Consider the following 53251-nt stretch of genomic DNA (forward strand, 5'->3'; position numbering starts at 1 on the left):
TAGATAAATATGAGGTATGAGAGTAATAAATGACAGTTCAATGCGAAAAGCACCTAGCATATAAGTAGGTGCTTTTCGTGATACAGAAAATGATACAGTTCGAGTAAAATTATATGTTTACCATAAAATTACCAAGTAACGATAAACGTTGATTTATCAACGAATTTAGCTACTAATAGCCAAATTTAAAATGCTATTAGGCGTTTCCCACCGTCTCCACCATACATAACAAAATGGTGGTACTTTTTATCAATAGAATGAATGTAGATGCAAGCCATATTCCATTGGGAGTATGGTTTTTTAATGATTTGAGTCAAACAGAAGAAATGGCAGTAGCTGTTTGAATGGAAAATGAAGATATGCTTCAAATAGAAAACGAACTAACATCTGTTTGCATCGTAAATGATTATATCCTGCAAATAGAAGATTTGGGTTCAATTGTTTGCATCATAAAATGACTCCATTGAATGGTTCTGTTTGACACAAAACCATATAATGAGATAATTAGAAATAATAACTAAAAATATGACAAAAATCGGATTTTATACTACGGTATTAGATTGAAAGCGTTTTATGATAGGAGTGGGCTATTGTGACAAATGAAGAATCAATAAAATATACCTATGTTGGTTTATTCGCTTTCCTATTATTATTTATACTTTCTACAGGAACGATCATTTATATGGTTCTATTCTCACGAGATGCAGTATTGGTCTATGTATCCATGAGTTTAATAGTTCTTAATTCAAGTATAAGAATCATCTACAGCATTCGAAAAATTCAAAAAAACAGAAATAAAAAATAATTAGAACGAGATATGTATCACTATTAGATAAGCGCTATATATTTGACGTTAGTAGTACCCATCATTTATTATACCTATATGGGTAATAAATCCCTCTCTTTTTTTGCTTTCCTAAATACCCGTATGGGTAGTTGTGTGTATATTCTGTATATACTGGATAACCTAAATCATGAGGTGGTGCGACGAATTGAAACACAACGTGAAATATGGAGTCAAAGAGAATTTATTACAATTCTCTTTATTAGTGGTCATTAATTTATTTGTTGGATCCATGGTAGGGCTTGAGAGAACTATTCTTCCCATTATTGGTGAAGAGCAATTCGGTCTAAAATCTATGAGTGCGGCACTTTCTTTCATTGTTAGCTTCGGTTTTTCCAAAGCTTGCATAAATTTTATTGCTGGACATTTAGCTGATCGAATCGGACGAAAACAAGTGCTTATCGTTGGCTGGATGATTGGTCTATTTGTGCCATTGATCGTCATTTTTGCTGGATCATGGTGGCAAATCGTTTTAGCTAATATTTTATTAGGTGTGAATCAAGGGCTGACTTGGTCAATGACCGTTAATATGAAAGTGGATCTGGCCAAATCAACGCAAAGAGGATTAGCGGTTGGATGTAACGAATTTGCTGGGTATATAGGTGTAGCGTTGCTGGCGATTCTTTCAGGTTATGTCGCATCGACGTATTCACTGCGACCAGAACCATTTTTAATCGGGATTGTCATTGTAGTAATTGGCATGATTTTATCGTTTTTTGTTAAAGATACAAGTGATTATATCCAAAAACAATCGCAAACAGAAAATGAATCATTGGATACCAAAACCGTCTTTCATGTAACGACATGGAAGGATCACAATTTATCGAGCATAAGTTTTGCAGGTCTTACGACAAACGTAAAAGATGGGATGGCATGGGGACTCTTTCCTTTATTTTTCGCTGCTCAAGGTTTATCTGTGGGACAAATTGGAGTGATTACAGCAGTGTATCCAGCAGCTTGGGGCATTTTTCAGTTAGTCACTGGAACAATAAGCGATCAAGTGGGACGAAAATGGTTGATTGCAACGGGGATGATGTTACAAGCATTATCTCTATGGGGGATTTTATTCGTTCACCATTATTCGCTATGGATAGTCGGAGCGATTTTATTAGGCATTGGAACTGCGATGGTTTATCCAACACTGATTGCATCGATTAGTGACGTTGCACAACCAGAATGGCGAGCTTCTTCGATGGGCGTTTATCGATTTTGGCGCGACAGTGGGTATGCCTTTGGAGCATTATTAGCAGGAATCATAGCTGACATGCTTCAGGTCGGCTGGGCAATTGGTTTGGTAGCCTTCCTCCCCCTAATAGCAGGGTTACTCGCTATCTTTCGTATGAATGAAACATTACAACGATAAGAATACGAATTTCGTTATATACAAATGAGGTGATATTGATGGGACAAGTGGATACAATGTTTCATTATACTGTTGAAACGACAAAATCAATTGAAGAGGCAATGAACTCACTTGAAGAACGTTTGATGGAAGAGGAGTTTGGCGTTTTATGGAAATTTGATATCAAAGATACATTACAACAAAAAGGTTTTACATTTGAGCAACCTTATCATGTATTAGAAGTATGTAATCCGAAAGAAGCTCAGCGTGTTTTATCACAAAATCAAATGGTCGGTTATTTTTTACCTTGTAAAATGGTTGTTTATCAAGATAATCAAAAAACAAAAATGGGTATGCCTCGACCGACAGCATTAATCGATATGGTTAATGATGCAACTGTGAAAGAACTGGCAGAAGACATTGAAAAACGTCTGATAACATGTATGGATAAAAGTATTTCTTAAGTGGAAACGAAAAATTGTGACTAAAAAAATGAGATCGAGTATTCATATATTGTGTGAATTGGGAAAAGATATGAGGTGAAACGGTCGAAAGGAGGCTCTTGAATGGGCGTATTATCTACTTCACCTAGTCATATGGATACTTGTATTACATCCTGTGTACAATGTCAAAGAGCATGTGAGGAATGTTTTACTGCTTGTTTGCAAGAACCTGATGTACAAGCAAGGGTGACATGCATTCAAACGTTAAATGATTGTTCAGAGATTTGTGGTCAAGCGGTGCAATATATGTCACGAAACAGTGCGTTTGCTGTGCAGTTATGTGGCCTATGTGCTCAGGTATGTGAACAATGTGCAACTGAGTGTGAGAATATGCAAGATGACCACTGTAAAGAGTGCGCTGCAATTTGTCGCCAATGTGCACAGAACTGTCGGAATATGGCCGGTTAGTAAAAGAGGTTTGGGTGTTAATAGCCTGAACCTCTTTTAACGCGTGTAAGTAAGTTGGTTAGAGTACTTTCATGTCATTTGCCGTGAGTCAAACATTTGACCATTTAGGGAATTCATTTTTACAATAAATAGTAGAAAACATATGAAGGAGGAATGCATGATGTCAAAAAACGTATTAATGGTCGTGACCAATCATACGACGATTACCGATGATCATAAGACAGGACTATGGCTAGAGGAATTTGCTGTTCCGTATATAGTGTTTAAAGATCAAGGATATCATATAAAAGTAACTAGTATTGAGGGGGGAGAAGTTGCTTTAGACCCGAACAGTATTGAAGATAAAGCGGAATGGAAAGAAGCTGAACAGGAATTAAAAGATACAGAAAAATTATCGAAACAAGATGCGAATGGTTTTGATGCCATTTTCCTTCCTGGTGGACATGGAACGATGTTTGATTTTCCTGATAATGATACGCTACAATATGTTCTTCAACAGTTTGCCGAAGAAAATAAAGTCATTGGTTCAGTCTGTCACGGTCCAGCAGGTATTGTGAATGTAACTTATGAAGATGGGACACCGCTTGTTAAGGACAAGAAAGTAACAGCATTTACCGATTCTGAAGAAAAAGAAATGCAATTGGACTTGCATATGCCGTTCTTATTAGAATCTAAAATTCGTGAAAAGGGAGCAGACTTTCAAACAGATGAAAACTGGTCCGATCACTCTGTTCGAGATGGCAACTTAGTGACAGGACAAAACCCGCAATCCAGTCAAAGTACAGCGAAAAAAGTCGTCGAAGCATTAGAAGCATAATGTAATAAACAGTTGACTGCCTATAATGAGAGAAGGCAGTCAACTGTTTTTATTCATCGTCTATTTTTGATAAAACCCCTTCTAAGTCTATAATGGCACGATATAGTGTTGTTTTTTCCTCGTCGTTTAGTTTTCCTAATTGTTGCTTGACACATTTTTGTAAATACGCTTTTTTTTCTGCCAAGAATGTTTCCCCTTCATCTGATAACTGAATATAAGTGACACGACGATCTTCTTCAGATTTTTTACGCACAATGAAATTTCTTTCTGTTAGCTTATGAATCAATGGTGTCACATTTGATTTCTTTATTGATAGCTTTTGGGCAATTTCATTCATCCGTAAAGATCCGTTGTTTTCAATTAGATGCAAAATATGAAAGTGAGTAGGGTGCAATTCCTCATCTTTGATTTCAGGTGGTCTCCCAATCAGTTTTTTGGGTAGTAGTGGCATAATAAATAACAACTTGGCGACCAATTCATTTATATCTTGTTCAGAATGATTCATGTTCTAACCTCCATTAAAAGTTGACATTCGGTGCGTAAACCATGATAATAGTTATTATAACATAACTAATCGGATTTGTGGGGGAATGGAGATGGAGTCCATCATATCTGTTAGAAAACTAACGAAAAGTTATAAAAATGTCAAAGCCGTCAAAGCGATCGATTTTGAAGTGGAAAAGGGAGAGATATTCGGTTTTTTAGGTCCGAATGGCGCAGGAAAAAGCACAACGATTAATATGATTTGTACGATGTTAAAGCCAACTTCTGGTGATATTGTTATTAACGGATATGATGCAACTGAGGAAAAGGACGCGGTACGTGCGAGTATAGGAATTATTTTTCAAGAAAATACATTAGATGAGAAGCTAACAGCCAACGAAAATTTGTTACTTCATTGCCGTTTTTATCATGTACCGAAAGAGCAAAGAGAAAAGCGAATTCATGAAGTATTAGAAATTGTTGACTTAGTTGATGAAAGATACCGGCGTGTTGAAACATTTTCTGGTGGCATGAAGCGTCGATTAGAAATTGCTCGTGGATTGTTGCATTATCCGAAAGTATTATTTTTAGATGAGCCGACGGTTGGGCTAGATCCACAGACGAGGGCACACCTCTGGGAATATATTTTAAAATTAAAAGAAAAAGAAGGAATTACGATGTTTCTGACCACTCATTATTTAGATGAGGCAGAAATTAGCGACCGAGTGGCAATTATGGATCAAGGTGAAATCATTGCCATTGATTCACCGACAGCGTTAAAAGATCAGCTCGGTGGTGATATGATTGAATTGAAGACGGAAGATAATGAACAAACTCTAAAAGAAATCGAAGAAAAAATAGAAGAAGCAGAAGTAACTGTTGATGGAGATACGATTCACTTAAAGGTAGCAAGTAGTGATGCGTTTATTTCAACATTTATGCAAAACTTTACAATACCGATTACAACGTTAAACATTCGCAAACCTTCATTAAATGATGTGTTCTTAGCGTTTACTGGACGAAAAATTGCTGAGGCAGCGAAAGAATAGGGGGGAGTAAGATGGAAGGTATTTTCGCCATTTGGCAGCGAGATTTGTTAAAGTTTTTCCGTGATCGCGCACGGTTGTTTGGTTCTTTTACGATGCCGATTCTATTTTTGCTCATTTTTGGTGGTGGCATGAGCGGATCGATGGAAACGATGATGGCTAGCAATATGCCTGAGGGTGGTGAAGGCTTCAATTATGTTGAATTCGTGTTTCCGGGCATTGTTTCAATGACGTTATTGATGACATCTATTTTCTCAGCCATGTCGGTTATTGAAGATAAAGATTTTGGCTATATGAAAGAAATTCTTGTTTCTCCTATTTCTCGGGTACATATTGCTGTTGGGAAGATGTTCGGTGCAGCTACTGTTGCTACCATTCAAGGGATGATCTTATTTTTGTTAATTCCTTTATTAGGATTATCCTACCAACTGACTGCTTTGATTCAAGTGATTCCATTTATGTTTTTACTTGCTTGTGCGTTGTCGGCATTAGGTTTATTATTTGCAAGTTTTATACGGTCAACACAAGGTTTTCAGTTAACCGTACAAATTCTTGTGATGCCAATGATCTTTTTGTCGGGCGCTTTATTTCCTGTGAATAATATGCCAACATGGATGGATATTATCGTAAAAATCAACCCAGTCACATATGGAGTTGATGTGATGAAAAAAATCATGATTGATATTGAAAATGCGCAAGCTGCAGTGTTGGATGCGATGGGGTTGAATATTACTGTATGGGGAAGAGAAGTAACGATTGTTGAAGAGATCCTTTTCATCGCCGGTTTTGCTACTATATTAGTCTTATTTGCTACACTTAGCTTTAAACGAGCAAATGCATAAGAGCTTTCATGGTATTACACAAAAAGTATTAACATAAAATTGGGGAAATCGTAATGGGAATTAATGATATCATTGTTTTTATCGTCATAGGCTTCTTTTGTCTAGGAGCACTTGATAAATGTATAGGGAATAAATGGGGATTAGGAAAGCATTTTGATGATGGATTTATGACAATGGGATCTATTACGCTTGCAATAGTTGGAATTATTTCTTTAGCACCAGTACTTGCTTCTATACTTACACCACTTATTTCACCTATTTACGGACTAGTAGGAGCAGACCCTGCATCTTTTGCCAATACAATATTAGCTCTCGATACAGGAGGATATGCATTAGCGACAGAAATGTCTCAAAATGCGGATGCTGAGTTGTTTGCATGGGTATTTTTAGGAACGATGATGGGCCCGACCATCGTCCTCACGATTCCTGTAGGAGTAGGTATGATTGACAAGAAGGATCACCCTTTTTTTGCTAAGGGGATTTTATTAGGTATTATTACTGTGCCTATTGGTTCTTTGATTGGTGGAATTATTGCAAATATACCTCTATTGGTGATTATTAAAAATCTTATTCCGCCGATTGTATTGTCTATAGTGATCTCTGTAGGGTTATGGAAATATACAAATAAAATGATTTTGGGATTTTCGGTCTTCGCAAAAGGAATAAACATTATGGCGACGATTGGTTTAACAGCTATATCTATTGAAACATTTACAGGTGTTACAGTTATTCCTAACATGACACCGTTAATGGAAGGAATGGAAGTTGTTACAATGATTGCTGTTTTTCTAGCAGGGGCTTTTCCATTCGTTGCATTTATATCATTTGTGTGTAAGAAACCCTTGAAGACATTCGGTCGTTTATTAGGGATAAATGAAAGATCTACAGCAGGATTAATGGCATCTTTAGCACATAACATACCTATGTTCTCTATTTTTAAGGAGATGGATGATAGAGGAAAAGTCATTAATGTAGCATTCGCTGTGAGTGGTGCTTTTGTTTTTGGTGCGCATCTGGGATTTGTTGCAGGTGTGAATAAAGATGTTGTTTTTGCTATGATCATAGGAAAACTATTTGGAGGAATAAGTGCTATTTTATTAGCTATAATGACAACACGCCAAAAAAGCAAGGTAAATGAAAGTGACATCGATCCGCATGAACAGTCATCTATGCATGGTAAGGAAAGTGCGGCTAGTCACTGATCAGCTATAGATGTAATGAATGATTTACTTAATTGTCTTCCATAAACTTTTCCTTTAAAACAACGGCTCGTTCCAGACGATTTAATGATTTGCAATACTGTTTTTGAATATTGTTTTTAATCTTTTTCTTATAAGGCTTGAGATAGTGGATGATGTTGGTATCTGTAAACCAATCTCCTTGTTCAGCTGGTTTTGCTTTGACTTTATCCCATGCCTTAGAAAGCGTTGGACTATATAATCGCGGTGCTTGTTGAATAATTTTTCCTCTTTTTAATTTTCGTTGAAACGATTGATTTTGATTCACTTCAACGGTAGTGGAAAATAGTTCGGGCCAAAAATCATGACGTGATCCGGTATGCGGGTGAGCAAATGCCCAATCATGGATGAAACGGGAATAATTTTGAGAAAACAGTAGTGCCAACAAACGTTTTCCTAAAAGAATACGTTGATGTAATGAAGCGAAGTGATGCACGTTTTGACCTACCATACTAATCGATTGGCATTTGTGTAACGGAAAAATCATTTGGTTTAAATGGAGTAAGTCTTGTAATCGGAAATCGAGTGTCTCTAGTAAAGATTGTTGATAATTTCGGTGTTGAATCACTCGCTTCTCTATATAGCATTGTTCATTAATAATCAAGCCTGTGGTTATGAAAGGTTCAATCTTCTCTAAGTAAAAATGATTCCATAGCACTTCCATAAATAACGACACACCGAAGTAAGGCAAAAGATAAAAAAAGTTAGATCGTCGTTTGATACTTTCTTCGTATAGTAGTAACTGCGGATAAGCATCTTGAAAAATCAACCAATTCCCTCTCTCTAAAAATTGAAAATAGGATGCTTGTTCATTTTGTGACAAAAGGCGAGAATGTAAGCTTCCTTTCAAATCCGTCATATTCCAACCAGTATTTCTAGATACCATATGTGCAAGAAAAGCCCATCGAATGTCAGGATGTTTTCGATAAAATTTGAGATAAGCATTTGTTCGTGTGATATTTGTTTGATTATGTTTTCTCGTTAAATGGTGGATTCGCTGGACTAATTCCTGCTCATCAGTTGATAGTCTTTCTGTTTTGACAGGTGTTCTCCGATAATGTTGCAAGTCATATGTCAATTCCTTTACGTATACATAAAATTTGTTCGAATTCATGGATGTTCCACCTTCTTTCATACTTTCATGATTTGATGCTATTTACCCGTTGAAAATGGTGTTTTGATTATTATGACTAATTTTTGGGTAAGCTATAAGTGAAATCTAGAGACGGGGTGATTCGACGTGTTTGAAAAACGGACAGGGAATATTTTGGTAGACCAGTTGGTGGAAGCCGGTGTTGATCATATTTATGGTATGCCTGGAAATTCGATTAATCAATTTATTGAAGATTTACGTCGTAAGGAAGATGAAATGGATTTTATTCAAGTGAGACATGAGGAGATCGGCGCACTCGCAGCATCCTCATATGCCAAGTTAACGGGGAAACTAGGTGTGTGCTTATCCATTGCTGGACCTGGAGCAACACACTTAATTAACGGCTTATATGATGCCAAGAAAGATTTTGCCCCCGTGTTGGCTATCGTTGGACAAGTACCGAGTACAGAAGTTGGTACTGATTCGCATCAAGAAATTAATTTGGAGCGTATGTTTGACGGAGTTGCCGTGTTCAATAAGCGAGCAGAATCAGCCGAACAATTGCCCGATATGTTACATATGGCGATTCGAGAGGCGTATATCTATAAAGGGGTATCCGTGTTAATCGTTCCAGACGATTTATTTACTGTTAAGCAAGATAGAGAAGTGATGACCACTAGTAAAACAATTGCTGAGCCAGTGATTACGCCAAATCAAGAAACCATTGATCAAGCCGCACAATTACTCAATCAGGCAGAGAAACCAGTCATTCTCGCTGGTAAAGGGGCACGCCATGCAAGAACAGAATTAATTGAATTCGCTGAAAAACTCCAAGCCCCTGTTGTCTTAAGTTTGTTAGGTAAGGGAACCATTCCTGATTATCATGAGTTAAATTTAGGCCAACATGGACAAATTGGTACAAAGCCTGCTTTTGAGGCTGTGATGGAAACGGATCTTCTGATTATCATTGGGACGACGTTTCCATATCGAGATTATTTACCTGATCACGTCCATGCGATTCAAATCGAAATAAAGCAAGATCATCTCGGCAAATTTTATCCGATAACTGCAGGTTTATGCGGTGATTCAAAGGAGGTCCTTCCGATATTAACCAAAGCCGTGAAATCCGGTCGATCGGACGCATTTCTCAATCAATATAAAGAAAAAATGAAGCAATGGCATATTCACGCGCAAGAAATCAAACAAGATGATTCGGACCCGATTCATGGTCCACAAATTATGTATGCGTTAGAAAAATGCGTTGAAAAGGATGCGATTATATCGTGTGACGTTGGGAATGTCACGGTGTGGACATCTCGCTTTTTCCCTTTCACCAATCAACATTTTATTATTTCTGGCGGTTTGGCATCGATGGGCTCAGGCTTACCAGGTGCGATCGCTGCTCAGAAAGCATATCCCGATAGGCAAGTGGTCGGAATATGTGGAGATGGTGGTTTCACGATGGTGATGCAAGATTTTATCACAGCGGTTAAATATCAGATGCCTGTCAAAATGGTTGTGTTAAATAACAGTATGATAGGCATGATCAAGTATGAACAGCAAACGAAAGGAAACTTAAATTATGAAACCGAATTAGAAGGCATTGATTTTGCAGAATTTGCACGAGCTTGTGGTGGTGAAGGATTTCGCATTGAAAAATATAGTGAAATGGAAGATAAAATGAAGCAAGCTTTCTTATCAGATCAACCAGCAGTGATCGATGTAGTTATGGAAGATATGGCGCCACTTCCTGGCAAGATTACTTATGACCAAGCCGTTAAATATGGAGAATATTTGATTAAAGAATTTTTCTCAAACGGCAATATTGAATTTCCTGATGTCGGGAAAACAATGAAACGACTGTTTTAAACAATAGTAGGATATAAAATGAAAGAAATCTGCAAATTTATAGTCCTTATCGAATGTAAGGGTGTATGTTAGAGAAAAATAGAGCATTTGGACAAACATAAGAAATGTTTGCGTTTTCCTGTCGTTTTGAAAGATGTTTCATATATGGTATGATTCGTTTTGTCTAAATCGGTGATGAATAAGACAAACAAACGAAAGGAAAAGAGGTGCTCTATTGAACGTAGGACAATATTTACAACAGCAGTGGTTCGGTAATTTACGTGGCGATGTGCTTTCTGGCATCGTAGTCGCATTAGCATTGATTCCGGAAGCCATCGCTTTTTCCATCATTGCAGGTGTCGATCCAATGGTAGGATTGTACGCTTCTTTCTGCATTGCAGTTGTGATTGCTTTTATAGGCGGAAGACCTGGAATGATATCTGGTGCAACTGGTGCCATGGCGTTATTAATGGTTACTTTAGTTGCTGATCATGGATTGGAGTATTTATTTGCTGCAACGATTTTAACAGGCATCATACAAATTTTATTTGGTGTTTTTAAATTAGCGCGAGTGATGAAATTCGTACCACGTTCGGTGATGGTCGGTTTCGTCAACGCGTTAGCGATACTCATTTTCACGTCGCAATTGCAACACTTTGAAGGACAAGGTTGGTTAATGTATGGTTTAGTTGCATTAACATTAGCGATTATTTATTTGTTACCACGTGTAACGAATGCTGTCCCATCGACGTTAGTAGCAATTATCGTAGTGACGGCCGTAGTTATTTTTGCTGATATCGGTACGCGAACGGTTGGCGACTTAGGCAGTATTACACAACAATTACCAGTCTTTTTGATTCCATCCATCCCATTTAATTTGGAAACATTAATGATTATTTTTCCATATTCATTAGCACTAGCTATTGTTGGTTTATTGGAATCACTTTTGACTGCTAATATCGTTGATGATATGACAGATACGGAAAGTGATAAAAATCGTGAAAGTCGTGGACAAGGAATAGCTAATATTGTGACCGGGTTTTTCGGTGGAATGGCTGGTTGTGCATGATTGGCCAATCTGTGATAAATGTGAAGTCAGGTGGAAGTGGCCGATTATCTTCACTTGTCGCCGGGGTATTTCTCATGTTTTTAATTATTGCACTTGGCGATCTGGTGGTACAAATCCCAATGGCAGCCCTTGTCGGGGTTATGATTATGGTGTCAATCGGGACTTTTGACTGGTCATCGGTAAGAAATCTTCACCGGATTCCGAAAACAGATGCAGCAGTCATGTTAATAACTGTGGCTACCGTTGTCGTTACGCATGATTTATCTAAAGGTGTACTTGCTGGTGTGCTGTTAAGTGCGATTTTCTTTGCAGCTAAGATTTCAAAAGTGAAAGTGCATCAAATCGTAGCCGTAGAAGGAACGAAGAAGGTATATAAAATTCACGGGCAAATATTTTTTGCTTCTGTGAATGATTTATTGGATCAAATCAACTTTGATGATTCCGTCAAGGAAGTGGAATTAGACTTGTCGAATGCTCATTTATGGGATGATTCTGCGATTGGTGCTTTAGACAAAATCGAGATGAAGTTTGAACAAAATGATATTCATGTGATGTATACTGGTTTAAATCAAGAAAGTAATGAATTAAAAGAACAAATTGGTGGTCTATCGAAGGCCAGTGGACATTAAACATTAGCCAATTACTGGCTAATGTTTTTTCTTTTCACAATGGGTTATTTGTGATACCTTTATTAAACAAAACAATTCTATTCTTGAAGGTGGCTATAACATGTATCAAAAAATATTACTCGCAACGGATGGGTCGGAACATTCTCAACGTGCTGCTGAAAACGCTGTCCATATAACGAAAACAAATGAAGACGCCGAACTAGAAATTGTGTATGTGATCGATGCCAAAAAAGCGAAAACGGATGTATTAAATCATTGGAATTCTTCTGATGTCAATGATATTCGAAAGCAACAGATGAAAATTGCACGTAAGTTAGCAGAAGAAGCGAATGTTACTTATCATGTGAACATTTTACATGGGGAACCTGGACCTACGATCGTTGATTATGCCAATCAACATGACTTTGATATGGTCATTATCGGTAGTAGAGGGTTAAATAGTTTACAAGAGTTTGTACTTGGAAGTGTCAGCCATAAAGTAGCCAAGCGAGTGGATTGCCCAGTTTTGATCGTAAAATAAGAGAAGATTCGTTTCGTTCAATAGAAAATAACGTTCTATTTTAACGATTACTCGGAAATATTTTTATAGAAACGAGCGATTTCCCAGTAATCCACGAATTACTGGGAAATCTGTCATTGATCAAGAAGGGATTTCCGGGTAAAACGCAAATTACTGGGAAATCGATATATGATTTTTGCTAGATTTCCTTGTAAATTGAAAATTACCGGGAAATCAGCAGGACGCATGGCATCGTTTTCCCGGTAAAACTTGAATTACAAGGAAAACAATACGTGATCGGAATGTGATTTCCCAGTAAAATATATACAACATTTTATTTCATTGAAGCATATTCTGTTGAAACACACGCTATATAACAAGCCATTACGATTCCATACAAAAACCGAGCGTAAATGACGCTCGGTTTTCTTTTACTCTTCAATAAATTGTGTGTCAATCAAGTCAGAGAAGTCAGGTTCTTCTTTAAGGAATTCCAAGTCATAAGAACTGTCTCCAAATGCTTGGATGGTCTCTGCATCCACTTTATAAGTGAAGCCAATATTATCCCATGCTAAATCCATAACTTCTTTACTTAATTCTTGTCCCGTTACTTCTGCAATCTCATTAATCGCGAGTGTTTTGGCTTCTTCTGGATTTTCATTGATATAAGTTGTTGCTTGTTTATGAGCATCCACGATACTTTGGACTAATTCAGGGTTTTCTTCAATTAAATCTCCTGAAGTAGCCAGTACAGAAGCAGGCAATGTTGTACCAAAGGATACTTCTGTCTCATCAATGATTGGTTCTGCATCTGCTTCTAATTGAAGGACAGATGCCCAAGGTTCTGGTGCTACAGCTACATCAACCTTTCCTGATTCAAACATAGATTCATAGGTAGCCGGTTTACCAGTTGTATGAACCATTTCACCACCGATACGTTCAGAAGTAATGCCATTTTCTTTCATATACGTTTCAAACTGTACGTCATGGGTGCATCCAACACGTGGTGTAATAAACGTTTTTCCTTTGATATCTTCTAGATTTTCGATGTTACTGCCGTTTCGTGCCATAATAACCGTACCACCAGTAGAACCAGCTCCAATAATTTTTACGTCAGTACCATTGGAATAATGATTCATAGCTGGTCCTGGTCCAACAAGTCCAGCTTCAATTTCTCCAGTTTTAAGAGCATTCATGAACGCTCCACCATCAGCGAACGTTTGATATTTAATTGTAATGTCATCACCTAGTTGTTCCTGATAAAATCCTTCTGCTTTTGCTACCATTGCTGGCACGTGATTAATGTTTGGAAAATAGCCAATTCGAACGGTTTGACCCGTCTCAGCTGAAGAAGAATTGTTTCCGCAAGCGGTCAATAATCCCAAAGTTAATGATAATACAAATAATATAATTGCTTTTTTCATCTTTATCCCTCCAAATTTATAATTCTAATCCCCAACGTTTAGCAACTGATTTCTCGATTCGTTGGAAAATAACTTGATCAACAATCAAACCAATAACACCAATTATAATCATCACACCGATGACTAATTCCATTTCTCCAAAGTCAGAAGCATAGCTCAATGTGTATCCGAGTCCAGGTCCCGTACTTAGTAATTCCCCAGCGATTAACGCACGCCAAGCAAATGCCCAAGCCAGTCGACTTCCAGTAACAAAATAAGGGATGGAAGCAGGGAAGATGACCCGAATAAATAAATCAAATCCTTTTGCTCCCATCGTTCGGGCAGCCCGAATAAAATCAGGTGATACGTTTTTGATTCCAGAGCGTACATTCATTGCCATTACAAATGTACCACCTAAGACAACAACAAAAATCACTGCCTTGTCATTGAGACCAAACCACATCATGGCTAGTGGTAACCAAACAATACTCGGTACGCTTTGAAAGGCAAGTAACATTGAACCTATGGTGTCATCAGCTGTTTTAGATTTAGCGATGAGCAAACCTATGCTTGTGCCAATGAATAAGGCGATCGCCAAACCGATGATTAAACGACGGAAACTTGCGACAAAGTCATAGACTAATGTCATGTTGGCAAAACCTTCGTATAAAGCAACTCCTACACTAGAAGGCGCCGGTAGTATTAATTCCGACCAAATCTGTAACTGTGAGCCTAATTCCCAAAGACCTAGTACAACAACGATAAAGATGATACGTTTAATGAGTGGATTCATTGTTGAGTTCCTCCTGAACAACTTTATCAATCTCTGATTTCAAATATTGCATAATTTCATCTTCAATTCGTAACATTTGTTCTTTATAGTTGGTACGTGGTCTTGGTAAATCAACTTTTATATCGGTTAATATCCTTCCTGGTTGTGTGCCCATTACCAATATTCGGTCCGATAGTTTAATAGATTCATTAATACTATGAGTGACAAATAGGACGGTTTTCTTTGTATCAATCCAAATCTGTTCCAACTGATCATGTAATAACGTGCGAGTTTGTTCATCCAATGCACCAAATGGTTCATCCATCAATAAAATCTCTGGATTCATTGCAAGTGCTCTGGCAATCGCGACTCGTTGTTGCATACCACCAGATAATTCATGTGTATAATGATCGAGATAAGAACTGAGTTGAACTTTTTGTATATACTTTTTCGCTTGATCCGACGCTTTTTGTTTTGACATTTCCTTTTTTAACGGAAATTTGACATTTTCTAAAACATTTAACCATGGAAACAATGATGCTTGTTGAAAGACCATTCCTCGATCTTTTCCGGGACCGTTAACGATATAGTCATTATCAATTACAATTTCTCCATCTGTAGCTTGCGTTAATCCAGCAACCATCGAAAGTAGCGTAGATTTTCCGCATCCAGAGGGTCCCAAAATGGAAACAAATTCTCCTTTTTCAATAGAGACATTTATATTATCAAGTACCGTATGTGGTTGATTATTTTTATCAAAAAATTGCTTTTGTATGGAATCAAGCGTTATAAAAGTCATTTTTATTATTCAACCTACCCTCTAAATCATAGTTGTTTAATCGGAATTAAATATAAGATATCGAATTATTCTTCATCTGTCAAGCACTATTAGCGATTTTATTGCCTAAATTAATTTTCACATGATGAATAGCATTTCTGTTTATCTAATAAAATTATAGGAATAGGTATGTACGGAGGTGATCTGCGCTGGTAACGAAAATTCGTTCCTTGTTTTTAAATATCCGATTAAAGTATAAAATGGTGATTTTGACCTCCCTAGTTCTGCTTGCCTTTAGTATTGGTGGTTTATCTGCCTTATACTATGCTTACCAATTGTACAATCAAGAAATCTACAGACAATCTGCCCAGTCGATTCAAGTATCCTCCAATTCCATTGATGCAGAATTGAAGAAAATGGAAAGTTTATCTTATCAAGTAGCGACAGATGCTTACGTTCAATCCTATTTAAAACAACTGCAACACATCAACAATGGGTATAAACAATATATCACCGGTATGGAATTACGCAATCGTTTATTGCAAATTGGCGCTTTGAATAAATATGTCTCATCGATTCACGTTTATGATGGGAACATGCGAGAATATGCGAGTGGCAATCATACAATTAATCTACTGCCTAGTCGTCTAGAGACGATTCAAACAATGACGAATGAACAAGGTGGTGGCATTAGTTGGGTGCCTCCTTCTAACGAAGACACATCACTCATTGCCGCAAGAGAGGTGCGAGATTACTTAGATTTTTCCTTAGAGAAGTTAGGCTTTATCGTTATTCGTATTCATATTGATGACATCATCCACGATCTAACCCACAATCTAGCGAAAGAAGACACGACATTCATGATTTATAATAATCAACAAAAACAAATGTTTATCAATGATCCACAAAAAAATCGCATAATTGGAACAGATTTACACATGAATGAAAAAGGCTATCAAATGATAAAAAACGCTGGAGAACGATATTTTGTCACATATTCTGAAGCTTCTTTCCTTGAATGGACTTATATGATTGTCACACCGTACAGCAATCTTTTTACAGTGATTACACAGGCACGAACGGCCGTTGTAGTGACGTATTTCGGACTTTTTTTATTCATGATTTATCTCGGATCGAAATTCACAGGAACGATTGTAGATCCGATCGAAAGTTTGAACCGAAAAATGCAAAACGTCCAAATTGGAGATATGGATAATTACAATAAAGGTGTGAATGAAAAATATCCTACTGATGAAGCGGGCGAAATGCATAGAAATTTTAATAAAATGATGCAACATATCAACGATTTAATTGATGAAAATTATAAAAAACAATTAATAATGAAAGAATCGGAATTTCAAACGTTGCAGGCACAAGTAAATCCGCACTTTCTTTACAATACGTTAGAGTCGATGAACTGGTCAGCTAAAATCGCAGGGCAACAAAGAATCTCGCAAATGGCAGAATCTCTTGGCTATGTGTTACGAGCTTCAATTAATATGAAAGAAACATATATATCACTAAAAGAAGAAGTGGCCATTGTCGATCATTATATTAATATTCAGCGGTATCGTTTTGAAGAGCGGCTTCAATTTCAAAAACTAATCCCTTCACACTTGTTAGTAAGCACAGTCCCGAAATTTATCATTCAACCGATCATTGAAAATGCGATACGTTATGGACTACAAGAAATGATAGAACCTTGTATGATCTGTTTACAGGTAAAAGAAACCCAAGAGCGAATTCAAATCATGGTTTCCGATAATGGTCCTGGGATTGATCCTAACATCCGTTCCCAATTGGCTACAGGAACATTTCGGTCAAAAGGAACTGGTATTGGTTTACGCAACATTCATGAACGACTCAACATGCTTTATGGCCCTCCGTTCGGTATAGATATCGTTAATGGAAAACATCGCGGAGTCACTGTAACGATTACTTTACCTATAGAAAGGAGAGACGAAGGTGTACAAAGCGCTGTTAGTAGATGATGAACGAATGATTTTAGATGGAATAGCAGCGATTGTCGATTGGGATAAACATGGTATTACGTTGATTGGCAAAGCAATGAACGGGATCGAAGCCTGTTCGATGATTGAATCGAATCCACCCGATATCGTCATTACTGATATAACAATGCCAGGAATGGATGGCATTTCGTTAGTGAGAAAATGTAACGCCGTATATCCATTTCTGAAGTGGATCGTACTATCAGGATATAATGAATTTGAATATGCTCAACAAGCGATGCGCTACGGTGTCCGTCATTACTTGTTGAAGCCGTGCAATGAAGAACAAATATCGGAAGCTTTAATAGAAGTAATTGATGACAGAAAAAAAGAGGGATGGGACGAAATGTCTAAAATGCGTGCCTCTTTACCTGAAGTTTCCTCCATTGTAAGAGATATATTGATATTGATTGATAAACATATGGCGAATCCAGACTTATCATTACAATGGATTGCTAGTCATTGGTTGTATATGAATCCCGATTATCTAGGCAAGTTATTTAAAAAAGAAATGGGTCAACGGTTTTCTACTTATGTTATGGAAGTAAGGACACAGCGAGCGATTGAAATGATCAAAACGCAAGACGATATCCGTGTATTTGAATTGGCTGAAAACTTAGGTTTTGGCAATAACCCGCAATATTTTAGCCAAATATTTAAACGAATTCATGGCATCACACCATCTGAAATGATCAAGAATGATCTCTAGTTTTTGAACATTTATCACTGTTTTTTCTATCATGGTCAATCACCAACGTTTGCTATACTAATGATTGTAATCGCTTCCATTAACTTAAAAAGGAGGAAAAGGTATGAGAAAAGGATGGATTATATTACTGGGAATTGTGTTTGTATTTTGGTTGAGTGCCTGTGGAAATGATGAACCATCTGATCAATCTGATGATAGCGATGATTCAAGTGAAACGAATCAAGAAGCTACTGATGAAAATGATGAGGCGAGTAGTGATACAACGCTTCGGATTGCGTGGTGGGGGTCACAACCACGACATGACTATACACTTGAAGTGATTGACATGTATGAGGAACAGTCAGGGATCACCATCGAGCCCGAATACGCTAGCTGGGAAGATTATTGGCAGAAACTCGCTCCTCAAGCAGCGGCCAATGAGTTACCCGATATTATCGCAATGGATTTATCTTATTTATCTCAATACGCAGAAAATAATCAATTAGCCGATTTAACACCTTATCTGGAAAATCAAATTGATGTATCCAAGATTTCAGAGGATATCATCAGTGGTGGTGAAGTCGGGGATGGTTTATACGGATTTAACTTAGGTGTAAACGCAGTCGGTTTTCATTATAATCCTGAGATGTTAACTGAAATCGGGATTGATGCTGAACAATTACAAGATTGGACATGGGAAGATTATCAAGAAATTTCCCAACAAGCAGTTGACGCTGGATACTATTTTGATAATGGACTGCAAGCGGATGTGTTTTTTAATTACTATCTACGCACACAAGGGAAGCGACTATATGCTGAAGACGGGAATGGATTAGGATATGAAGATGATCAACTATTTGTCGATTTCTTTACAATCGTGAAAGAACAAGTTGAAACGGAAGCGACACCAACTCCAGACTTTATGGCGCAATTAGCTGGCCCAGAAGACGATCCAGTGGTAAAAGGGGAAGGAGTTGGCATCTTCCAATGGTCCAACCAATTCGTTGGTCTTGAAGATATTTCAGGCTTGGAATTTGATATGGCTCCGATGCCAGGACCAAATGTAGCAGATGGTCTGTTTTTAAAACCAAGTATGTTCTTTTCAATCTCTGAAAATTCCGAAGCAAAAGAAGAGGCAGCTAAATTTATTAGTTATTTTGTGAATGATATCGAGGCCAACAAATTAATTTTAGGTGATCGTGGTGTGCCAGTGAATTCAGACGTTAAAGAAGCATTAAAGAGTGAAGTATCCGCTTCACAAGCCGAAGTATTTGAGTATATTGAATGGGTAGAAAATAACAGTACACCAATGGGGGCTGCAGATCCAGCAGGTGCTGGTGAAATTATAGCAGAGTTAGAAAATTTATCAGAGCAAATCTCTTATGGCGAAATTACGCCAGAAGAAGCGGCTCAACATTTCCGTACACAAGCTGAAAGTATGTTAGGCAATTAATGATCTTAACCAATGGAAATATTCATACGGTCCTCTAGCCGTCATGAATATTTCCATTGATTGCACCGTTGACAAATCGGAGGTGATATTATGCAATCCAATCTAAAACAAAATTTATGGGGATATTTTTTTATTGGACCGTTTATCATCGGTTTTCTCGCCTTTACCATTATCCCCATTTTGGCTTCTTTTTATTTTTCGTTTACGTCCTATGATTTATTTACAACACCGCAGTGGATTGGCTTGGAGAATTTTAAGAAAATGTTTACAGAAGATCCAAGATATCTCCATTCATTACGAATTACGTTTATTTATGTTTTTGTCGGTGTGCCGTTACGATTAGGTTTTGCGTTATTAGTAGCTATGCTATTAAATACAGCTTCACGGGCTGTTGGTCTCTATCGGACGCTTTATTATTTGCCGTCGTTAATTGGTGGCAGTGTAGCAGTAGCTATTATGTGGCGCAATATTTTTGGTGATGAAGGTATTGTGAATCTCGCATTAATGACTATCGGTATCGATGCTGTCCGATGGTTTGGTAATCCAACAGCTGCATTATGGATGTTAATTTTTCTTTCCGTCTGGCAATTCGGTTCTTCTATGTTAATTTTCTTGGCAGGGTTAAAGTCGATCCCTCACAGTTATTATGAAGCAGCCAGTGTGGATGGCGCGAGTTTTTTACAAAAGTTCACTCGTATTACGATCCCCATGCTCAGTCCAGTCATTTTATTTAATGCGATTATGCAAACGATCGCTGCGTTTATGACATTTGTTCCAGCTTTCATTATTTCAAAAGGTACAGGTGGTCCGTTAGACGGAACATTGCTCTACTCTCTTTATTTATTTAAACAAGGGTTTGAATTTTTCCATATGGGATATGCTTCGGCAATGGCTTGGGTGATGTTAATTATTATCGCCATCTTAACGTCGCTTATCTTTTTCTCTTCAAGATTCTGGGTTCATTACGAGTCAGAAGGGGGGCGATAACAGATGAAAGCACAATATCCAAAGAAGATCATCTATCATTTGATGGTTGGTGGATTGGCCGTCTTGCTGCTGTATCCAGTGATTTGGTTACTGATGAGTTCCTTTAAAGTAAGTGAACAAATATTTATCACCGCAGACTCCCTTATTCCGAATCCGTTTGTTTTCAGTAATTATGTTCAAGGTTGGGAAGGATTCGGAGATTATGGCTTTGGTGTATTTATAAAAAATACCATGATATTTGTCCTTCTCGTATTACTAGGTCATTTGTTGTCATGCTCACTGATCGCCTTTGGGTTTGCTCGGTTACAGTTTGTTGGGCGGAGATTTTGGTTTGCAATTATGATTATGACATTAATGTTACCTTATGAAGTTGTCATGATCCCACAATACATTATTTTCGCACAATTGGATTGGTTAAACTCATTAAAGCCTCTTGTTGTTCCAGCTTATTTTGGTCATCCATTTTTTATCTTTTTGCTTGTTCAATTTATTCGAACGATTCCACGTGAGCTAGACGAAGCGGCCATTATTGATGGGTGTAATATTTTTAGTGTGTATACGCGAATTATTCTGCCGTTGATTGTCCCAGCGTTAGCGACTACTGCGATTTTCACTTTTTATTGGACATGGGATAATTTGTTAGGTCCGGTTTTGTATTTGAATAGTCCATCGAAATATACGGTATCGATGGCGTTAAATATGTTCTTAAGCAATGAAACGGTATCAAATTGGGGCGCGATGTTTGCGATGTCGATCGTATCTTTAATTCCGGTGTTTGTCATATTCTTTATCTTTCAGCGATATGTGGTTGAAGGAATTAGTACCAGTGGTCTGAAGGGATAAAGAAAGGAGGCCATTAGCATGAGTGCCATATATCGACTGTTGGAATGGGTAACGAAACTAGCTTATCTGAATTTGCTATGGATAGTGTTTAGTATGCTCGGTTTTGTTGTAGCTGGCTTGTTTCCAGCTACAGCTGCAACCTTTACCGTTTCAAGAGATTGGGTAATGGGAAAAGGTGACATTAAAATTTGGCCAGTGTTTTGGAACGCATACAAGCAATCATTTGTAAGCTCAAATATTTTGGGTTATTTTATAGCCCTTGTCGCCTATATTCTGTATTTAGACTTTTTCTTTCTTACGGTTACTTCTTCGCAATATGCTTTATTATTAACGATTCCATTTCTTTCTTTCAGCCTATTATTTCTGTTAACAACTTGCTATGCATTTCCAGTGTACGTATATTATCAGATGACTGTGTGGCAAGTCATTAAAAGTGCTTTTGTCATCATGATTGTCAATCCATTAACGACTTTAATGATCGTATTTGGACAGATAGGTATTTTGACCATTTTGTGGCATTTTCAAGGATTGATGATATTCTTTAGTATGAGTGTATCATCCATTAGTTTCATGATACCGGCCAAACGCGCATTTCAACATGTTCATGCAAGACATGATAAGAAAGTCGCCATTGATTCACAGTAAAAAATGCCCCTCTGCCTATTCTATAAAAAAACTATATCGAATTTGAAATAATATTGTAATATTTCTATTACATGATTGAAATCATCGTATGTTATACTGCTAACGGAATCAAAATTAAAGTACCCAACATAGATTAATAGATAAAAGAATTGATTAATTTTATTAGAAGGCAGGGGAGTTACGTGATCAGTCTTAATCAGATCTCAAAGAAGTTAACCGTTAGTGCAGTTATTTTTGGAAGTGTTTTCGTCATACATAATCAAGTTCAAGCAGAAACACAAGAAGAGATCCAGTCCCAACGTGAAGAAGTTCAATCAGAAATTGATGATAAAGAAGCCGAATTACAATCATTGAAAGATGAATTGGTAGCGTTGAATGAAGACATTGCGAGAATAAATGAAGCAATCGAAAGTAATGAGCAAAAAATAACTGATACTAAAGATCAGATTGCTCAAGTCGAAGAACAGATTGAGCCTCTAAATGAAGAAATTGCGCAACTGGAAGAGAAAATTGCCAAACGTAACAAAATTTTAGAAGAACGTGTCTCTACCTTACAAGAAAAAGGCGGTTCACAAAGTTATTTGGAAGTTATATTTGGTGCAACAGATTTTCTTGATTTCGTTGATCGTATGACCCTCGTAAACAAAATCACTAAGTCAGATCAAGAATTACTTAATAGTCAAAAAGAAGATAAAGAAGCGGTCGAGGATAAAAAAGAAGAATTAGACCAAAAATTATCTGATTTAAAAGACATGAAAGCAGAGTACGAAGCGATGCAAACACAAGTGAAAGAACAAAAAGAGCAAAGTGAAGCATATAAAGAAGAATTAGAAGCGAAAGAAGAAGCAAATCAGGACGTATTAGATGACTTAAATGTCGAAGAACAAGTTTTAGCGAACAAAGAAGCAGCACTTGAAGATGCTCAAAACCAAATGAATAGTCATTCGAATGATATTGAGCAATTTTCAAGTAATTCAAACAATCATCAAGTAGCTAGTGGAGATGTGCAAACAGTCATTAATGTTGGGAAAAAATATATTGGTAATTCTTCGTATGGATTTAGTCGCGGAAGATCTGCTAAAGACATTGCTAACGGGATCTTTGACTGCTCTGCCTTTGTTAGCTGGGCATTTAGGCAAGCAGGTGTAAGTCTGCCAGCTAGTACAGCGGGTTTATCTAGTACTGGATCTAGAGTTTCACCAAGTGATATGCAACCAGGAGATCTCGTTTTCTTTAATACGTATAAAACCAACGGTCACGTAGGTATATATGTTGGAAATAACGAATTTATTGGTTCACAAAGTTCAACTGGTGTAGCAATTGCTGATATGAGTAGTGGCTACTGGAATGATAAATTCGCTGGTCACGTACGCCGTGTGATGAATTAATAAGCATAAAAAATCCGAACGATTTCGAATCCTTTTGGCCGATTCGAAAAACAGTTCGGATTTTTTATTGAATCTTGTGTGGAATTTTACTGCATTAGCAATAGGTTTGATAAGCTTGTGTCAATTGATTCACAATTTCCTCGACTTCGTGATCTTCAATATTTTCACGAGGAATAAAATGTTGCAACTGTCCATTCTTTACAATCGCCATTGATGGTGAAGATGGTTCTACGTCAAAATATTCTCTCATAGCTGCTGTTGCTTCACGATCTTGGCCAGCAAAAACGGTTACTAATTGATTTGGCCGTTGTGGACTTTCTAATGAAGCAACAATCGCTGGACGAGCTAAACCTGCCGCACATCCGCAAATTGAATTGACTACAACTAACGCCGGTTCTTCATTTTGGCTCATAAATTCTGACACTTCCTCAGGTGTCGTTAATTCTTGAAACCCTGCTTCTGTTAATTCGTCACGCATCGGTTGCGTAATTTCTTTCATGTATTCTTCATATGCATTCATTTTTTGCCTCCTTATGGTTTGCATTGTAACAAATCGACGAAAATGTGACGAGAAAAATGCCTCATATATTGAGTTCCACTGGTAACCATCCTCTTACACTATTAATAAACCATATTCGGTCATATGCAGCTAGTTGATCAATAGGAATACTCTTTTCGATCACTCGTTTTTCACGCAGTAAGTGCTTTCGATAAATACCAGGAAGTAAACCATCTGTAATCGGTGGTGTAAAGAATGCACCATCCTTTTCAACGACTAGGTTTCCGATCGTGAATTCAGTCGCCATACCTTGTGTGTTCCATAATAAACTGGTGAAAGTGTGATTCGGTCGATCGTTATCAACTTGGTTAATATAATCGCGATGCGTCGTTTTATGATAGATGAACACATTGTCTTCATCGACTGGCTGTTTTGCTAACTGGGCCGTTATAATACTTCGAATCGGCTCAATTTTAGATATGGACGTTTCGATGGCACCATTTTCATATAACAACAATCGTACTTTCCATTCACTCGTTACATGTTTTCGCGCCAAATTTATGAGTTGATCTTTCACACGGCTGATTTGTAAATGAAATTGAAAATATCGAGCGGAATCACTCAGACGTTGTAAGTGCTCATCAAGGAGAGGGTAGGAACCTTCATGTAATAACATGGACTCCAATAAACAAAAGGTTGGTCGTTTTTGGTCCAAGATAGCCGCTTTTTGATATAATTCCTGTTGTTCGCTATAAGATGATGAATCCCAAGTAACTCCGCCACCAGTACCATAAGTTGCGGTTTGATTCTCTTGATCAATCGTTACTGTTCGGATCGGAACATTAAATATGGCCTCGCGATTCGGTGAAATCCAACCAATAGCGCCACAATACACATTGCGTGGAGTGGTTTCTAGAGCTTGAATATATTCCATGGTTTTTGCCTTGGGTGCACCCGTAATGGACCCGCATGGAAACAATGCTTGAAACCAATCATAAATGGTTAGCTGCGACTTTAATGTAGCGTGAATGGTCGAAGTCATTTGATGGACGGTCGGATAGGTTTCAATATCAAAAAGTTTTTCGACTTGAACAGACCCCCAATTTGCGATTTTCCCTACATCATTTCGTAATAAATCAACGATCATCACATTTTCAGCCCGTTCTTTTTCAGAATGATAGAGTTTTTGTTTCTGATATTCATCTTCTTCTAATGTCTTGCCACGTTTACTTGTACCTTTCATCGGTTTTGTCATCAGCTGCCCATCTTTCACTTGAAAGAATAGTTCAGGTGAAGCTGAAAGAATATGATATCCTCCAATTTGTAAATACGCGCCATAATGAGCTTTTTGATTTTGCATGAGTTGTTGATATAAGGAATAACTATTCCCGGAGAAGTTGGCGTGTAACCGTGTCGTAAAGTTCACCTGGTATGTATCACCAAGTTGTATGGCTTGGTGAATACGACTGATCTTCTCGTTATATTCTTCATCTGACATCGTGTTTTGCCAATTACTCATTTCATAATCATTCGACTGTGGGTATGCTACTTGAGAACTGGGCTTGTCAAACACACCAAACCATACTAATGGAAATTGGGATGAAGGATGCGCCTTATAATGGTTATGAAAAGCAGGTGCGGCCTCATATGACACAAAGCCAGCTACATAATAACCACGATTGAGAGCTTGTTCGATTTCTTGAAAAATGGTTGTAACATCTGTTAGATCATTTGTTTGAAACACTTCTTGCGCATGAGAAAAACAAAGGGGAGCATTCGTATCTTCATTGAAAGAAAAATCAAATTGTAAATATGTCTCTTTCATTTTTGGCCTCCTGTAAAATACCTCTCTCGTTATTATACGGCTTTTGCCATAAATATCAACGTCATTGAGAAAAATTTTCAATTAGATAGTTGACAGATTAACAAAATCTGCTATGATAATGTATATAGTAATTGATAATGATTTTCATTATTGATAATTTCATGAACTAGAAAGGCATAGGGTTAGGATATGAAGTTTTGGTACTTAATGGTACTGCTCATCCTATTATCAATCACTTCATTGTTTATTGGTGTGATTGATGTTGATATTCTTGACATTTTTCATTTAACGGATAGTCAATTAGACATTTTGTGGGTGAGTCGACTACCAAGGTTACTTAGTATAATTATTGCAGGTATGAGTATGAGTATTTGCGGTTTAATTATGCAGCAGTTAAGTAGAAATAAATTTGTTTCACCTACGACGGCTGGGACGATGGATTCCGCTCGATTGGGGATATTAGTAGCGTTGTTAGTATTTCCGACTGCTGGACCTGTTGAAAAAATGATGGTTGCTTTTGTATTTGCTTTACTAGGAACCTTCGTTTTTATGAAAATACTTGACAAGGTCAAATTCAAAGATCCGATTTTTATTCCTTTAGTGGGGTTAATGTTTGGTAATATTGTGAGCTCGATAACGACATTTTTTGCTTATCAAAATGATTTAATTCAAAACATGTCTTCATGCTACAAGGAAACTTTGCCCTCATTATGCAAGGAAGATATGAAATGCTCTTTATTAGTGTGCCGCTTATTATTATTGCTTATCTATATGCCAATAAATTTACGATAGCAGGCATGGGAGAAGACTTTGCAACGAACTTAGGGCTACATCATCGTCGGGTCGTAAATATTGGTTTAGTGATTGTAGCGATTATCACTGCTGTTGTCATTTTAACAGTCGGTATGATTCCATTTTTAGGGTTAATTATTCCGAATATCGTTACGATTTATCAAGGCGATCATTTAAAACATAGTTTGCCACATACAGCCATGCTTGGTGCTGTTTTTGTATTAGCTTGTGACATTTTAGGTAGAATCATTATATTCCCATATGAAATAGCAATCGGTGTAACGGTAGGCGTAATCGGTAGTGGTATTTTCCTTTATTTAATTATGAGGAGATCTGCCTATGCATAACCGTACGAAGTTACTACTTCTTGCAGTTATAGCTATGATTTTAATTGCCGTTTACGTGTTTGTAGGAATACCAGGGAATTGGGAATATATTTTACCGAGAAGAATGACAAGAGTGTTAGCTATCATCGTTACTGGCGCAGTTATTGCCATAGCTACTGTCGTCTTCCAAACGATTACGAATAATCGAATTTTAACACCGAGTGTCGTTGGGCTAGATTCTTTATATATGCTATTACAGACATTCGTTATCTTTGTGTTTGGTTCAACAAGTTTGATTGCGACGAATCCGAATTATAATTTTGCTTTATCTGTTGGATTAATGGTTGTATTTGCTTTTCTACTGTACCAATTATTATTTCGCAAACAACAAAATATTTATTTTCTACTATTAGTAGGTTTAGTGTTTGGGACATTTTTTGGTAGTTTATCGTCATTTATGCAAGTGTTAATTGACCCTAACGAATTTATGGTCGTTCAAAACCGAATGTTTGCGAGTTTTAACAATGTCAATACCGATATTTTATGGGTTTCGATTGGGTTAATTGTAGCAGTACTTGTTTATTTTCAACGATTCATGAAATATTTAGATGTCCTATCGTTAGGTAAAGAACATGCAATCAATCTAGGAGTTCATTACGATTGGGTGGTCAAACGGCTATTGATTGTAATTGCTGTATTGATCTCGGTTGCTACAGCTATGGTCGGGCCAATCATGTTTTTAGGCTTAATCGTTGCCAATGTTACATATGAGTTTATTCGAACATACCGACATACTTATCTATTGCTTGGCGCTTCAATTATTAGTGTGATTGCTCTAGTTGGAGGTCAGATCATTGTCGATCGGATTTTCTCTTTTGCAACAACACTCAGTGTGATTATTAATTTCATTGGTGGTATCTATTTCCTATACTTGATTTTAAAGGAGAATAAACAATGGTAGAAGCTAAAGAAATAACGAAAAAATATGGTGATACAGCAGTTGTTGATCAAGTATCGGTGTCCATTCCTAAAGGAAAGATCACTTCTTTCATTGGGCCTAATGGTGCAGGGAAAAGTACGCTGTTATCGATCGTTAGTCGGCTCATATCAAAAGATGAAGGCGAAGTAGAAATCGATGGGGAAGAAATTTCTACTGTAAAAAGTAATTCACTGGCGAAAAAAGTATCAATTCTTCGCCAGTCGAATCATTTAAACGTACGTCTTACCGTACGAGAGCTCGTTGGCTTTGGTCGATTTCCGTATTCGCAAGGACGATTAACGAAAGAAGATGAGAAATTTGTTCAACAGGCCATCGAATATATGGAATTAACCGAGATGGAAGATAAGTTTCTTGATCAATTAAGTGGCGGGCAAAAACAACGGGCATTTATTGCCATGGTGATTGCTCAGGATACCGATTATATTTTGTTAGATGAACCATTGAATAATTTGGATATGAAACATGCGGTACAAATTATGAAAGTATTACACCGCCTTGTTCGAGAGTTAGGTAAAACAGTTGTGATCGTGATCCACGATGTGAATTTTGCTTCTGTTTATTCTGACTATATCGTGGCATTAAAAGAAGGAAAAATTGTTCATCAAGGTGCAAAAGATGACATGATTAGTAAGGAAGTATTGCGAGATGTATATGATATGGATATTAATATCCATGATATTGACCAATGTAAGATTTGTTTATATTTTAAATAATTTTTGTTACATTGATGGATTTTCCTACATAAGCCTATTGGGCCCTTGTGAATAAATAGGTGCAAATGGAAGACCATCTTGTAAATAGATTTCACTACATTTTTAAAGGGGGAAGAATCATGAAAAAAATATATAGTTTGATCCTATTGTTAGCGATCAGTATGTTTGTCGTTGCTTGTGGTAATGACTCTGGAGGAGATTCAGAAGCGAATGCAGAAGCTGAAGGAAATGAAACAGAAAATCAAGAACAACAGGAGGAAGAAACGCCTGCAGAAATAGAGGTGGAACATGAGTTAGACACGACAACCGTACCTACGAATCCAGAGAATGTAGTCGTGTTTGATATGGGTACATTAGAAACGTTAGATGAACTAGGTGTTGATGTTGCTGCAGTACCAAAAGAAAACTTACCACCACATTTAAGTCAATATGATAGTGATGAATACAAAAATGCTGGTACTTTATTTGAACCAGACTTCGAAACATTAGCGACAGTAGACCCTGATTTAATTATTATTTCTGGTCGTACTTCAGAAGTATATGAAGATTTGGCTGAATTAGCACCGACGATTTATATGGGTGTTGATACAGAGAATTATATGGAGTCATTTGAATCCAATGTGACAACACTTGGACAAATTTTCACAAAAGAAGATGAAGCAGAACAGGCATTAACCGAAATTAACGATTCCATTACAGCATTACAAGAAAAGGCAGATGCAATGGAAGGTAATGGATTGGTGATTTTAACAAATGAAGGAGGCGTCAGCGCTTTTGGTGCTGGATCTCGATTTGGTATTATTCACGATGTATTCGGCGTACCAGAAGCTGATGAAAGTATTGATGTATCGACCCATGGTCAGAATGTGAGTTTTGAATATTTAGCTGAAACGAACCCAGATTATCTATTTGTTATTGATCGTAATACTGTTGTTGGCGGTGAAGCTAGTGCAGAGAAAACACTAGATAATGAGTTAGTAAATGAAACCACTGCTGCTCAAAATGATCAAATTACCTATTTAGACCCATATTACTGGTATGTATCAGGCGGTGGCTTAACATCTGTTAAAGAAATGGTCAATGAAGTGTCAGAAGGACTTGAATAAAAAGTAAAGCTAAATGGGGGTAACATGTTTAAAATAGACATGTTATCCCCATTATTTTTATTTAGAGAGTGATACGCAAACGAATGAAATAGATTGCGTATCATCGTTAAACAACTAAACTTATAAGATAGTCTTCGACAAAAAATGAATAAAATACCTGATTAGTATTGTGTTTATTCAATCTATTCGGTAATATGAGTTATAAGGACTAATTATATATTACTAATTTACCAAATAGAGATAGGAGAATAGACATGACGACATCAGAAGTGAGTATGAATGAAATCATTAAGGAACTTTATAATGGCTCGGTTCAGTCGATAAAAAGTGTAGTACCTGTTGAACATGAATTTGACGCTCCCAAAATGACAACAAATCCATTACAAGTAGAGTACGGCGTTTTAATTGGCTATAGTGGTAGTTTTAAAGGTGACCTTTTAATTGAAGCTAGTCACGATGTATTTAGTAAGATTGGCGAGGCACTTTATGGGATGCAGATTTCTGATGATATGCTCGATTCGTTTTCTGGTGAGCTAGGTAACATGCTAGCTGGGGGATTATCGACTCATTTGGCTGACAAAGGAATTGACACTGATATTACACATCCAACAGTGATTAGTGGGGACGCGAAATTAACAGGATTCAAACGAGTATTAGAAGTAGAAATTCGCTATCAAAATATCGGTGCAATGAAAATGTCATTACTCTTAAATCAATAAATGAAACCGAAAAGGGTAGGTGAACAAAAATGGAAGAAGTATTAACAAAGACGATTATTTTTAAATTGAATGGACAAGAATATGGGGCAAATATTGACCAAATCAGAGCGATTGAGCGTCTAGATGAGATCGTCAATATTCCACAATCATCTGATTTTATTAAAGGAATTATGAACCTTCGAGGTAGTGTGACACCAATTATTGATTTACGAACTCGCTTAGGAATGAATGAAGCAGAACCGACTGAACAAACGCGAATATTAATTGCCCATGTCCAAGAAGTGCAAGTTGGATTTATTGTTGATGAAGCGACAGATGTGATTGATATTCCGCCTGAGGTTGTTGAAGATGCACCTGAATTGGTAACAGGTGTCGATTATCATTACATAAAAGGTGTGGCTAAGTTAGAAGATCGCGGGATGTTGTTGTTATTAAATTTAGATCATGTTTTGAATTTAGATGAAATTGACGAAGTAAAACAAGTAGCCAAAGAGTAAATAATTGGAGGTAAGTGACATGGCACAAGTATTAATTGTAGATGATGCAGCATTTATGCGCATGCAATTAAAAAATATTTTTACAAATTTAGGTCATGAAGTTGTCGGTGAAGCAGAAAATGGCCAACAAGCTGCAGAAATGTATGAAGAATTACAACCAGATTTAGTATCAATGGATATTACGATGCCTGAGATGAATGGTGTCGATGCGACAAAGGAAATTAAGGGAAAAGATAGTAATGCAACGATTGTGATGTGTTCAGCGATGGGACAACAACAAATGGTACTCGATGCGATTAAAGCAGGTGCCACTGATTTTATTGTAAAACCATTCACAGAAGAGCGCGTAAAAGAAACCATTGAAAAAATCTTTTAATTAACCGGGACGTGACCTTCCATAGGTATCACGTCCCTATTAGTTTTTGCTTGTTTCAAACGATTTATTTGTGGATGGTTTTGTTTTGATTGCGACGATATAAGGCCTAAACCACTGAATAATCACACCTGAAAATAAAGCATTAATCAATGTTCCAACACCAACTGCCCCATTAAAAGCAAGCGCAATGATAACTAAAATAATACTTATTAAGGCACGTGATATACTTAAGGACCATGATGTTTTATCAGACAGAATCACCATTGTACGATCCATTGGGTTGGGAGCAAAATTCGATTCAAGATATACGGCAACACCAACGCCTGTAAGTATAATGCCGAATAGTAATAGAATCCATTGTTCGATGATTAGAGTAGGTGTGAGCCAGTTCCCTTGGATCCACAACCAACTGTCAATCCCAATCCCAGTAAAAACAGAAGTCAGTAATGCGAATAATTCAGGTTTCGTTCGACTGGTTATGGCGTTAATGAGAACAAATGTAAAACCGACAATGATTTCCCAGCTGCCAATTGATAAACCAATTGTCCGATAAAGTCCAACTAATAACGCATCAAAAGGAGAAGTCCCTAACATGGATTGAATCGTTAATGATATTCCAAGTGTAAGAATAATGATCCCTACTATATAATAATGAAATCCTTTATGCAGTAATTTTATCATCCGTTTCCCTCTCTCTAGTAGACACTCACTTGCTATACTATAACAAAAAATGGAGCAGCTTGGAATAGATTATTCTTCGGTTATATTGGATTGTTCCAGATTGATAGTGATGTTCGCTTTGATGTCTGTATCAGGATAACGCTCTTTCCAAGTTTTTGCACGCCAATCACGAAAAGTTGCCTTGGCAGAAGTGCCCATCATTAAGGGGTCAATTTCTAGTTCTTGAAATAACGTGATCAATTGTGCAGCTTCTTCTTTTAGTTTTTTGGAGATCGCTTGTTCAAGCCTATTTTTTTCTTTGATCGTATTCAATTTGACTTTATTGGTTTCTGTTAGTATTCCTGTAACATTTACCTCAATCTCTCCTTTATCTTTTGTTATCCATCGTTTTTGTTCTTTTGAGTTGATGGAACTAATGGTAATAAATGTGTCTTTTTCTTCCCAAAAGAATTGATAAGTGTTGTCTTTTGTAGGTTGATACAAAATGGTAAATAAAAAGAATTGATCATAATGGATTTGATCAACCATTTTATCATCTTTAAATAAAGCAATTCCTGTAATATTCAGTGAAGATTCATCGGGATCATATTGTACAATCGGTAAGAACGGATCCATCCCCTCACCAGTCAATCGGTAATTAAAGTCATGCAAGTTGATGCGTGGTATGTTCTTTTTTGTGTTGCTTTTAATTAATCGATCAAGATAGCGAGGTAAGGTTTGTTCCACATTGATTTGTTGCTTCAATAGAGACTGAGCCTCACCTTGAGCGATTGCTAAATGAAGCCCGCGTCCAATCACAGGATTTTCGTTAATGCCATATAAGATATCTTGTACCCCTTTTTTTGCTAATTCTTCACCAAATAAAATGTTTAATAGTGTTCCTTGTTCAACTGGTTTCGGTGTTTTCGTTTCAATTTTGGAACGAATGCTCTCAACAGTTTTCCCCTCAGCACTGTAACTAACATGTTGTCGCATATTTTTTTCTTCGCTACTCCCATATAAAGGGGCAACGGCTGTACCCATATATTGTTGATTAGTTGAATCCCAATCATAACCAGCGCTCATGACAAGTTCAATATCATCGATAATTTCTGTTTGGATACACCCACTTAAAATCGTGATTAATCCCATGGAAGCTATCAACACGCATCGGAAGTTAATGGTTTTCATTGGATCGTTTCACTCCTGAAATAATGAGTCGCCATACAAATAACAAGGGAATATAGATAACCATCACAATGACACCGATTTTTGACATCACAGTAATGGAACGCTCAATAATTATAAAATTATCGATCAAAAAAATGCTCCCCATACCGAAAGTTGCTAAAATGAAGGCAATGTTTCGAAATGAGTGATTCGTCATCCGGTGCCATGTTTGGACAGTAGACCAAAAATACATACAACTCGTTGCAATAATAGAAAAGAAATGTAATGAAATCCCTAAGTATTCAAATCGCTGAATAAATGGATAATCAATAATTTTCCATAAATGAAGGGTTGGCCAGGCTATTTTTTGAATTTGTGTTTCATTAAAATAAACGAAAATCGAGATACAAGAAATGAAATAAACCAAAGTGGTAATAATGTTTCCCCATATGGCCCATTTCTTACTTCGTTGGAAATTTTTTATAAATGGTGCATACAGTAAAATCAATTCAATGCCTAAAAAACTGAACATCATCGGTTCAACCGCACGAATAATGTTCGATATCTCCGTATTCATCATGGGGAATAGGTTCTCCATATAACCGTTCGTAAATGCAGCATACTTAAATATGGCTAAAAAGAATGTGATGAACACACTAAAAAAAGCAAATCCAACAACAACTCGAAAGCCACCTAAAATAATATAAAGCATCAAGATATATATCACTAGTGTGAAGAACCAAATCGACAAATCAGGAAAAAACCAAATTTGAAATACTTCGATGTAAGAACGTAAAATGGATACAGCCACGATAAAAAAATAACTTGCAAGAAGTATTGAGCATAAATTTCCGATCCATTTTCCGAATAACTGGTGATGGACATCAATGATATCTTCCTCATTGTTACGAATGATTTGCCAAATCAACCAGATCACAATGGTAGTTAATATACCGGTCAAAATAATACTCATCCATGCGTCATAACCAGCAAGCTTTGCAATCTTACGCTCAAAACTTAATATTCCTTCACCGACTTGTGTGGCATGCAATATGTACAAAAGAAGAAAAGGTGAAACCATTTGCGTGATATCCGGTTTTTGATGTTGTTTCATCTTTGTCCTACTTTCTTTTATCTTTCGGTGGAATGGTTCGCTTCAAGTTCATTCGTTTCTTGTCATTAGGCGAGGTGAATATCGGGCGATTGCCTTGAAACTCAAATGGAAACCGAATGAAAGCATCTTTTAAATCACGCCAGCGAGGTGGGAAAAATGGTTCGGTAAAAGGTCTGCCAATGGAGGTTAGTCTTAGTAAATGACACATCGTAAACATCAAACCAACGATGACACCAACCATCCCCCACATTTGCGCAAAAATGATGAACGGAAAACGTAACAAGCGGATCGTATTCCCGATTCGATAAATGGGTGTCGTAAACGAAGCTAGAGCAGCGAGTGCAACTAAAATTAATAACACATTACTCGTTAATCCTGCTTCAACTGCGGCCGTTCCAATAACAATACCACCAACGATACCAATGGTTTGTCCAATTTTTGTTGGTAACCGGGCTCCAGCTTCACGGAGTAATTCGATCGTTAATTCTAAAATAATCACTTCGATAACGGGGGGAAAAGGAATATCTCGCCTTGACGAGATTAATGTTCCTAACAAATCGATAGGAACAATTTGATAGTGATACGTTAAAACGGCTACGTACATGGGCGTAATGAGTACCGAAAATAATACGGCAAAAATTCGAATCAACCGAAAGGCGGTCGCAATATATGAATTTAAAAAATAATCTTCATAGGAGGCAAAGAACTCGACTAAGGTTGTCGGTGCACTAATGACGTGCGGGGAACCATCACAAATGATGGCAACTTTTCCTTCGATTAAAGCACTGCTTATTCGGTCAGGTCGCTCGGTATCCATTAACTGTGGAAATGGTGATTGAGAATTGTCGGTTATCATTTGTGCAATAAATGAGCTATCAATGATTTGATCATATTCAATATCTTTAATTCGTTGTTTGACTGTATCAACATTTTCTTTATTGGCAATCCCATCAATATAAACCACGGCTACTTTTGTTTTTGTCACTTTTCCTACTTCGATTGTTTTTACTTGTAGTTGAGGAAGTTTCACTCTACGACGAATAAGATTCACATTGGTTTGTAAATTTTCGATGAAAGCAAGTTTTGGCCCAATTACACTGAATTCAATTTCGGGTTGAGTAATATTTCGATCTGAATTAAACTTCGCTGGTATTAGCAATACTTGGTTTGTTCTTGTTCCGAGTGTAACACCAATATGACTGTCTAATAGTTTACTTTCAATCGTTTGAAGATCAGAAGTGATTTCTGTTTCATCAAAAGGTAACACATTCTTTAACTCTTCCAATTTTTTAAATTTAATATTATTGGTATACGGAAGTAAGTGTGTCTGTAGTTTCTCGGTATCAATTAAAGAATGATAATAATAAACGCTAAGTTGTTGACTGTTCCCAAATTGTAAGGTTTGAAAATCATCGCTTTCTCGCATGACATTGATTAAGTCTTGAAAGGATTGGATCGATGGTGTGTGATTGTTTTGTTTACGCATTCGTCGCAACATAGAAAACAAGACTCCTCAATATAGAATCACTTGACTGACTCCTAGTATGGATCAAAGAGAATAATCTATACATCACGGCTCAGACTAGTTTTAAAGAATGGGTCATCCATTGTGGAACAGCATGTGAGTAAATGGTTGGCAAAAATGCTTGACGTTCGATATCATCAATTTAGAAGTAAAAAAGGAGTGCATGATCAATGCAAATGGACCAAAATATTATTCAAACGGATCGACAACAACGTTTATATGAAAAAGCAGAAAGAGTAGCAGAAAAAATAAAACAACGGAGAAAGCAAGCGGATGAACAAGCAAAGTTACCTATAGAAAATTTAGCTGATCTTCGTGATGAGCAATATTTATCCTTAACCTTGCCAAAAGAATATAGTGGAGAAGCAGTAAGTCTATATGAAATGTTAGTCATGCAAGAAAAACTGGCAGAAGGTGATGGAGCCACAGCACTATCGATTGGCTGGCATCTTGGGGTTGTGAAAGAATTAAGCGAAGAAAAACTTTGGGAAGAAAAAATGTTTGATCAAATAGCAACTGAGATTGGAAATCAGCAGAAGCTGATTAATCGTGCAGCAACTGAACCAGCAACAGGAAGTCCGACAAGAGGTGGAATGCCAGAAACTACGGCTGTACGCCACGCTGATCATTATGTGATTAATGGGCGAAAGTCATTTACGACAATGGCAGAAGTGTTGGATTATTATGTGATTACAGCTACCATTGAAGATCGAAACGTCGTAGGTTCCTTTTTATTACCAAAAGAACTTGAGGGAATTAAAGTCGAGAAAACATGGGATACATTAGGCATGCGCGGTACGGGTAGTGATGATTTGATTTTGCAAGACGTACAAGTACCTGCTGAGAACTTAGTCGAAGTTGCTGATCAACCAAAGAAACCAGCTCCTAAAGGGTGGTTATTACATATTCCAGCATGTTATCTAGGTGTGGCAAAGGCAGCGAGAGATGATGTGATTGAATTTGCCAAAAACTTTCAGCCTAATAGTTTAAATCATCCTATTTCTGAAGTTGAACATGTGCGCCAAAAGATTGGTGAAATCGACTTAAAATTGATTCATGCTCGTTATTTTATGTATAGTATCGCAGAGAAATGGGATTTGTATCCAGAACAACGAAACCATCTAATGAACGAGCTAGCTACTGTGAAAATTGTGGCGACAAATAGTGCCAATGAAATTGTTGATCTAGCGATGCGTATCGTCGGTGGGCGAGGTTTATCTAAGACGATGCCTTTTGAACAATATTACCGTGATGTTCGCGCTGGTCTCCATAATCCACCGATGGATGATATGGTGACACAAATGTTAGCTAAACATGCACTTTCGTGATAATAATGCCTTTGCTTGGGAAAAATCAACTTATGCGTCAAACAGAAGGTATAGGAATGCTTATTTGCCTCGAATATGAATATATGCTTCAAACAGCAAATGCTAGACTAGTTGTTTGCCTCGAATATGAATATATGCGTCAAAAAAGGAATAGAAGAGCTTTTGTTTGCATTGAAAATCAATTTATCCTGCAAATCGATGATTGAAATGACTCTGTTTGCAGAATAAACGAATAAAATACACTAAGCATGTAATAGGCGTTTTTTTTCTATCACTTCTTGATAGGCTGTAAGTAATTCTTCACATCTATGTTGCCATCCGAGTAATTCGGTGTAGCGAACCGAGCGATCACTCAGTTGACTGAGCCATTCCGGGTGATGGAATAATTCAATGATCGCTCGTACATATTCTGTTGGCTTGCCCTTGGAACACAAAATACCGGTTAATCGATGTTGAATGAGATGTTTTACGCCGCCTGCATTAGCACCGATTACCGGTGTGCCACAAGCCAATGCTTCCAACACCACATTGCCAAACGTCTCAGTTTCAGACGGAAATATCATAAGGTCACTGACGCTATAAACTTCAGCCAATTGATCATGAGGAAGAAAGCCTGTAAATGTAGCATGTGGTGGCGCATGTTTTTTTAGTAATGGCATATCAGGACCATCTCCTGCGATCAGCCAGTGAATGTCTTCTTGCCATTCTGTCGGTATATTTTGAAACAAATAGGCTAGAATGGTGGTATTTTTTTCAGGGGCTAAACGACCGGCATAGCATAGGACGAATTTTTCTTTAATTTGATATTTATTTCGAATAGGCTGCTTGTGATCATTAGGGTAAAATATGCTTTGGTCAATACCTCGTTTCCAAATTTTTAGATGATGAAATTGATGTTGCGATAACTCTTCCCATGTACTCTCAGATGGAACGAAAATCTTCTCCATTGATTGGTGAAACCATTCCATATAACGCCAAATAGGCTTAGATAACCAGGAAAGATGATAATAAGATAGATATTGATCGAAATTCGTATGATAAGAAGCAATCATGGGTATATCGAAACGCTTCGCATAGAAAAGGCCTGTAATCCCAATTGTAAATGGGGTAGCGATATGGATGATGTCAGGTTGAAAATTATGAAGGAGCTGGCGGATTTTTCTCATACTGGGTAGGGATAAACGACAATCGCGATATAACGGGAAGGGGAAACTGGACTGAGGATAAATCGGTGGTTCGTGTTTTGATCGACCCATGGCAAACTTGGGCGTAATGACAATATATTGATGATCACTTGCATCTAGATAGCGTGTGAGTTGCGATAAAGTTTGCGCAACACCATTGACTTCAGGAGTATACGTATCTGTAAAGAGAGCAATTTTCACATGTGTCACTCCTTCGCTTGTTGTTAGTAAACTATATGATAAGCGAAGGAAAACCAAAACGTAATCACTGTTAAATTTATGTAAAAATAAATAGCATGAGACCAACAACAAACAAGCTTATGCCAATGGAAGTTCCTGCATAGATCAAAGCTACTTTCCACTTTCCTTTGTCAATGAATTCATATAATTCTAAGCTGAACGTTGAGAAGGTGGTAAATGCACCACAAAATCCAATGCCTAAAAAACTCCAGCCGAGCGTTGTTAGCCATTGGTGTTGATAAGCGATATAGACGATACTTAACATGATACTTCCTAGTACATTCACAACCCATGTACCAATTGGAATCGCTCTTTCATTCGTATTCCATTGTAAACTTGCCCCATAACGAGCCATCGCGCCAATACATCCACCGATACAGACCATCACACTGTTCATGTTTCGTTTTCCTTTCTTCGAGCAATTTGGACACCTAACATAATCATGAGACTTGCGCCTAAGATGTGTAACAAGGTATAGAATAGCATTTTTATTACACTCTGTGATAAAAGCTGATTCCACTCCATCACCATAGTCGAAAAAGTCGTCAGCGATCCGATCATACCTGTTCCTAAAACAAAAAGCATCGATTTTGAAAATTTCTGCTGGATGGTTGGGTGAAAACGAATCAACGCCAACAGAAAACATCCGAATATGTTTGCCATCAATGTCGCAATTGGAAAAGGTATCACCGCTGTTACTTCAGCAATTCTAAACCGTAAAAAAGATCCGATTGCCCCGCCAATACCGACGAGAATAAATGGATATAACGTTTGCTTCTTTATTGACATGATGGACAAAATCCGTAAATTTCGAATTTATGATCCTCAATTATAAATGGTTGTAATTCTTCGTGAAGCTGATCCATTGGGCAGTGATGGATTTCTTTTGTGACGCCACAATTCTTACAGATGAAATGATGATGGTGGTGATGGTCACATTTGAGACGGAAATGCTTCTCACCATTCAATTCTGTTGATTCTAAAATATCTAATTCATGAAACAGGTGAAGGTTACGATAAATCGTGTCAAAGCTGATCCCTTTATAATCGGGTTCTAAATATTCCAACAAGTCCTTAGCTGTACAATAACGATTTTCATCTGCAAAAAAATCGATCATGCGCTTTCGTTTGTCTGTGTATTTATATCCTTTTTCCTTCAACACGCGAAGTGCATCTTTTGCATTCATACTGCCACCCCATTTATGAGTATGTGTTTATGTTTTCTTTAGGCGATGCCATCCATTTTTAACGAATGTAATGGTGAGTAAAATTAGAATAAGAAGAACAACAATCGTTCCATCAGGCGGTATTTCTAAATAATAGCCTGAAATTAAGCCAAGAATAACAAAAGTTTCACCAAATATTATCGCATAAATAATGGTTTGTTTAAATCCTTTTGCTATTTGGATGCTGCTTGCAACTGGCAATGTCATCAGTGCTGAAACTAAAAGTACGCCAACAAGATGTTGCGATGACAAGTGCTGTGACAACAATAAATAAAAAGTGAATACGTTTAGCATGTATACCGGAAACAGATGCAGAATTATATGTGGATTTTAATGGAGATGAGCGGATGGAAGCGTCGAATAAAAATGCGAAAAACTTGCTATAAAATAGGTGTTTCCGATACACTAAACATAATTCATGAGTAATGGAGGAAGATGTATGGGACGAACATTTTATTGGTATCCTAAATGTGGAACGTGTCGAAAAGCAAAAGCATGGTTAGATGAGCACCAAATTTCTTATGAGCCAGTTCATCTTGTGGAACATCCACCAAGTAAAGAAGAGTTAAAACAAATTATTGATAAGAGTGGATTGCCAATAAAAAAGTTTTTCAATACGAGTGGCAAAAAGTACAGAGAACTAGGGTTGAAAGATCAGTTACCGCAATTATCTGATGATGAGAAATTGGATTATTTAGCTTCAGATGGGATGTTGATCAAACGGCCCATCACTGTAGATGACGAACATGTTACAGTTGGTTTTCATGAAAAAACTTTTGAAGAAACGTGGAAGTAAACACAAGTAATACATAGTATCCAAGTTGAGTGGGAGGACGTAAATCATGAGTATTCCAAATACACTATTATATTCAAATGAACATGAGTGGGTGAAAAAAGAAGGCGATACGGTAACAATAGGAATTACGGAGCATGCGCAATCCGAGTTAGGTGATATTGTCTTTATTGAACTACCAGAAGTAGGTGATACGATTCAAGTGGACGAGCCGTTTGGAAGTGCAGAATCGGTCAAAACGGTATCCGAATTATATGCTCCGATCACTGGTAAAGTTGTAGATGTGAATCAAGAATTAATCGATAATCCAGAATACGTGAATGAATCTCCGTATGAAAAAGCGTGGATGATTGTAGTCGAACCATCAGATCAGAATCAAGTTGAGGCGTTAATGTCTGCAGATGAATATGATCAAATGATTCATGGAGAATAAAACATACATTGTAGCATTCGTACCTTATCTAAGTGCGAATGCTCTCTTTTTAGCCGAACGAATTCAATAATGGTAAGTCAAGTAAAGAGTTAACTGATGATAGCATATCCAGCGATTGAGCTCCCATAGAATGTGTAATATGAGATGAACAATAATGAAGTAGGTGAGCCCATGTCAGTAGCGAGTGAAAAAGTGATTATTGTTGAAGGCCGTTCTGATAAAGAAAAGATCAAGAAGCTAATTGAAGAAGATGTTGAAATCATTTGTACAAATGGTACATTAGGAGTTGAACGATTAGAATATTTAATCGAAGACTTTGAACTTGATGATCGAGATGTATTCATTTTAGTCGATGAAGACAATGCGGGGAAAAAACTACGTAAACAGTTGTCCACAGAACTCCCGCATGCCGTTCATATTTATATTGACAAGGCGTTTCGTGAGGTTGCTGCAACGCCTGAATCGGAATTAGCAGTAGCGTTAGTAGCATCTCATATTTCAATTTATCCAAATTATTTATAAATAGGTGAGTGTCATGGAAAAAATAACAACAGAGAATTGGTCCACGATTCAACAACTAGATGAACCTTATGTTATCTTTGTTCATACGCCATTTTGCGCCACATGCCAACTTGCTGAAAAAATGCTTTATGTATTAGAGGAAACGGACAACCAATTGTCGTTTTATCGTATGGATGCTTCTTACTTCCCTTCTTTCATGGAAGACCAAGCCATTACGAGCGTACCAGCATTACTTCTAGTGGAAAAAAACCAAGTACAAAAGAGACTGTATGCTTTTGAGTCAGTCCCAAAAGTATATGAGACGCTGACGAACTGGAAACAAATTCAGAGTATTTAGATCGTAACTCGTGTATGTCGAGAAAAATGGCCGTGTCATACTGGTAACTTGAACATAATCATGCAATCTCTAGACATATCGTCTCTCATTATGATGATTGATTATTGAAGCATGGATTTGATGGATGATACAATGAATCTGTCAATATAAAGAAGGGATGATTTATTATTAGTTTACATCTCAATTACACACCAGAGATGGAAAAAGCGATGCATCAGTCTCATGGAGTTGGCTACGCTGAGTATGGTAGAAAGTTATCACATCGAATGAAAGTAGAACATGAGCGCTGGAATAACTATTTGAAAAGTCAAAGTATCGTGCGTGATGTTGATCGTTTAGTACATCGCTAGGAGTCGAGATGGTTGGCGAACAAATGATGACAAAATCCTAGAGACGAGATATCACTACCTCCTCAGTCGTTATAAACGGACTAAGGAGGTAGTTTTTTGATACCGGTGATTCTAGAATGATTTACGTCAAACAGAAGAGATGGAAGTGGCTGTTTGCATCAATAATCGATTTACCCTTCAAACAGATCGTTTCATTGGCCCTGTTTGCATCGATAATGAATATATGCGTCAAATAAAGCATTGAAGAGCATCTGTTTGCATTGAAAATGAATGTATCCTGCAAATCGTTAACTTGTATGAAGCTGTTTGCAGAATAAAAAGAATATTTAAGTGGATATTGAACTTACGAGTCAGTAGATTGCGATATATTTTATTTGCTGTAAAAAGTGTGTCTAATGAAGACCTAACTAGAAAAGCTGATAAATCGCGAGAAAGTGTGTTATAATAACGATCGTTGGGTAGTTTCATTAGCGAAATGGTTGATTATAGATTCGAAATAGTTTAAGATTATAATGAGAATAAACTGAGAATGGTTTTTATCCATTTTCAAAAAATGATAAAACATAAGTTTTTGGAGGTATGAAGAATGGCAGGTTCAACTTTAGAAATTAAAGATCTTCATGTTGAAATCGAAGGTCAGGAAATATTAAAAGGGGTAAACCTTACAATTAAAGGTGGCGAGTTCCATGCGTGATGGGGCCAAACGGTACAGGTAAATCGACATTGGCTTCTGCATCATGGGTCATCCACAATATGAAGTGACGCAAGGACAAGTGCTTTTAGACGGTGAAGACGTTCTTGAAATGGAAGTAGATGAGCGCGCACAAGCTGGACTATTCCTTGCCATGCAATATCCAAGTGAAATCAGTGGTGTTACAACATCTGACTTCTTACGTTCTTCTATTAATTCTCGTCGCGAAGAAGGAGACGAAATTTCTTTAATGAAATTCATTAAGGAAATGGATGAAGCGTTAGATTATCTAGAAATTGATAAAAATATGGCACAACGTTACTTGAATGAAGGTTTCTCTGGCGGGGAAAAGAAACGTAACGAGATCTTACAATTAATGATGCTTCAACCTGAGATTGCCATATTAGACGAAATTGATTCAGGACTTGATATCGACGCATTAAAAGTTGTATCAAAAGGAATTAATAAGTTGCGCAATGACAATTTCGGTTGCTTGATTATTACGCACTATCAACGCTTGTTAGACTATATTACACCGGATCAAGTTCATGTCATGATGCAAGGACGTGTTGTAAAATCTGGTGGTCCAGAATTAGCGCAACGCCTTGAAGCAGAAGGTTATGACTGGATTAAGCAAGAACTTGGTATTGAAGACGAAACTGTAGGACAAAACGCGTAAGTGTTAGGAGGAGTTGTATGACAGTGGAAACAAAGCTTCCATATGATCAAGAATATATACGTTCATTCTCTGAGAATCAGAATGAACCGAATTGGATGACAGATTTACGAATTCAATCATTACAACTGGCAGACAATTTAGAAATGCCAAAGCCAGACAAAACAAGTATTAAGCGTTGGAATTTCCACGATTTCAAACATGATGTGGAAGGTGGAGAGATTTCGTCGCTCGAAGAATTGCCAGAAGATATTCAAGTATTCTTGGATATGAAAGCAAAGAACGAGAATTTATTAATTCAACGCAATCAGTCGGTTGCCTATCAATCGATTGCTTCTCATTTAGAGGAACAAGGTGTTATTTTTACAGATATCGAATCAGCACTGCGTGATCATAGTGAATTAGTGCAACGTTACTATATGAAGGATGCTGTACAGATTGATGAGCACAAACTTACCGCCCTTCACACCGCATTAATGAATGGTGGATCATTCGTTTATGTACCGAAAAATGTACAGGTCGAAGAACCGTTGCAAGCTATTTTCTGGCAGGAAGATCCAGAGGCTGCTTCTTTTAATCATGTCATCGTTGTGGCAGAAGAGAACAGTTCACTAACGTATGTTGAGAATTATGTATCAAGCAATACGGAAGAACATGCAGTTGCGAATATCGTGACAGAGGTTATTGCGCATGATAACGCAAAAATTAACTTCGGTTCTGTTGATAATTTTGCTTCAGGTACAACTGTATACGTGAATCGTCGTGGTGTAGCTTATCGTGATGCTCATATTGAGTGGAATCTTGGTCAAATGAATGACGGAAACACTGTATCTGAAAATATCACGAATTTAATTGGCGATAATTCTTATTCTTATGCGAAGACCGTTTCAGTTGGCCGTGGGAACCAATCGCAAAACTATACCGCCAACATTAAACACTACGGGAAACAATCAGAAGGTTTCATCTTACAACATGGTGTCATGAAAGATGATGCATCATCAATCTTTAACGGTATTGGGAAGATTGAACACGGAGCGACAAAATCAAATGCAGAGCAAGAATCACGTGTGCTTATGCTGAGCAAAGGAGCACGTGGAGATGCAAACCCAATTCTTCTGATTGATGAAGACGATGTTACTGCTGGTCACGCTGCATCTGTTGGCCGTGTTGACCCGATTCAATTATACTATTTAATGAGTCGTGGAATCTCTCAACAAGAAGCTGAACGCTTAATTATTCATGGCTTCTTAGCGCCAGTTGTAAAAGAAATTCCAATTGAAGCTGTTCAAAATCAATTAACTGAAGTGATTGAAAGGAAAGTATATTAATGGATATTCAAGCGATTCGTGAGCAATTTCCAATCTTAGATCAAGAAGTCAATGGTCATCCTTTAGTATATTTGGATTCAGCAGCGACGTCGCAAAAACCATTACCAGTGATTGAAGCACTTGAATCTTATTATCGTCAAAATAATTCCAATGTTCACCGCGGCGTTCATACGCTTGGCTCTAGAGCAACTGATCAATATGAAGGTGCTCGTGAACGGGTGAAAGATTTTATTGGCGCACGTTCCACTGAAGAAGTTATTTTTACTCGTGGAACAACAACTGCTATTAATACCGTTGCCTATGGTTACGCTCGTCACGTGTTGCAAGAAGGTGATGAAATTGTCGTCACCGAAATGGAGCATCATAGTAATTTGATTCCTTGGCAACAAGCGGCCAAATATACGGGAGCTACATTGAAATATGTTCCAATGGAAGAAGACGGGACGATCACATTAGAATCTTTCCGTTCAACCATTACGAATGCGACTAAAATTGTTGCTGTCACACATGTTTCCAATGTGCTAGGTACAGTGAATCCAATCAAGGAAATTGCAGCGATAGCTCATGAACATGATGCATTGATCGTTGTCGATGGGGCACAAAGCGTGCCACATATGAAAGTGGATGTGGCTAACTTGGATTGTGATTTTTATGCCTTTTCTGGACATAAAATGTGCGGGCCAACAGGTATTGGTGTATTGTACGGAAAGAAAGAGTGGCTCGAAAAAATGGAACCTGTAGAATTTGGTGGTGAAATGATCGATTTTGTTGGTTTATATGAATCAACATGGAAAGATCTCCCGTGGAAATTTGAAGGCGGGACACCAATTATTGCAGGTGCAATTGGTTTACATGCTGCTATTGATTTCCTTGAAGAGATTGGTATGGATCAGATAGAGGCACATGAACGTGATTTGGCAGCTTATGCCCAAACGAAGCTAAAGGAAATTGATGGATTAACGATTTATGGCCCGAAACAACGTAGTGGTCTTGTGACGTTTAATATTGATGGCGTACATCCACATGATACGGCAACTGTTTTAGATGCAGAAGGGACTGCGGTTCGTGCTGGTCATCACTGTGCACAGCCTTTAATGAAATGGCTTGATACAGCAGCTACAGCTCGTGCAAGTTTCTATCTGTATAATACGAAAGAAGATATCGATCGTTTGGCAGAAGGACTAAACAGAGCGAAGGAGTATTTCGGTGATGTCTTTTAATAACTTAGATACGTTATATCGACAAGTGATCATGGATCATTATAAAAATCCGAGAAACCGTGGAAGTCTGGACGATGAATCTGTTACAATAGATATGAACAACCCTACTTGTGGTGATCGTATAGAACTACATCTACAAGTTGAAGATGGTGTTGTTCAAGATGCGAAGTTTGAAGGTGAAGGATGTTCCATTAGCATGTCATCCGCATCAATGATGACTCAAGCAGTCAAAGGTAAAGATGTTGAGCAAGCGTTAAAAATGTCTTCTATGTTCTCTGATATGATGCTAGGCAATGAAATAGATAATGAAGACATTGACTTAGGGGACATTGAAGCATTACAAGGAGTTTCGAAGTTTCCAGCTCGGATTAAATGTGCGACGCTTGCGTGGAAGGCAATGGAAAAAGGTGTAGCAAGTGACGAAGAACAGTCGTAACTTGTAATTGAATCCTAAAATAGGAGGTATGAAAACATGGCGAAAAATGTACCTGAAATAGAAGAATACAAATATGGATTCCATGATCGTGACGTCTCGATTTTCCGTACAGAAAAAGGGCTTACGAAAAATGTTGTGGAAGAAATCTCTCGTATGAAAGAAGAACCACAATGGATGTTGGACTTCCGTTTGAAAGCATTGGAGCAGTTTTATAAAAAACCAATGCCTCAATGGGGGGAGATTTATCAGAACTCGATTTTGATGAAATCACGTATTATGTAAAACCATCTGAACGTTCTGAACGTTCTTGGGATGAAGTGCCAGATGAAATTAAGCAAACATTTGACAAATTAGGTATTCCAGAAGCAGAACAAAAATATCTAGCGGGTGTTTCGGCACAGTATGAATCAGAAGTGGTCTATCACAATATGCAAGAAGACCTAGAAAACATGGGAATTGTGTTTAAAGATACAGACACAGCACTGAAAGAAAATGAACAATTGTTCAAAGACTATTTTGGTAAAGTAGTACCGCCATCTGATAACAAGTTTGCTGCATTAAACTCTGCTGTGTGGTCTGGTGGATCGTTTATCTACGTACCGAAGGGTGTCAAAACAGAAACACCACTTCAAGCGTATTTCCGTATTAATTCTGAAAATATGGGACAATTTGAACGTACGCTAATTATTGTAGATGAAGAAGCATCTGTTCACTACGTAGAGGGATGTACAGCGCCAACGTACACAACTAATTCACTACACAGTGCAGTTGTAGAGATTTTTGTAAAGAAAGATGCGTATTGCCGTTATACAACGATCCAAAACTGGGCAAATAACGTATATAACCTTGTGACAAAACGTGCGACTTGCGATGCCAATGCGACAATGGAATGGATTGACGGTAACCTTGGTTCGAAGTTAACGATGAAGTATCCTTCCATCATTCTCAAAGGAGAAGGTGCCCGTGGAAATACACTTTCCATTGCATTAGCTGGTAACGGCCAACACCAAGATGCAGGTGCTAAAATGCATCACTTAGCACCAAACACGTCATCGACAATCGTTTCGAAGTCGATCTCTAAACAAGGTGGTAAGGTAACGTATCGAGGTATTGTACACTTCGGTCGTAAAGCAGAAGGTGCACGTGCAAATATCGAATGTGACACCTTGATTATGGACAATAAATCAACCTCTGATACGATTCCTTATAATGAAATTTTGAATGAGAATATCTCATTAGAACACGAAGCAAAAGTTTCCAAAGTATCAGAAGAGCAACTTTTCTATCTGATGAGTCGTGGTATCTCTGAAGAAGAAGCGACCGAAATGATTGTAATGGGCTTCATTGAGCCATTTACAAAAGAACTTCCAATGGAATATGCGGTAGAAATGAACCGTCTTATTAAGTTTGAAATGGAAGGTTCAATCGGTTAACAACAAAGAACCCTTGTCACATCATTGTTTGTGGCAAGGGTTCTGTTTATCATTTGGCTCTAAAATATGGCTCTAAAATATATGTTGGGGTATCAGTAATTTTCTGATAACTTTTTTGCTTGCCATAAAAAATGTCATTTACAGCTTATAGAATGTGCTAATCTCAAACAAAGTGAGCAACACTTCTACCAACATTGATTTAGAATCAATAAAGTGAATCCCCCCTTTGGTACTGAATAGGGGGGGATTGTGTAGATTAGGTGACAAGAAGAAAAGTAACTGATCATCCGGAAAAATAAATGAAATGAACTATCTAGATTTTGTATTATCTAACGTATTCTTTCTCATAGCTTAAGGAGACTACATCATGTTTAGATTCCATAGCTTCTTCCCAGTTAAGCTTGATATGTAGACCATTAAGTGCTTCTTTTATATAGGATTTAGACCTCATATCCACATTAGTACTTGTGAAGGTACCTGACTCATAAACTTGGTGATTAGAAAAGTTATTCAAATCACCAGAAATTGACGTTTGTAACTTTTCTTTAGAGTCCAATTTCCAATGTAAGTGATTAATCGTTTCCTCGTTTTTTTGTGAAACTGTAACACTAATGTCTCTCGTTTCATTATTGGAATTTTGTACTAAGTATAAATTTACTACCCAAGTCTTACTTTCTCCAGTTGCTAAAAGGTGTAGTTTTTCGCTTCCTTTCTGCGATGTACATCCTATTAAAAATAAAAGACAAACAAAAATTAACCCATATATACTATGAATTCTTTTCATAATCTAACATCCTTTATCGGTTAAAGATATCAATCAGTCAATCTTACCTATCGTAATATCGATTAATGAGTAAGTAACTTTTAAACATTTACACAATTGAAATTCAAAAAAATGTAACATATTATAAAATTACCATCAATGTTTTGAAGATACAAAAAGGAAAAATAACGTCCATTAAATGAAAAGGGGATTGAAGAATAGCACGAGGCAACACTAGATGAATGACGTATTAAAGTACCGCAACAACAAATGTGGTGCGTTTAGAAATAGTGATAGTATAAATGTGTTCTGGATTTGGTTTTTTATACCTTGTCACATATGTGGCAGGGGGTTTTTGTAGCTTAAGAATGCTTCAGTTGGATAAATTGTCGGTTTCCCTTTATAATGATAAGAGTTCGATCATTGAACGCACGTTTTCTTAAGTCTTATTAACGACTATTATAAGTGTGATCGTGATATAATGGAATCCAAAGAAGGACGGGATAAATTTGGTCGTTTTTTTATGTATCCTCATTGGTTTTTTATCTGCCTTTGTGGGCAGCATTGTGGGATTCGGTGGTGGTGTGATCCTTGTACCACTTCTACTTATTTTACATACATTCACACCATTATTTGATTGGGCGACACCTAGTACCATTGTAGGTATTTCTCTTATTATTATGGTGTTTACAGCAGCATCATCTACTTAGCATACGCGAAATCTGATCGAATTGATTATAAGAGTGGATTTTTATTTATCGCGGGAAGTTTACCTGGTGGAATATTCGGTTCCTGGCTCAATCAATTTGTAGAGACAGATCAATTTTCTATATACCTAGGGATCTTTATGTTGATCATCTTTGTTCTATTTCTGTTCCGTAAAAAAGACTCTAATTTACCGAAAGATAGTCGTCAAGGGGTCATTGCAAAGAAAGTATCTTTTTTAACCATTACGCGGGTAAAAGAACTGAACAACGAAACCCATACTTATACGTTTGCGACTTATGCAGCTGTTTTGATCGGTTTAATTGTTGGGATATTATCAGGTTTCTTTGGCATTGGTGGTGGTTCACTGATGGTTCCGGCGATGATTTTATTTTTTGCATTTCCGCCACACATCGCAACGGCTACTTCCATGTTTATCATTTTATCTTTAAGTATTGTTAGCTCGTTTACGCATATATTTTTAGGTCATATCGTTTGGAAGTATGTGTGGGCGTTTATCCCTGGCGCGTGGTTTGGTGGTACACTTGGCGCTAAGGTGAACCAGCAATTACAAAGTAAAACGATCGAACGATTTTTACGCGTGATTTTATTATTTATCGGATTACGTTTAATATGGCAAGGCGTAATGTAAGGGGATGATTTTATGCAAGAGAAGCTTCATATTCATTATTCAAATGATTTACACAGCCATTTTGAAAATTGGGGAAAAATTGTCCATCACTTTGAACAGAAGAAAAGAAGATATCAGAATCATCATGAATCCTTTTGGTTGATCGACTTAGGTGATCATGTCGATCGTTATCATCCCATTGCTGAAGCCTATCGAGGTAAGAAAAATGTGGAGTTTTTAAATCAAGCTGGCTATGATGTCGTAACAATCGGTAACAATGAGGGAATTACATTAGAGTATGACGATTTATATCAACTATATAATCAAGCAGATTTCCAAGTGACTTGTGGTAATCTATCCCCCAGTAATGAAGAGCGCCCGTCATGGTTGCGCGATGACGTTTTGTTAACTACATCATCAGGTATCCGTATCCGACTCATTGGTCTTACCGCACCGTTTAATGCTTTTTACCATGAATTAGGTTGGCATGTGCAATCACCGTATGACTATCTTGATCAACATATCAGAAGAATCAAAAAAGATGCTGATGTGATTATACTTTTGTCGCATTTAGGGTTATCTGAGGATGAAAATATTGCTTATAAATACCCAGAGATTGATGTCATTATTGGTGGTCATACGCATCATCTTTTAAAATCTGGGAAAACAGTCAATCAAACGTTACTAACAGCTGCAGGTAAACATGGAGCTTATGTTGGCGAAGTGCATTTAAACTGGGATCATAGACTTCAACAATTAGTAGAAAAAGAAGCGTATGCTGTTGAAACAGAACAAATGGATAGTGACAAGAAAACGGACAAACTTATTCATACTACGACTGAGAGCGCAGTAGCGAAGTTAAGTGAAACAAAAGTGACGATTTCTCAGCAATTGAAAGTGGATTGGTTTTCTTCAACTCAGATCGTACAGTCGCTAACGGCAATGCTCAAACAATGGACAGGTGCTGATGTTGCTATGTTGAATGCTGGCCTTTTATTAGAAAGCCTAGGGCCAGGGAAGGTCACTTTTGCTGATATACATAGAATTTGTCCCCATCCCATTAATCCCTGTACGGTCACATTAGATGGAGCAGAGTTAATGGAAGTGATTCGTGGCGCTCATGACCCACAATTAACTCAGTTAGCATTGAAAGGTTTTGGTTTTCGTGGAGAGGTTATTGGTGCAATTACCTTTTGGGGGATTGAGATTGATCGTTATGAAGATGAAACAGGAAAAACCCATGTGCGGCATGCGTATTGGCAAGGACACCCTATTGATCTACATCAAACATACACATTAGCAACGGCGGATATGTTTACTTTCGGTCACATATTCCCAGCTATCGCACGAGCGACAACGAAACAGTTTTATTTACCTGAATTTATGCGCGATTTGCTATGGCATACGTTATCTGAAGATTCATAGGCACACTCCTTTCTAGGCTTTCATATGCTTTAGAGAAAGGAGTGCTCGAATATGATTGATGTAAAACCAATTGAAGTGGAAGGATATACGTTTATCGCAATATCAGCTCAGTTACCAGAAACGAATCTTTTAGTGATACAAAATCATATCGGTTATGTGATGTGTGGTGCGCTCGATATTGATTTATTAAATGAAAAACTCAAAGATCGGCCCATTATAGCAGGTCGTGCGGTGGGCGTGCGTACGATTGATGAATTATTAGAAGGAACATTAGATAAAGTGACGATTCATTCTCAAAAATACAACTGGACGCCAGGTATGCCAATTAAACAAGCGTTACTCACAATAGCAAATGAGTGAATTCTTGTCGAAATGAGGATTTTTTTGATAAAATAAGTCGAAAATAGTATTCAATTACAGATTTATAGGAGATCTCCATGAGGTTAATTGCGACAAAATATTTACAAGAAGGTATGGAATTAGCAAAACCAATCAAAAATGATTATGGTCGAATTCTTGTGCAACGGCATGTGAAATTATCGACCTTTATTATTAAAAGGTTATTGGACTATGGTATTACGTACGTATATATTCGTGATCAAGAGACAGATGATATCGTTATTGAATCACCGGTATCAGAAGATTTGAAATTGGATGCAATGAATCACATTCGTGAATCTTTTCGTTTGTTCGACGATAAGGATTTAGAGCAAAATCCTTATTTGTTATCAAAGACGATTGATTCACTTCAAGGTGTTGCCAAGCAGATGGCTACAGAAATTAGTCATCATGATGAAGTGATTCAGTATGTTAGTGATTTATTAATTAGTGATCATTACGTATATCAGCATTCTGTGAATGTCAGTCTCTATACAATCGCATTAGCACAAGCATTTCAATTTCCTACACATCAAATTGAAGAGATCGGTTTAGGCGCTTTGTTACACGATATTGGAAAAGTGTTTTTACCACAAAATATTTTGAATAAATCCGGTAAACTAACAGATGATGAGTTTGAAATCATTAAGAAGCATACAGAATATGGGTTTGAGTTTTTACGAAAGAGTCATGAACTCCCTTTATTAATTGCACATTGTGCGTTTCAACATCATGAGCGGATTGATGGATCGGGTTATCCACGGGGTATAACAGGAAACGAAATGCATCCATATGCGAAGATCATGAGTGTGGCTGATGTATTTGATGCGGTAACGACAAATCGTGTATATCGTGATGCGATGTTACCACATGAAGGATTAGAAATATTATATGCGGGCGCAGACAAACAGTTTGAGTCCCATATTGTTGATGCATTTAGACGTACAATCGCTTTATACCCTAATGGTTTGACGGTTACATTAAGTGATAATCGAATAGGTATTGTGGCTAGGCAAAATCATCAAGTGAATGATCGACCTGTCATCCGTATTACACATCATGGAGAAGAGAAAGTATCTACCTATGATTTAGATTTATCGAAGGAATTAGATATCATGATTGTTGGTATGAATGATCGAAAATAGAATAATCGATAAATAATATCCCCCCTTTTTCCATCATAAATATAAGTAAAAATGGGGG

53 protein-coding genes and 4 pseudogenes are annotated in these 53251 nt (G+C 37.3%); 40 read left to right on the forward strand and 17 right to left on the reverse strand.

Annotated features, from left to right (window positions below):
* The first annotated feature begins 974 nt into the window (after window positions 1–974).
* From J416_RS08260 to J416_RS08275, 4 genes are all read left to right on the forward strand, one after another.
* Entirely contained in the window at window positions 975–2207 is a 1233-nt protein-coding gene (locus J416_RS08260) for an MFS transporter (RefSeq protein WP_040513213.1), read from the forward strand.
* Between the two features lie 56 nt (window positions 2208–2263).
* Entirely contained in the window at window positions 2264–2650 is a 387-nt protein-coding gene (locus tag J416_RS08265; RefSeq protein ID WP_003468479.1) for a DUF302 domain-containing protein, read from the forward strand.
* 132 nt (window positions 2651–2782) lie between these two features.
* A complete protein-coding gene (locus J416_RS16760; protein ID WP_476701401.1) occupies window positions 2783–3097 on the forward strand; it encodes a four-helix bundle copper-binding protein in 315 nt (104 codons plus the stop codon).
* A gap of 160 nt (window positions 3098–3257) precedes the next feature.
* Complete coding sequence (locus tag J416_RS08275; RefSeq protein WP_003468485.1) at window positions 3258–3914, forward strand: type 1 glutamine amidotransferase domain-containing protein; 657 nt, start codon at window positions 3258–3260, stop codon at window positions 3912–3914.
* A gap of 49 nt (window positions 3915–3963) precedes the next feature.
* On the opposite strand, the gene J416_RS08280 is transcribed toward J416_RS08275, so the two are convergent.
* The gene (locus tag J416_RS08280) at window positions 3964–4419 is read right to left on the reverse strand and encodes a MarR family winged helix-turn-helix transcriptional regulator (protein ID WP_003468488.1); all 456 of its coding nucleotides are present in this window, start codon (window positions 4417–4419) and stop codon (window positions 3964–3966) included.
* A gap of 91 nt (window positions 4420–4510) precedes the next feature.
* On the opposite strand from J416_RS08280, the gene J416_RS08285 reads away from it, so the two are divergent.
* Genes J416_RS08285 through eutH form a run of 3 tightly spaced genes read left to right on the forward strand, consistent with a single transcriptional unit; the run spans window position 4511 to window position 7487 of the window.
* The gene (locus J416_RS08285) at window positions 4511–5446 is read left to right on the forward strand and encodes a daunorubicin resistance protein DrrA family ABC transporter ATP-binding protein (RefSeq protein ID WP_003468492.1); all 936 of its coding nucleotides are present in this window, start codon (window positions 4511–4513) and stop codon (window positions 5444–5446) included.
* An 11-nt stretch (window positions 5447–5457) separates the two neighbouring features.
* The gene (locus J416_RS08290) at window positions 5458–6285 is read left to right on the forward strand and encodes an ABC transporter permease (RefSeq protein ID WP_003468493.1); all 828 of its coding nucleotides are present in this window, start codon (window positions 5458–5460) and stop codon (window positions 6283–6285) included.
* Between the two features lie 53 nt (window positions 6286–6338).
* A complete protein-coding gene (eutH, locus tag J416_RS08295; protein ID WP_003468496.1) occupies window positions 6339–7487 on the forward strand; it encodes an ethanolamine utilization protein EutH in 1149 nt (382 codons plus the stop codon).
* A gap of 28 nt (window positions 7488–7515) precedes the next feature.
* Here the strand turns inward: eutH and J416_RS08300 are convergent, their stop codons facing one another.
* On the reverse strand, window positions 7516–8637 hold the full coding sequence (locus J416_RS08300; RefSeq protein WP_003468498.1) for a DUF2515 family protein: 1122 nt from the start codon (window positions 8635–8637) through the stop codon (window positions 7516–7518).
* Window positions 8638–8763: 126 nt separating this feature from the next.
* Here J416_RS08300 and J416_RS08305 point away from each other — a divergent pair, with 126 nt between their 5' ends.
* The 3 genes and pseudogenes from J416_RS08305 to J416_RS08315 all read left to right on the forward strand — a co-directional run bounded on the left by J416_RS08305 (window position 8764) and on the right by J416_RS08315 (window position 12682).
* Window positions 8764–10485, forward strand: a complete 1722-nt coding sequence (locus J416_RS08305) for a pyruvate oxidase (RefSeq protein WP_003468501.1) — start codon at window positions 8764–8766, stop codon at window positions 10483–10485.
* Window positions 10486–10699: 214 nt separating this feature from the next.
* Window positions 10700–12162: pseudogene (locus tag J416_RS08310) on the forward strand (SulP family inorganic anion transporter).
* Between the two features lie 100 nt (window positions 12163–12262).
* On the forward strand, window positions 12263–12682 hold the full coding sequence (locus tag J416_RS08315) for a universal stress protein (protein ID WP_003468504.1): 420 nt from the start codon (window positions 12263–12265) through the stop codon (window positions 12680–12682).
* Window positions 12683–13092: 410 nt separating this feature from the next.
* Here the strand turns inward: J416_RS08315 and J416_RS08320 are convergent, their stop codons facing one another.
* From J416_RS08320 to J416_RS08330, 3 genes are read right to left on the reverse strand one after another with little or no spacing between them, the layout of a single operon-like run.
* Complete coding sequence (locus J416_RS08320; protein ID WP_003468506.1) at window positions 13093–14085, reverse strand: ABC transporter substrate-binding protein; 993 nt, start codon at window positions 14083–14085, stop codon at window positions 13093–13095.
* A gap of 16 nt (window positions 14086–14101) precedes the next feature.
* Complete coding sequence (locus J416_RS08325) at window positions 14102–14857, reverse strand: ABC transporter permease (protein WP_003468507.1); 756 nt, start codon at window positions 14855–14857, stop codon at window positions 14102–14104.
* The gene (locus tag J416_RS08330; RefSeq protein WP_003468511.1) at window positions 14841–15635 is read right to left on the reverse strand and encodes an ABC transporter ATP-binding protein; all 795 of its coding nucleotides are present in this window, start codon (window positions 15633–15635) and stop codon (window positions 14841–14843) included. The genes J416_RS08325 and J416_RS08330 overlap by 17 nt, the downstream gene beginning before the upstream one ends.
* 239 nt (window positions 15636–15874) lie before the next feature.
* On the opposite strand from J416_RS08330, the gene J416_RS08335 reads away from it, so the two are divergent.
* The 7 genes from J416_RS08335 (at window position 15875) to J416_RS08365 (ending at window position 23627) form a co-directional block, all read left to right on the forward strand.
* A complete protein-coding gene (locus J416_RS08335; protein ID WP_083875563.1) occupies window positions 15875–17605 on the forward strand; it encodes a cache domain-containing sensor histidine kinase in 1731 nt (576 codons plus the stop codon).
* A complete protein-coding gene (locus J416_RS08340) occupies window positions 17580–18332 on the forward strand; it encodes a response regulator transcription factor (protein ID WP_003468515.1) in 753 nt (250 codons plus the stop codon). The genes J416_RS08335 and J416_RS08340 overlap by 26 nt, the downstream gene beginning before the upstream one ends.
* 103 nt (window positions 18333–18435) lie before the next feature.
* Window positions 18436–19764 (forward strand): ABC transporter substrate-binding protein, encoded by a 1329-nt coding sequence (locus J416_RS08345; protein ID WP_003468517.1) that lies wholly within the window; start codon window positions 18436–18438, stop codon window positions 19762–19764.
* 90 nt (window positions 19765–19854) lie between these two features.
* Window positions 19855–20751, forward strand: a complete 897-nt coding sequence (locus J416_RS08350; RefSeq protein ID WP_003468518.1) for a carbohydrate ABC transporter permease — start codon at window positions 19855–19857, stop codon at window positions 20749–20751.
* 3 nt (window positions 20752–20754) lie between these two features.
* Window positions 20755–21594: a carbohydrate ABC transporter permease gene (locus J416_RS08355; protein WP_003468519.1), complete on the forward strand. Its 840-nt coding sequence runs from the start codon at window positions 20755–20757 to the stop codon at window positions 21592–21594.
* 18 nt (window positions 21595–21612) lie between these two features.
* Complete coding sequence (locus tag J416_RS08360; protein ID WP_003468521.1) at window positions 21613–22239, forward strand: YesL family protein; 627 nt, start codon at window positions 21613–21615, stop codon at window positions 22237–22239.
* 182 nt (window positions 22240–22421) lie between these two features.
* Window positions 22422–23627 carry a coiled-coil domain-containing protein gene (locus J416_RS08365; RefSeq protein ID WP_003468523.1) on the forward strand — a complete coding sequence of 402 codons (1206 nt, stop codon included), beginning with the start codon at window positions 22422–22424 and terminating at the stop codon, window positions 23625–23627.
* 94 nt (window positions 23628–23721) lie between these two features.
* Here J416_RS08365 and J416_RS08370 read toward each other — a convergent pair whose 3' ends face one another.
* Window positions 23722–24147, reverse strand: coding sequence for a BrxA/BrxB family bacilliredoxin (locus J416_RS08370; protein ID WP_003468526.1), 426 nt, complete (start codon window positions 24145–24147; stop codon window positions 23722–23724).
* A gap of 61 nt (window positions 24148–24208) precedes the next feature.
* Window positions 24209–25951 (reverse strand): aminodeoxychorismate synthase component I, encoded by a 1743-nt coding sequence (gene pabB, locus J416_RS08375; RefSeq protein ID WP_003468528.1) that lies wholly within the window; start codon window positions 25949–25951, stop codon window positions 24209–24211.
* A 189-nt stretch (window positions 25952–26140) separates the two neighbouring features.
* Between pabB and J416_RS16765 the strand changes: the two genes are divergently transcribed.
* The 8 genes from J416_RS16765 to J416_RS08410 all read left to right on the forward strand — a co-directional run bounded on the left by J416_RS16765 (window position 26141) and on the right by J416_RS08410 (window position 31480).
* Window positions 26141–26743, forward strand: coding sequence for an iron chelate uptake ABC transporter family permease subunit (locus tag J416_RS16765; RefSeq protein WP_003468530.1), 603 nt, complete (start codon window positions 26141–26143; stop codon window positions 26741–26743).
* Entirely contained in the window at window positions 26680–27090 is a 411-nt protein-coding gene (locus J416_RS16770) for an iron chelate uptake ABC transporter family permease subunit (RefSeq protein WP_003468532.1), read from the forward strand. Before J416_RS16765 ends, J416_RS16770 begins: the two co-directional genes overlap by 64 nt.
* Window positions 27083–28030 (forward strand): iron chelate uptake ABC transporter family permease subunit, encoded by a 948-nt coding sequence (locus tag J416_RS08385; RefSeq protein WP_003468545.1) that lies wholly within the window; start codon window positions 27083–27085, stop codon window positions 28028–28030. The genes J416_RS16770 and J416_RS08385 overlap by 8 nt, the downstream gene beginning before the upstream one ends.
* Complete coding sequence (locus J416_RS08390; protein WP_003468555.1) at window positions 28024–28782, forward strand: iron ABC transporter ATP-binding protein; 759 nt, start codon at window positions 28024–28026, stop codon at window positions 28780–28782. The genes J416_RS08385 and J416_RS08390 overlap by 7 nt, the downstream gene beginning before the upstream one ends.
* Before the next feature lie 119 nt (window positions 28783–28901).
* The gene (locus J416_RS08395; RefSeq protein ID WP_003468558.1) at window positions 28902–29888 is read left to right on the forward strand and encodes a siderophore ABC transporter substrate-binding protein; all 987 of its coding nucleotides are present in this window, start codon (window positions 28902–28904) and stop codon (window positions 29886–29888) included.
* A gap of 254 nt (window positions 29889–30142) precedes the next feature.
* Complete coding sequence (locus J416_RS08400) at window positions 30143–30607, forward strand: chemotaxis protein CheX (RefSeq protein ID WP_003468561.1); 465 nt, start codon at window positions 30143–30145, stop codon at window positions 30605–30607.
* Window positions 30608–30636: 29 nt separating this feature from the next.
* Entirely contained in the window at window positions 30637–31104 is a 468-nt protein-coding gene (locus tag J416_RS08405; protein WP_003468564.1) for a chemotaxis protein CheW, read from the forward strand.
* A gap of 19 nt (window positions 31105–31123) precedes the next feature.
* Window positions 31124–31480: a response regulator gene (locus tag J416_RS08410; protein WP_003468566.1), complete on the forward strand. Its 357-nt coding sequence runs from the start codon at window positions 31124–31126 to the stop codon at window positions 31478–31480.
* Between the two features lie 39 nt (window positions 31481–31519).
* Here the strand turns inward: J416_RS08410 and J416_RS08415 are convergent, their stop codons facing one another.
* The 4 genes from J416_RS08415 to J416_RS08430 form a co-directional block, all read right to left on the reverse strand.
* Window positions 31520–32161, reverse strand: coding sequence for a YczE/YyaS/YitT family protein (locus J416_RS08415; RefSeq protein WP_003468569.1), 642 nt, complete (start codon window positions 32159–32161; stop codon window positions 31520–31522).
* Between the two features lie 69 nt (window positions 32162–32230).
* Complete coding sequence (locus J416_RS08420) at window positions 32231–33331, reverse strand: Ger(x)C family spore germination protein (protein ID WP_003468572.1); 1101 nt, start codon at window positions 33329–33331, stop codon at window positions 32231–32233.
* Complete coding sequence (locus J416_RS08425) at window positions 33318–34424, reverse strand: GerAB/ArcD/ProY family transporter (RefSeq protein WP_003468574.1); 1107 nt, start codon at window positions 34422–34424, stop codon at window positions 33318–33320. Before J416_RS08425 ends, J416_RS08420 begins: the two co-directional genes overlap by 14 nt.
* A gap of 7 nt (window positions 34425–34431) precedes the next feature.
* Window positions 34432–35922: a spore germination protein gene (locus J416_RS08430; RefSeq protein ID WP_003468579.1), complete on the reverse strand. Its 1491-nt coding sequence runs from the start codon at window positions 35920–35922 to the stop codon at window positions 34432–34434.
* 197 nt (window positions 35923–36119) lie between these two features.
* Between J416_RS08430 and J416_RS08435 the strand changes: the two genes are divergently transcribed.
* On the forward strand, window positions 36120–37277 hold the full coding sequence (locus J416_RS08435) for an acyl-CoA dehydrogenase family protein (protein WP_003468582.1): 1158 nt from the start codon (window positions 36120–36122) through the stop codon (window positions 37275–37277).
* 242 nt (window positions 37278–37519) lie between these two features.
* Here the strand turns inward: J416_RS08435 and J416_RS08445 are convergent, their stop codons facing one another.
* The 5 genes from J416_RS08445 to J416_RS08465 form a co-directional block, all read right to left on the reverse strand.
* Window positions 37520–38662, reverse strand: coding sequence for a glycosyltransferase family 4 protein (locus J416_RS08445; RefSeq protein ID WP_003468586.1), 1143 nt, complete (start codon window positions 38660–38662; stop codon window positions 37520–37522).
* Between the two features lie 76 nt (window positions 38663–38738).
* Window positions 38739–39098 (reverse strand): FluC/FEX family fluoride channel, encoded by a 360-nt coding sequence (locus J416_RS08450; protein WP_003468597.1) that lies wholly within the window; start codon window positions 39096–39098, stop codon window positions 38739–38741.
* Window positions 39095–39490: a fluoride efflux transporter FluC gene (locus J416_RS08455; protein WP_003468599.1), complete on the reverse strand. Its 396-nt coding sequence runs from the start codon at window positions 39488–39490 to the stop codon at window positions 39095–39097. The genes J416_RS08450 and J416_RS08455 overlap by 4 nt, the downstream gene beginning before the upstream one ends.
* On the reverse strand, window positions 39481–39888 hold the full coding sequence (locus tag J416_RS08460) for a Fur family transcriptional regulator (RefSeq protein WP_003468601.1): 408 nt from the start codon (window positions 39886–39888) through the stop codon (window positions 39481–39483). The genes J416_RS08455 and J416_RS08460 overlap by 10 nt, the downstream gene beginning before the upstream one ends.
* Before the next feature lie 27 nt (window positions 39889–39915).
* On the reverse strand, window positions 39916–40179 hold the full coding sequence (locus J416_RS08465) for a metal ABC transporter permease (RefSeq protein ID WP_003468603.1): 264 nt from the start codon (window positions 40177–40179) through the stop codon (window positions 39916–39918).
* A 187-nt stretch (window positions 40180–40366) separates the two neighbouring features.
* On the opposite strand from J416_RS08465, the gene J416_RS08470 reads away from it, so the two are divergent.
* The 10 genes and pseudogenes from J416_RS08470 (at window position 40367) to sufB (ending at window position 48146) form a co-directional block, all read left to right on the forward strand.
* Window positions 40367–40723: an arsenate reductase family protein gene (locus J416_RS08470; protein ID WP_003468605.1), complete on the forward strand. Its 357-nt coding sequence runs from the start codon at window positions 40367–40369 to the stop codon at window positions 40721–40723.
* Window positions 40724–40769: 46 nt separating this feature from the next.
* Window positions 40770–41153, forward strand: a complete 384-nt coding sequence (gcvH, locus tag J416_RS08475) for a glycine cleavage system protein GcvH (protein WP_003468607.1) — start codon at window positions 40770–40772, stop codon at window positions 41151–41153.
* Window positions 41154–41297: 144 nt separating this feature from the next.
* Complete coding sequence (locus tag J416_RS08480; protein WP_003468609.1) at window positions 41298–41675, forward strand: ribonuclease M5; 378 nt, start codon at window positions 41298–41300, stop codon at window positions 41673–41675.
* A 13-nt stretch (window positions 41676–41688) separates the two neighbouring features.
* Window positions 41689–42012, forward strand: a complete 324-nt coding sequence (locus J416_RS08485; protein ID WP_003468611.1) for a thioredoxin family protein — start codon at window positions 41689–41691, stop codon at window positions 42010–42012.
* Between the two features lie 209 nt (window positions 42013–42221).
* Window positions 42222–42362 (forward strand): YuzK family famiily protein, encoded by a 141-nt coding sequence (locus tag J416_RS15925; protein WP_003468613.1) that lies wholly within the window; start codon window positions 42222–42224, stop codon window positions 42360–42362.
* Between the two features lie 586 nt (window positions 42363–42948).
* Window positions 42949–43732: pseudogene (gene sufC / locus J416_RS08490) on the forward strand (Fe-S cluster assembly ATPase SufC).
* Between the two features lie 17 nt (window positions 43733–43749).
* Complete coding sequence (gene sufD, locus J416_RS08495) at window positions 43750–45057, forward strand: Fe-S cluster assembly protein SufD (protein WP_003468618.1); 1308 nt, start codon at window positions 43750–43752, stop codon at window positions 45055–45057.
* Window positions 45057–46277 (forward strand): cysteine desulfurase, encoded by a 1221-nt coding sequence (locus J416_RS08500; RefSeq protein WP_003468620.1) that lies wholly within the window; start codon window positions 45057–45059, stop codon window positions 46275–46277. The genes sufD and J416_RS08500 overlap by 1 nt, the downstream gene beginning before the upstream one ends.
* A complete protein-coding gene (sufU, locus tag J416_RS08505) occupies window positions 46267–46713 on the forward strand; it encodes a Fe-S cluster assembly sulfur transfer protein SufU (protein ID WP_003468627.1) in 447 nt (148 codons plus the stop codon). The genes J416_RS08500 and sufU overlap by 11 nt, the downstream gene beginning before the upstream one ends.
* Window positions 46714–46749: 36 nt before the next feature.
* Window positions 46750–48146 (forward strand): annotated as a pseudogene (sufB, locus tag J416_RS08510) (Fe-S cluster assembly protein SufB).
* Between the two features lie 325 nt (window positions 48147–48471).
* On the opposite strand, the gene J416_RS08515 reads toward sufB, so the two are convergent.
* Window positions 48472–48930: a hypothetical protein gene (locus J416_RS08515; protein ID WP_003468635.1), complete on the reverse strand. Its 459-nt coding sequence runs from the start codon at window positions 48928–48930 to the stop codon at window positions 48472–48474.
* Between the two features lie 563 nt (window positions 48931–49493).
* Here J416_RS08515 and J416_RS08520 point away from each other — a divergent pair.
* The 4 genes and pseudogenes from J416_RS08520 (at window position 49494) to J416_RS08535 (ending at window position 53193) form a co-directional block, all read left to right on the forward strand.
* A pseudogene (locus J416_RS08520) lies at window positions 49494–50266 on the forward strand (sulfite exporter TauE/SafE family protein).
* A 12-nt stretch (window positions 50267–50278) separates the two neighbouring features.
* The gene (locus tag J416_RS08525; protein WP_003468652.1) at window positions 50279–51670 is read left to right on the forward strand and encodes a bifunctional metallophosphatase/5'-nucleotidase; all 1392 of its coding nucleotides are present in this window, start codon (window positions 50279–50281) and stop codon (window positions 51668–51670) included.
* A 51-nt stretch (window positions 51671–51721) separates the two neighbouring features.
* The gene (locus J416_RS08530; RefSeq protein ID WP_003468655.1) at window positions 51722–52030 is read left to right on the forward strand and encodes a YunC family protein; all 309 of its coding nucleotides are present in this window, start codon (window positions 51722–51724) and stop codon (window positions 52028–52030) included.
* Window positions 52031–52107: 77 nt separating this feature from the next.
* On the forward strand, window positions 52108–53193 hold the full coding sequence (locus tag J416_RS08535) for an HD-GYP domain-containing protein (RefSeq protein ID WP_003468658.1): 1086 nt from the start codon (window positions 52108–52110) through the stop codon (window positions 53191–53193).
* Window positions 53194–53251: the final 58 nt, after the last annotated feature.

Source organism: Gracilibacillus halophilus YIM-C55.5, assembly GCF_000359605.1.
Taxonomy (GTDB): Bacteria; Bacillota; Bacilli; order Bacillales; family Amphibacillaceae; genus Gracilibacillus; species Gracilibacillus halophilus.

Excerpts from the sequence above, each read along its gene's own strand:
- J416_RS08260 (WP_040513213.1), top strand. The coding sequence starts at position 975 with ATGAGGTGGTGCGACGAATTGAAACACAACGTGAAATATGGAGTCAAA.
- J416_RS08265 (WP_003468479.1), top strand. The coding sequence starts at position 2,264 with ATGTTTCATTATACTGTTGAAACGACAAAATCAATTGAAGAGGCAATG.
- J416_RS16760 (WP_476701401.1), top strand. The coding sequence starts at position 2,783 with ATGGATACTTGTATTACATCCTGTGTACAATGTCAAAGAGCATGTGAG.
- J416_RS08275 (WP_003468485.1), top strand. The coding sequence starts at position 3,258 with ATGTCAAAAAACGTATTAATGGTCGTGACCAATCATACGACGATTACC.
- J416_RS08280 (WP_003468488.1), bottom strand. The coding sequence starts at position 4,419 with ATGAATCATTCTGAACAAGATATAAATGAATTGGTCGCCAAGTTGTTA.
- J416_RS08285 (WP_003468492.1), top strand. The coding sequence starts at position 4,511 with ATGGAGTCCATCATATCTGTTAGAAAACTAACGAAAAGTTATAAAAAT.
- J416_RS08290 (WP_003468493.1), top strand. The coding sequence starts at position 5,458 with ATGGAAGGTATTTTCGCCATTTGGCAGCGAGATTTGTTAAAGTTTTTC.
- eutH (WP_003468496.1), top strand. The coding sequence starts at position 6,339 with ATGGGAATTAATGATATCATTGTTTTTATCGTCATAGGCTTCTTTTGT.
- J416_RS08300 (WP_003468498.1), bottom strand. The coding sequence starts at position 8,637 with ATGAATTCGAACAAATTTTATGTATACGTAAAGGAATTGACATATGAC.
- J416_RS08315 (WP_003468504.1), top strand. The coding sequence starts at position 12,263 with ATGTATCAAAAAATATTACTCGCAACGGATGGGTCGGAACATTCTCAA.
- J416_RS08320 (WP_003468506.1), bottom strand. The coding sequence starts at position 14,085 with ATGAAAAAAGCAATTATATTATTTGTATTATCATTAACTTTGGGATTA.
- J416_RS08325 (WP_003468507.1), bottom strand. The coding sequence starts at position 14,857 with ATGAATCCACTCATTAAACGTATCATCTTTATCGTTGTTGTACTAGGT.
- J416_RS08330 (WP_003468511.1), bottom strand. The coding sequence starts at position 15,635 with ATGACTTTTATAACGCTTGATTCCATACAAAAGCAATTTTTTGATAAA.
- J416_RS08335 (WP_083875563.1), top strand. The coding sequence starts at position 15,875 with ATGGTGATTTTGACCTCCCTAGTTCTGCTTGCCTTTAGTATTGGTGGT.
- J416_RS08345 (WP_003468517.1), top strand. The coding sequence starts at position 18,436 with ATGAGAAAAGGATGGATTATATTACTGGGAATTGTGTTTGTATTTTGG.
- J416_RS08350 (WP_003468518.1), top strand. The coding sequence starts at position 19,855 with ATGCAATCCAATCTAAAACAAAATTTATGGGGATATTTTTTTATTGGA.
- J416_RS08355 (WP_003468519.1), top strand. The coding sequence starts at position 20,755 with ATGAAAGCACAATATCCAAAGAAGATCATCTATCATTTGATGGTTGGT.
- J416_RS08360 (WP_003468521.1), top strand. The coding sequence starts at position 21,613 with ATGAGTGCCATATATCGACTGTTGGAATGGGTAACGAAACTAGCTTAT.
- J416_RS08370 (WP_003468526.1), bottom strand. The coding sequence starts at position 24,147 with ATGAATGCATATGAAGAATACATGAAAGAAATTACGCAACCGATGCGT.
- pabB (WP_003468528.1), bottom strand. The coding sequence starts at position 25,951 with ATGAAAGAGACATATTTACAATTTGATTTTTCTTTCAATGAAGATACG.
- J416_RS16765 (WP_003468530.1), top strand. The coding sequence starts at position 26,141 with ATGAAGTTTTGGTACTTAATGGTACTGCTCATCCTATTATCAATCACT.
- J416_RS16770 (WP_003468532.1), top strand. The coding sequence starts at position 26,680 with ATGCTCTTTATTAGTGTGCCGCTTATTATTATTGCTTATCTATATGCC.
- J416_RS08385 (WP_003468545.1), top strand. The coding sequence starts at position 27,083 with ATGCATAACCGTACGAAGTTACTACTTCTTGCAGTTATAGCTATGATT.
- J416_RS08390 (WP_003468555.1), top strand. The coding sequence starts at position 28,024 with ATGGTAGAAGCTAAAGAAATAACGAAAAAATATGGTGATACAGCAGTT.
- J416_RS08395 (WP_003468558.1), top strand. The coding sequence starts at position 28,902 with ATGAAAAAAATATATAGTTTGATCCTATTGTTAGCGATCAGTATGTTT.
- J416_RS08400 (WP_003468561.1), top strand. The coding sequence starts at position 30,143 with ATGACGACATCAGAAGTGAGTATGAATGAAATCATTAAGGAACTTTAT.
- J416_RS08405 (WP_003468564.1), top strand. The coding sequence starts at position 30,637 with ATGGAAGAAGTATTAACAAAGACGATTATTTTTAAATTGAATGGACAA.
- J416_RS08410 (WP_003468566.1), top strand. The coding sequence starts at position 31,124 with ATGGCACAAGTATTAATTGTAGATGATGCAGCATTTATGCGCATGCAA.
- J416_RS08415 (WP_003468569.1), bottom strand. The coding sequence starts at position 32,161 with ATGATAAAATTACTGCATAAAGGATTTCATTATTATATAGTAGGGATC.
- J416_RS08420 (WP_003468572.1), bottom strand. The coding sequence starts at position 33,331 with ATGAAAACCATTAACTTCCGATGCGTGTTGATAGCTTCCATGGGATTA.
- J416_RS08425 (WP_003468574.1), bottom strand. The coding sequence starts at position 34,424 with ATGAAACAACATCAAAAACCGGATATCACGCAAATGGTTTCACCTTTT.
- J416_RS08430 (WP_003468579.1), bottom strand. The coding sequence starts at position 35,922 with ATGTTGCGACGAATGCGTAAACAAAACAATCACACACCATCGATCCAA.
- J416_RS08435 (WP_003468582.1), top strand. The coding sequence starts at position 36,120 with ATGCAAATGGACCAAAATATTATTCAAACGGATCGACAACAACGTTTA.
- J416_RS08450 (WP_003468597.1), bottom strand. The coding sequence starts at position 39,098 with ATGAACAGTGTGATGGTCTGTATCGGTGGATGTATTGGCGCGATGGCT.
- J416_RS08455 (WP_003468599.1), bottom strand. The coding sequence starts at position 39,490 with ATGTCAATAAAGAAGCAAACGTTATATCCATTTATTCTCGTCGGTATT.
- J416_RS08460 (WP_003468601.1), bottom strand. The coding sequence starts at position 39,888 with ATGAATGCAAAAGATGCACTTCGCGTGTTGAAGGAAAAAGGATATAAA.
- J416_RS08470 (WP_003468605.1), top strand. The coding sequence starts at position 40,367 with ATGGGACGAACATTTTATTGGTATCCTAAATGTGGAACGTGTCGAAAA.
- gcvH (WP_003468607.1), top strand. The coding sequence starts at position 40,770 with ATGAGTATTCCAAATACACTATTATATTCAAATGAACATGAGTGGGTG.
- J416_RS08480 (WP_003468609.1), top strand. The coding sequence starts at position 41,298 with ATGAACAATAATGAAGTAGGTGAGCCCATGTCAGTAGCGAGTGAAAAA.
- J416_RS08485 (WP_003468611.1), top strand. The coding sequence starts at position 41,689 with ATGGAAAAAATAACAACAGAGAATTGGTCCACGATTCAACAACTAGAT.
- J416_RS15925 (WP_003468613.1), top strand. The coding sequence starts at position 42,222 with ATGCATCAGTCTCATGGAGTTGGCTACGCTGAGTATGGTAGAAAGTTA.
- sufD (WP_003468618.1), top strand. The coding sequence starts at position 43,750 with ATGACAGTGGAAACAAAGCTTCCATATGATCAAGAATATATACGTTCA.
- J416_RS08500 (WP_003468620.1), top strand. The coding sequence starts at position 45,057 with ATGGATATTCAAGCGATTCGTGAGCAATTTCCAATCTTAGATCAAGAA.
- sufU (WP_003468627.1), top strand. The coding sequence starts at position 46,267 with ATGTCTTTTAATAACTTAGATACGTTATATCGACAAGTGATCATGGAT.
- J416_RS08515 (WP_003468635.1), bottom strand. The coding sequence starts at position 48,930 with ATGAAAAGAATTCATAGTATATATGGGTTAATTTTTGTTTGTCTTTTA.
- J416_RS08525 (WP_003468652.1), top strand. The coding sequence starts at position 50,279 with ATGCAAGAGAAGCTTCATATTCATTATTCAAATGATTTACACAGCCAT.
- J416_RS08530 (WP_003468655.1), top strand. The coding sequence starts at position 51,722 with ATGATTGATGTAAAACCAATTGAAGTGGAAGGATATACGTTTATCGCA.
- J416_RS08535 (WP_003468658.1), top strand. The coding sequence starts at position 52,108 with ATGAGGTTAATTGCGACAAAATATTTACAAGAAGGTATGGAATTAGCA.